Annotated in this window: 64 protein-coding genes, 3 tRNA genes and 2 pseudogenes (2 of these 69 running past the window's edge); 40 read left to right on the top strand and 29 right to left on the bottom strand. The window is 37.9% G+C overall.

All coding sequences use genetic code 11. The features are described 5' to 3' along the window. The 6 genes from B9T30_RS08780 to B9T30_RS08755 all read left to right on the top strand — a co-directional run. Window positions 1-1,733, top strand: partial view of a M48 family metalloprotease gene (locus B9T30_RS08780; protein WP_413772565.1) — the 3' portion only. The gene continues 118 nt to the left of window position 1, outside the view; the window shows 1,733 of its 1,851 coding nt (coding positions 119-1,851); its start codon lies beyond the left edge, outside the window; it ends in the stop codon at window positions 1,731-1,733. 115 nt (window positions 1,734-1,848) lie between these two features. Then, window positions 1,849-2,490: a hypothetical protein gene (locus B9T30_RS08775; protein WP_086184636.1), complete on the top strand. Its 642-nt coding sequence runs from the start codon at window positions 1,849-1,851 to the stop codon at window positions 2,488-2,490. A gap of 18 nt (window positions 2,491-2,508) precedes the next feature. After that, on the top strand, window positions 2,509-3,477 hold the full coding sequence (locus tag B9T30_RS08770; RefSeq protein ID WP_086184635.1) for a 2-hydroxyacid dehydrogenase: 969 nt from the start codon (window positions 2,509-2,511) through the stop codon (window positions 3,475-3,477). 86 nt (window positions 3,478-3,563) lie between these two features. Next, window positions 3,564-5,003: a M48 family metalloprotease gene (locus tag B9T30_RS08765; RefSeq protein WP_086184634.1), complete on the top strand. Its 1,440-nt coding sequence runs from the start codon at window positions 3,564-3,566 to the stop codon at window positions 5,001-5,003. Between the two features lie 48 nt (window positions 5,004-5,051). Continuing rightward, window positions 5,052-5,420: a GFA family protein gene (locus tag B9T30_RS08760; RefSeq protein WP_086184633.1), complete on the top strand. Its 369-nt coding sequence runs from the start codon at window positions 5,052-5,054 to the stop codon at window positions 5,418-5,420. An 80-nt stretch (window positions 5,421-5,500) separates the two neighbouring features. Further along, entirely contained in the window at window positions 5,501-5,863 is a 363-nt protein-coding gene (locus B9T30_RS08755; RefSeq protein WP_086184632.1) for a hypothetical protein, read from the top strand. A gap of 74 nt (window positions 5,864-5,937) precedes the next feature. Here B9T30_RS08755 and B9T30_RS08750 read toward each other — a convergent pair whose 3' ends face one another. Beyond that, window positions 5,938-6,384: a GatB/YqeY domain-containing protein gene (locus B9T30_RS08750; protein ID WP_004648662.1), complete on the bottom strand. Its 447-nt coding sequence runs from the start codon at window positions 6,382-6,384 to the stop codon at window positions 5,938-5,940. A 39-nt stretch (window positions 6,385-6,423) separates the two neighbouring features. After that, window positions 6,424-6,639: a 30S ribosomal protein S21 gene (rpsU, locus tag B9T30_RS08745; protein WP_001136722.1), complete on the bottom strand. Its 216-nt coding sequence runs from the start codon at window positions 6,637-6,639 to the stop codon at window positions 6,424-6,426. A gap of 144 nt (window positions 6,640-6,783) precedes the next feature. On the opposite strand from rpsU, the gene tsaD reads away from it, so the two are divergent. Next, window positions 6,784-7,800, top strand: a complete 1,017-nt coding sequence (gene tsaD, locus B9T30_RS08740) for a tRNA (adenosine(37)-N6)-threonylcarbamoyltransferase complex transferase subunit TsaD (protein ID WP_086184631.1) — start codon at window positions 6,784-6,786, stop codon at window positions 7,798-7,800. A gap of 166 nt (window positions 7,801-7,966) precedes the next feature. Here the strand turns inward: tsaD and B9T30_RS08735 are convergent, their stop codons facing one another. Beyond that, window positions 7,967-8,533 (bottom strand): DUF4385 domain-containing protein, encoded by a 567-nt coding sequence (locus B9T30_RS08735; protein WP_086184630.1) that lies wholly within the window; start codon window positions 8,531-8,533, stop codon window positions 7,967-7,969. 269 nt (window positions 8,534-8,802) lie between these two features. Next, on the bottom strand, window positions 8,803-9,675 hold the full coding sequence (locus B9T30_RS08730) for an ATP-binding protein (protein ID WP_086184629.1): 873 nt from the start codon (window positions 9,673-9,675) through the stop codon (window positions 8,803-8,805). 189 nt (window positions 9,676-9,864) lie between these two features. Between B9T30_RS08730 and B9T30_RS08725 the strand changes: the two genes are divergently transcribed. The 5 genes from B9T30_RS08725 (at window position 9,865) to B9T30_RS08705 (ending at window position 12,603) form a co-directional block, all read left to right on the top strand. Further along, window positions 9,865-11,376 carry a DUF3336 domain-containing protein gene (locus B9T30_RS08725; RefSeq protein WP_086184628.1) on the top strand — a complete coding sequence of 504 codons (1,512 nt, stop codon included), beginning with the start codon at window positions 9,865-9,867 and terminating at the stop codon, window positions 11,374-11,376. Then, window positions 11,366-12,181, top strand: a complete 816-nt coding sequence (locus B9T30_RS08720) for a serine/threonine protein kinase (RefSeq protein WP_171264144.1) — start codon at window positions 11,366-11,368, stop codon at window positions 12,179-12,181. The genes B9T30_RS08725 and B9T30_RS08720 overlap by 11 nt, the downstream gene beginning before the upstream one ends. A 107-nt stretch (window positions 12,182-12,288) precedes the next feature. Further along, window positions 12,289-12,373 (top strand) — tRNA-Leu (locus B9T30_RS08715). A 33-nt stretch (window positions 12,374-12,406) separates the two neighbouring features. Continuing rightward, window positions 12,407-12,480, top strand: a tRNA-Trp gene (locus B9T30_RS08710). Between the two features lie 38 nt (window positions 12,481-12,518). Continuing rightward, window positions 12,519-12,603, top strand: a tRNA-Leu gene (locus tag B9T30_RS08705). Window positions 12,604-13,136: 533 nt separating this feature from the next. Here B9T30_RS08705 and B9T30_RS08700 read toward each other — a convergent pair. Then, on the bottom strand, window positions 13,137-13,340 hold the full coding sequence (locus tag B9T30_RS08700; RefSeq protein ID WP_004648669.1) for a hypothetical protein: 204 nt from the start codon (window positions 13,338-13,340) through the stop codon (window positions 13,137-13,139). Window positions 13,341-13,962: 622 nt separating this feature from the next. Next, window positions 13,963-14,694, bottom strand: a complete 732-nt coding sequence (gene gloB / locus B9T30_RS08695; RefSeq protein ID WP_086184626.1) for a hydroxyacylglutathione hydrolase — start codon at window positions 14,692-14,694, stop codon at window positions 13,963-13,965. Window positions 14,695-15,080: 386 nt separating this feature from the next. Here gloB and B9T30_RS08690 point away from each other — a divergent pair, with 386 nt between their 5' ends. The 3 genes from B9T30_RS08690 (at window position 15,081) to B9T30_RS08680 (ending at window position 20,676) form a co-directional block, all read left to right on the top strand. Next, complete coding sequence (locus B9T30_RS08690) at window positions 15,081-16,469, top strand: L-cystine transporter (RefSeq protein ID WP_086184625.1); 1,389 nt, start codon at window positions 15,081-15,083, stop codon at window positions 16,467-16,469. Between the two features lie 172 nt (window positions 16,470-16,641). After that, window positions 16,642-17,463, top strand: a complete 822-nt coding sequence (locus B9T30_RS08685; protein ID WP_086184718.1) for a PhzF family phenazine biosynthesis protein — start codon at window positions 16,642-16,644, stop codon at window positions 17,461-17,463. A gap of 447 nt (window positions 17,464-17,910) precedes the next feature. Beyond that, entirely contained in the window at window positions 17,911-20,676 is a 2,766-nt protein-coding gene (locus B9T30_RS08680) for a M16 family metallopeptidase (RefSeq protein ID WP_086184624.1), read from the top strand. Window positions 20,677-20,769: 93 nt separating this feature from the next. Here the strand turns inward: B9T30_RS08680 and B9T30_RS08675 are convergent, their stop codons facing one another. Beyond that, window positions 20,770-21,834, bottom strand: a complete 1,065-nt coding sequence (locus B9T30_RS08675; protein ID WP_086184623.1) for an amidohydrolase family protein — start codon at window positions 21,832-21,834, stop codon at window positions 20,770-20,772. Window positions 21,835-21,957: 123 nt separating this feature from the next. Beyond that, on the bottom strand, window positions 21,958-22,353 hold the full coding sequence (locus tag B9T30_RS08670; protein ID WP_086184622.1) for a DUF3144 domain-containing protein: 396 nt from the start codon (window positions 22,351-22,353) through the stop codon (window positions 21,958-21,960). 109 nt (window positions 22,354-22,462) lie between these two features. Between B9T30_RS08670 and B9T30_RS08665 the strand changes: the two genes are divergently transcribed. Beyond that, window positions 22,463-23,095, top strand: a complete 633-nt coding sequence (locus B9T30_RS08665; RefSeq protein WP_086184621.1) for a hypothetical protein — start codon at window positions 22,463-22,465, stop codon at window positions 23,093-23,095. 24 nt (window positions 23,096-23,119) lie between these two features. Here B9T30_RS08665 and B9T30_RS08660 read toward each other — a convergent pair whose 3' ends face one another. Both B9T30_RS08660 and B9T30_RS08655 read right to left on the bottom strand, forming a co-directional pair. Further along, the gene (locus tag B9T30_RS08660) at window positions 23,120-24,583 is read right to left on the bottom strand and encodes a CHAD domain-containing protein (protein WP_086184620.1); all 1,464 of its coding nucleotides are present in this window, start codon (window positions 24,581-24,583) and stop codon (window positions 23,120-23,122) included. 157 nt (window positions 24,584-24,740) lie between these two features. Continuing rightward, on the bottom strand, window positions 24,741-26,201 hold the full coding sequence (locus tag B9T30_RS08655; RefSeq protein ID WP_086184619.1) for an inorganic triphosphatase: 1,461 nt from the start codon (window positions 26,199-26,201) through the stop codon (window positions 24,741-24,743). Between the two features lie 273 nt (window positions 26,202-26,474). Between B9T30_RS08655 and B9T30_RS08650 the strand changes: the two genes are divergently transcribed. The 4 genes from B9T30_RS08650 (at window position 26,475) to B9T30_RS08635 (ending at window position 29,975) form a co-directional block, all read left to right on the top strand. Beyond that, entirely contained in the window at window positions 26,475-26,858 is a 384-nt protein-coding gene (locus tag B9T30_RS08650) for a DUF962 domain-containing protein (RefSeq protein WP_086184618.1), read from the top strand. A 635-nt stretch (window positions 26,859-27,493) separates the two neighbouring features. After that, on the top strand, window positions 27,494-28,114 hold the full coding sequence (gene thiE / locus B9T30_RS08645) for a thiamine phosphate synthase (protein WP_086184617.1): 621 nt from the start codon (window positions 27,494-27,496) through the stop codon (window positions 28,112-28,114). 45 nt (window positions 28,115-28,159) lie between these two features. Next, the gene (hemL, locus tag B9T30_RS08640; protein WP_086184616.1) at window positions 28,160-29,464 is read left to right on the top strand and encodes a glutamate-1-semialdehyde 2,1-aminomutase; all 1,305 of its coding nucleotides are present in this window, start codon (window positions 28,160-28,162) and stop codon (window positions 29,462-29,464) included. A 94-nt stretch (window positions 29,465-29,558) separates the two neighbouring features. Then, complete coding sequence (locus B9T30_RS08635; protein ID WP_086184615.1) at window positions 29,559-29,975, top strand: GlcG/HbpS family heme-binding protein; 417 nt, start codon at window positions 29,559-29,561, stop codon at window positions 29,973-29,975. 215 nt (window positions 29,976-30,190) lie between these two features. Here B9T30_RS08635 and B9T30_RS08630 read toward each other — a convergent pair whose 3' ends face one another. Next, window positions 30,191-30,544 (bottom strand): winged helix-turn-helix transcriptional regulator, encoded by a 354-nt coding sequence (locus tag B9T30_RS08630; protein WP_086184614.1) that lies wholly within the window; start codon window positions 30,542-30,544, stop codon window positions 30,191-30,193. A 132-nt stretch (window positions 30,545-30,676) separates the two neighbouring features. On the opposite strand from B9T30_RS08630, the gene B9T30_RS08625 reads away from it, so the two are divergent. The 5 genes from B9T30_RS08625 to B9T30_RS08605 all read left to right on the top strand — a co-directional run bounded on the left by B9T30_RS08625 (window position 30,677) and on the right by B9T30_RS08605 (window position 37,559). Then, window positions 30,677-31,666: a zinc-dependent alcohol dehydrogenase family protein gene (locus tag B9T30_RS08625; protein ID WP_413772561.1), complete on the top strand. Its 990-nt coding sequence runs from the start codon at window positions 30,677-30,679 to the stop codon at window positions 31,664-31,666. Between the two features lie 583 nt (window positions 31,667-32,249). Continuing rightward, a complete protein-coding gene (locus tag B9T30_RS08620) occupies window positions 32,250-32,894 on the top strand; it encodes an RluA family pseudouridine synthase (RefSeq protein WP_171264143.1) in 645 nt (214 codons plus the stop codon). A gap of 143 nt (window positions 32,895-33,037) precedes the next feature. Next, window positions 33,038-35,875, top strand: coding sequence for an RNA polymerase-associated protein RapA (gene rapA, locus B9T30_RS08615; protein WP_086184612.1), 2,838 nt, complete (start codon window positions 33,038-33,040; stop codon window positions 35,873-35,875). Window positions 35,876-36,325: 450 nt separating this feature from the next. After that, window positions 36,326-36,592, top strand: coding sequence for a PAAR domain-containing protein (locus tag B9T30_RS08610; protein WP_086184611.1), 267 nt, complete (start codon window positions 36,326-36,328; stop codon window positions 36,590-36,592). Between the two features lie 160 nt (window positions 36,593-36,752). Then, complete coding sequence (locus B9T30_RS08605; RefSeq protein WP_086184716.1) at window positions 36,753-37,559, top strand: alpha/beta fold hydrolase; 807 nt, start codon at window positions 36,753-36,755, stop codon at window positions 37,557-37,559. Window positions 37,560-37,625: 66 nt separating this feature from the next. Here B9T30_RS08605 and fabR read toward each other — a convergent pair whose 3' ends face one another. After that, on the bottom strand, window positions 37,626-38,321 hold the full coding sequence (gene fabR / locus B9T30_RS08600) for an HTH-type transcriptional repressor FabR (RefSeq protein WP_143223202.1): 696 nt from the start codon (window positions 38,319-38,321) through the stop codon (window positions 37,626-37,628). A gap of 140 nt (window positions 38,322-38,461) precedes the next feature. On the opposite strand from fabR, the gene B9T30_RS08595 reads away from it, so the two are divergent. Then, a complete protein-coding gene (locus B9T30_RS08595) occupies window positions 38,462-39,529 on the top strand; it encodes a ferredoxin reductase (RefSeq protein WP_086184610.1) in 1,068 nt (355 codons plus the stop codon). A 14-nt stretch (window positions 39,530-39,543) separates the two neighbouring features. Next, window positions 39,544-40,638, top strand: a complete 1,095-nt coding sequence (locus tag B9T30_RS08590; RefSeq protein ID WP_086184609.1) for a fatty acid desaturase family protein — start codon at window positions 39,544-39,546, stop codon at window positions 40,636-40,638. Window positions 40,639-40,682: 44 nt separating this feature from the next. Here B9T30_RS08590 and B9T30_RS08585 read toward each other — a convergent pair whose 3' ends face one another. The 3 genes from B9T30_RS08585 to B9T30_RS08575 all read right to left on the bottom strand — a co-directional run bounded on the left by B9T30_RS08585 (window position 40,683) and on the right by B9T30_RS08575 (window position 42,885). Further along, a complete protein-coding gene (locus tag B9T30_RS08585) occupies window positions 40,683-40,886 on the bottom strand; it encodes a hypothetical protein (protein WP_086184608.1) in 204 nt (67 codons plus the stop codon). A 173-nt stretch (window positions 40,887-41,059) separates the two neighbouring features. Continuing rightward, complete coding sequence (locus B9T30_RS08580) at window positions 41,060-41,710, bottom strand: HAD-IB family hydrolase (protein WP_086184607.1); 651 nt, start codon at window positions 41,708-41,710, stop codon at window positions 41,060-41,062. Continuing rightward, the gene (locus tag B9T30_RS08575; RefSeq protein WP_086184606.1) at window positions 41,677-42,885 is read right to left on the bottom strand and encodes a DUF1615 family protein; all 1,209 of its coding nucleotides are present in this window, start codon (window positions 42,883-42,885) and stop codon (window positions 41,677-41,679) included. The genes B9T30_RS08580 and B9T30_RS08575 overlap by 34 nt, the downstream gene beginning before the upstream one ends. Before the next feature lie 82 nt (window positions 42,886-42,967). Between B9T30_RS08575 and B9T30_RS16850 the strand changes: the two are divergent. Further along, window positions 42,968-43,033, top strand: a pseudogene (locus B9T30_RS16850) (hypothetical protein); the annotation flags it as partial. 86 nt (window positions 43,034-43,119) lie between these two features. On the opposite strand, the gene B9T30_RS08570 reads toward B9T30_RS16850, so the two are convergent. The 14 genes and pseudogenes from B9T30_RS08570 to B9T30_RS08510 form a co-directional block, all read right to left on the bottom strand. After that, on the bottom strand, window positions 43,120-43,404 hold the full coding sequence (locus B9T30_RS08570; protein WP_086184605.1) for a pyocin activator PrtN family protein: 285 nt from the start codon (window positions 43,402-43,404) through the stop codon (window positions 43,120-43,122). Further along, entirely contained in the window at window positions 43,405-43,656 is a 252-nt protein-coding gene (locus tag B9T30_RS08565; RefSeq protein ID WP_086184604.1) for a hypothetical protein, read from the bottom strand. Then, window positions 43,646-43,948, bottom strand: a complete 303-nt coding sequence (locus B9T30_RS08560; protein ID WP_086184603.1) for a hypothetical protein — start codon at window positions 43,946-43,948, stop codon at window positions 43,646-43,648. The genes B9T30_RS08565 and B9T30_RS08560 overlap by 11 nt, the downstream gene beginning before the upstream one ends. Continuing rightward, window positions 43,945-44,283 (bottom strand): annotated as a pseudogene (locus B9T30_RS16820) (hypothetical protein); the annotation flags it as partial. The pseudogene B9T30_RS16820 and the gene B9T30_RS08560, both read right to left, overlap by 4 nt. Before the next feature lie 471 nt (window positions 44,284-44,754). Continuing rightward, the gene (locus tag B9T30_RS08550; protein ID WP_086184602.1) at window positions 44,755-45,018 is read right to left on the bottom strand and encodes a hypothetical protein; all 264 of its coding nucleotides are present in this window, start codon (window positions 45,016-45,018) and stop codon (window positions 44,755-44,757) included. Then, on the bottom strand, window positions 45,018-45,164 hold the full coding sequence (locus tag B9T30_RS16485) for a hypothetical protein (RefSeq protein WP_171264142.1): 147 nt from the start codon (window positions 45,162-45,164) through the stop codon (window positions 45,018-45,020). Before B9T30_RS16485 ends, B9T30_RS08550 begins: the two co-directional genes overlap by 1 nt. Further along, window positions 45,161-45,766 carry a hypothetical protein gene (locus tag B9T30_RS08545; RefSeq protein WP_086184601.1) on the bottom strand — a complete coding sequence of 202 codons (606 nt, stop codon included), beginning with the start codon at window positions 45,764-45,766 and terminating at the stop codon, window positions 45,161-45,163. Before B9T30_RS08545 ends, B9T30_RS16485 begins: the two co-directional genes overlap by 4 nt. Next, window positions 45,756-46,247, bottom strand: a complete 492-nt coding sequence (locus B9T30_RS08540; RefSeq protein WP_086184600.1) for a hypothetical protein — start codon at window positions 46,245-46,247, stop codon at window positions 45,756-45,758. Before B9T30_RS08540 ends, B9T30_RS08545 begins: the two co-directional genes overlap by 11 nt. After that, complete coding sequence (locus tag B9T30_RS08535; protein ID WP_086184599.1) at window positions 46,247-46,867, bottom strand: hypothetical protein; 621 nt, start codon at window positions 46,865-46,867, stop codon at window positions 46,247-46,249. The genes B9T30_RS08540 and B9T30_RS08535 overlap by 1 nt, the downstream gene beginning before the upstream one ends. Before the next feature lie 59 nt (window positions 46,868-46,926). After that, window positions 46,927-47,154, bottom strand: coding sequence for a helix-turn-helix domain-containing protein (locus B9T30_RS08530; RefSeq protein ID WP_086184598.1), 228 nt, complete (start codon window positions 47,152-47,154; stop codon window positions 46,927-46,929). 70 nt (window positions 47,155-47,224) lie between these two features. Then, entirely contained in the window at window positions 47,225-47,764 is a 540-nt protein-coding gene (locus B9T30_RS08525) for a hypothetical protein (RefSeq protein ID WP_086184597.1), read from the bottom strand. Next, entirely contained in the window at window positions 47,764-48,057 is a 294-nt protein-coding gene (locus B9T30_RS08520) for a hypothetical protein (RefSeq protein WP_086184596.1), read from the bottom strand. Before B9T30_RS08520 ends, B9T30_RS08525 begins: the two co-directional genes overlap by 1 nt. Window positions 48,058-48,265: 208 nt before the next feature. Then, complete coding sequence (locus B9T30_RS08515; RefSeq protein ID WP_086184595.1) at window positions 48,266-48,724, bottom strand: hypothetical protein; 459 nt, start codon at window positions 48,722-48,724, stop codon at window positions 48,266-48,268. A 2-nt stretch (window positions 48,725-48,726) separates the two neighbouring features. Beyond that, window positions 48,727-49,440: a LexA family protein gene (locus tag B9T30_RS08510; protein WP_086184714.1), complete on the bottom strand. Its 714-nt coding sequence runs from the start codon at window positions 49,438-49,440 to the stop codon at window positions 48,727-48,729. 114 nt (window positions 49,441-49,554) lie between these two features. On the opposite strand from B9T30_RS08510, the gene B9T30_RS08505 reads away from it, so the two are divergent. The 12 genes from B9T30_RS08505 to B9T30_RS08450 all read left to right on the top strand — a co-directional run. Then, window positions 49,555-49,794, top strand: a complete 240-nt coding sequence (locus B9T30_RS08505; protein WP_086184594.1) for a hypothetical protein — start codon at window positions 49,555-49,557, stop codon at window positions 49,792-49,794. 11 nt (window positions 49,795-49,805) lie between these two features. Beyond that, window positions 49,806-49,991, top strand: coding sequence for a hypothetical protein (locus B9T30_RS08500; RefSeq protein ID WP_086184593.1), 186 nt, complete (start codon window positions 49,806-49,808; stop codon window positions 49,989-49,991). A 9-nt stretch (window positions 49,992-50,000) separates the two neighbouring features. Further along, the gene (locus tag B9T30_RS08495; RefSeq protein ID WP_086184592.1) at window positions 50,001-50,318 is read left to right on the top strand and encodes a hypothetical protein; all 318 of its coding nucleotides are present in this window, start codon (window positions 50,001-50,003) and stop codon (window positions 50,316-50,318) included. A gap of 54 nt (window positions 50,319-50,372) precedes the next feature. Further along, a complete protein-coding gene (locus B9T30_RS08490; protein WP_086184591.1) occupies window positions 50,373-51,467 on the top strand; it encodes a hypothetical protein in 1,095 nt (364 codons plus the stop codon). After that, window positions 51,464-51,652, top strand: coding sequence for a hypothetical protein (locus B9T30_RS08485; RefSeq protein ID WP_086184590.1), 189 nt, complete (start codon window positions 51,464-51,466; stop codon window positions 51,650-51,652). The genes B9T30_RS08490 and B9T30_RS08485 overlap by 4 nt, the downstream gene beginning before the upstream one ends. Window positions 51,653-51,730: 78 nt before the next feature. Continuing rightward, window positions 51,731-53,194 carry a DNA cytosine methyltransferase gene (locus B9T30_RS08480; RefSeq protein ID WP_086184589.1) on the top strand — a complete coding sequence of 488 codons (1,464 nt, stop codon included), beginning with the start codon at window positions 51,731-51,733 and terminating at the stop codon, window positions 53,192-53,194. Next, window positions 53,166-54,173: a hypothetical protein gene (locus tag B9T30_RS08475; protein ID WP_086184588.1), complete on the top strand. Its 1,008-nt coding sequence runs from the start codon at window positions 53,166-53,168 to the stop codon at window positions 54,171-54,173. The genes B9T30_RS08480 and B9T30_RS08475 overlap by 29 nt, the downstream gene beginning before the upstream one ends. A 91-nt stretch (window positions 54,174-54,264) precedes the next feature. Continuing rightward, on the top strand, window positions 54,265-54,549 hold the full coding sequence (locus tag B9T30_RS08470; protein WP_227518955.1) for a hypothetical protein: 285 nt from the start codon (window positions 54,265-54,267) through the stop codon (window positions 54,547-54,549). After that, window positions 54,546-54,788 (top strand): hypothetical protein, encoded by a 243-nt coding sequence (locus tag B9T30_RS08465; protein WP_086184587.1) that lies wholly within the window; start codon window positions 54,546-54,548, stop codon window positions 54,786-54,788. The genes B9T30_RS08470 and B9T30_RS08465 overlap by 4 nt, the downstream gene beginning before the upstream one ends. Next, entirely contained in the window at window positions 54,785-55,102 is a 318-nt protein-coding gene (locus tag B9T30_RS08460) for a hypothetical protein (RefSeq protein WP_086184586.1), read from the top strand. Before B9T30_RS08465 ends, B9T30_RS08460 begins: the two co-directional genes overlap by 4 nt. Next, window positions 55,092-55,775 carry a RusA family crossover junction endodeoxyribonuclease gene (locus B9T30_RS08455; protein WP_143223201.1) on the top strand — a complete coding sequence of 228 codons (684 nt, stop codon included), beginning with the start codon at window positions 55,092-55,094 and terminating at the stop codon, window positions 55,773-55,775. Before B9T30_RS08460 ends, B9T30_RS08455 begins: the two co-directional genes overlap by 11 nt. Continuing rightward, window positions 55,775-55,846, top strand: the 5' portion of a protein-coding gene (locus B9T30_RS08450; protein WP_086184585.1) for a helix-turn-helix domain-containing protein. The gene runs 624 nt beyond the window's last position; the window shows 72 of its 696 coding nt (coding positions 1-72); its start codon is at window positions 55,775-55,777; the stop codon falls past the right edge of the window. Before B9T30_RS08455 ends, B9T30_RS08450 begins: the two co-directional genes overlap by 1 nt.

Here is a 55,846-nt window from a genome sequence, read left to right as displayed (position 1 = left end):
CTTTAAGCCCTTATCTCATTGTGTTGTTGCTTAGTGTAATGACCATTTCTGTGCTTTACGAATTCTATGTATTCCGTTCAGGTGGGCATTCGCTTGCAAAACAGTTGGGCGCTCGTCGACTCAGTTTAATTGAAAGTATTCCTGAAGAAAGTGTTGCTTTAAGAGTAACGGAGCAATTGGCGAATACCTTTTTAATCGAGACACCCGCTGTATATGTACTTCCTGATGAAGTCGGTGTAAATGCGCTGACTGCTGGATTTTATCCGCGGGATATTGTGATTATTTTGACTTGGGGTGCTTTACAAAATTTAGATGAATTAGAGCTTTATGGGTTGTTAAGTCATGAATTTAATAAAATTTTATCAGGTGAAACAGCAGAAAATACGCGATTAAAAATTCTCTATAGTAGTTTGACGACTTTTAGCCAGTGGGGCAGTAAAATTGCCAAACTGGGTTTTACCAAGCACGGTCAAGCACATACGCATAAATTTGCGACTTCCTTTGTTGCAATGGGAGGTGTTATTTGGTTGATTGGGAGCCTTGGGATTTTGATTACCCGTTTTATCAAATATATATCTTTGGGGGGGCGAACTTTTAAAAATGATCAAAAAACCAAGCGCCTTATTCAAAATGACGCCAATGTTCAGACACTATTAAGAATTTATGTGCATCATTCAGGCTCGCAAATTCATAGTGAGTATGCTGAATCTATTTCGCATATGTGTTTTGCAAACTCTTTAAGTCCACAAAATTGGATGAATATCCATCCAGCGATTGAACAGCGTATTTATGAGCTAAATCCGGGTTTGGTACAAGATTTACAGCTCGAAAATTTAAAGAAGCTACGTAATCAACCATTATTTAGTTTATTTCGATCTCTAGAAGAAATGAATAGTGAAATATATCTGCCATGGAGTTCACCACAACCCTTACCACTCTTGCGGTTATCACCCATAAGTTTTGCCATTAAGGATGCCATTAAGCCTTTAAATCCAGAAATACGACAGAATATGCAGCGCCCAGAATTGATATTAAGGGCTTTGCAGACTGCGACGGGTTCGCGCGAAGTTATGGTGGCGATTTTAATGATTCGCCAATATCGTGAATTTATTCCAGCAGAAGCAGAGGTGAGTCGCGCAATTGTCGATTCTTTGCTGAATTTGGATGGGCGTGTGCATATTTCTATTTTTTATGATGCATGTAAAAACATTGGGGGGATGCCAGCCACAATTGCACGGCAATTTTTAACCAAATTGGCTCGGATTATTCAAGAAGATGGTGAAATTGGACTGTTAGATGAACTGCTGCTTGAATATGTAAAATTTGAATTAAATCTTATGCCATTGCATATGCCAACCTCTTTGGGGGAAGTAAAACCCGATATTGTGCGTTTGATTGATGCCTTATTGCATGTGCAGCAGATTAACAGCCTAAATCAACTGGATGTACGTGAAAAAATTCTAAAGCGTGTACTGGGTGCGAAAGAACTGGAAATGTATACAGAAATTTCAGATGAACCCATTGATTTGGCTGAAATTTTGAATGATATTGCTGGTTTGCTATTACGTGACCGTTTAAGTATTTTGGGAATTGCAGAATTGTGTTTGTGGAGTGATCGCATTATTACCCAAGATGAATTAGACGTATTGCAATTGCTGTATTGGCGTTTTGGTTTTGAAACCAGTGAAATTGTTGAGCAAATGCAGAAAAAGAATAGTTTGATGATTGTGTAAATAGGGTGAGAAAAAATTATAGATGAGCGATGATTAAACTAATCTGCAATAAAAGCACAGCAAAATATAGATATTATCGTTAGAATACCAAGCATTAAATTGGTGATGAAAAAAGATGATAGGGCATCAGCGTGACATACTGGCGACATTAGGAATTGATATTTGGATTCCTAAGGATGCTGCATGTCAGAATATGCCATCGTCATCGATTTGGCGAGATCAGGCAGCACCTGAGTATCTGACTGAAATTGTCATTGCGAAATCTCAGCCTAAAATACCAATAGTATCTCAGGTTGAGCAGCCTAAAGTTCGGACAGAGCCTTTAACGATACCCGCATTGGTGATCAAAGAAGTGCCAACTGAAGTTGCACCTTTGGTTGTAGAAGAGCGTTCGCTTCTACAGGTCGCGCCTTTTCAATTGCAAGCTTTTGGCTTGCCCGATTGTGTGATTGTTGTTGATGCCACGGCAATGACAGCCGAACAACAGCAGCTTTGGAATAATATTCAGCAGGCACTTCAGGCTGAATATTATGAGCTGCAATGGCCATTTCCTTTGCTTAATTTCCAAGATAGTCGTGGTGTAGACAGTTATGTACATGGTTTCTTGGATGCCATTAGTGCAGATAAAAACATTATTTTAATTGGGCAGCTGCCTTATTTAACTGACCCTAAAAGTATAAATTTGGCTAGCTTGCAAGAAATGCTCGATCAGCCATTGTTGAAAAAACGCCTATGGCAATTTATGCAAAAAAAGTAATTAGAGCACGGATGGGATATGAATAAGAAAGTTGTTGTTTTTAGTCAGTTAGATCAAGTCGTGCTTCAGCGCTTGCAAGCTCAATATCATGTGGTGGTAATTAACCCGAAACAGGGTGATGTGAATGAGCAAATCCGCGAACAGGTTAAAGATGCGGATGCTATGATTGGTGCGGGGCGTTTACTGAATGAAAGTAATTTGGCGACGGCACAGCAGCTTAAAATTATTTCCAGTGTGAGTGTGGGGTATGATAATTATGATCTCGCTTATTTAAATCAGAAAAAAATTTGGTTAGCCAATACACCGCATGTCTTGACTGAAACCACGGCCGATTTAGCCTTTACTTTGCTGATGAGTGCTGCGCGAAAAGTACCTTATTTGGATCAATGGACCAAGCAAGGTCACTGGCAACGTACTGTGGGTGAAGCACAATTTGGGCATGATATTTTTGGTAAAACATTAGGCATTATTGGTCTAGGCAATATTGGTGCTGCTGTTGCCCGTCGTGGTTTTTATGGTTTTAATATGAATATTCTTTACCATAATCGTCGTGAAAAATTAGAATTAGCGCAGCCTTTAAATGCAAAATATTGCGGTTTAAATGAGTTGTTGCAACAGTCTGATTTTGTTGTTGTTGCTGTTGATTTAAATGCTGAATCTAAAGCATTAATTGGTCAATCTGAATTTGATAACATGCAACCCCATGCTGTTTTTGTCAATATTGCTCGTGGTTCTGTTGTAGACCAACAGGCACTTATTGATACCCTAAAGGCAGGTAAAATTTTTGCTGCGGGACTTGATGTTTATTTGAAAGAGCCTTTACAAGAATCAGAACTTTTTCATTTAAATAATGTGGTGACTTTGCCGCATGTCGGTTCTGCCACGGCAGAGACGCGTAAAAAAATGGCTGAACTCGCCTATCGTAATGTGGTGGATGCACTTGAAGGGCGAACTCCACCTTATCTCGTGAATCCTGTATTTTCTTAAAATTTGATAACACTTCATTGCAAATGCCTCCAATTTTCAATGCTATAGTTTGATAAATTGAAAAAAAGCAGTTTGAGTATATAGCATTGAAACGGTTTTTATTGGCTTGTAGTACGGCTTTGATTTCAGTCATGGGGGCAACTCACAGTGCTAATGTGAATGCTTTGCCACAGTTTAGTGTTCCTGAAATTGGCAGTGGAATTGGTTTAATTGACCAACAAAAAGAAAAAATGATTGGGGAAAAAGTCTTTCGTGAAGTGCAAAGACACATGCCAGTCATGCAAAACCCATGGTTAGAAGATCAGTTGTTCAATGTATTTTCACATATTTTAAGCCAAACTCAGCTTGGGCAGCCTATAGGTTTGGTAATTATTAACGATGCTCAAATTAATGCGTTTGCTGTTCCCGGTGGATTGTTTGCCCTGAATGCAGGCTTAATTACCTCTGCTCGAAATATGGATGAAGTGGCTGGTGTAATGGCACATGAGGTGGCGCATGTATCACAACGTCATTACAGTCGTTCACAAGAAGCATTTAAGGGACAAGGTTTACTGACCTTAGCGGGACTTTTAGTCGGGGCTTTGGTTGCTTCGCAAGCGGATGGTGATGTTGGTACGGCCGTGATGCTGGGGACACAAGCTGCATTAATGGATAAGCAACTGAATTATAGCCGTAACCAAGAGCGTGAAGCAGATCGTATTGGTATGCAATATATGTATTCAGCAGGTTATAACCCACAGAGTATGGCTGACTTTTTTGAGGTAATGCATCGCGCGACCAGTCAAGTGTCTTTTTTACCTGATTTTTGGTTGACACATCCACTGAGTACGGAGCGTATGAGTGAGGCACGCTTAAGGGCAAATCAACTGCCTCAAGTGAAGTCGAATTTGCATGATGAGGATTTTGAAATACTGAAATGGTACAGTATGGTGATCTCTAATCAGGCAACGGAACAACAATTACAAATTTTGGCAAATCGTAAAAATTTTGCAGGACAGTTGGCTTTATCAGCATTTTATTTAAAACAAGGCGATTATGTTCTCGCTCAGCAAGTTTTAGATCAGGCAAAGCTGCATCAGCGTTTAAATAATTTGATGATTCTCATGCAAACGGATATTTATTTAGGGCAAAATAAAGTCGATGAAGCATATAAGGCGATTCAATCCACTGCACGCATTATGCCTGAAAATAGAGCTTTAGCTTTTAAGTGGGCAGAAGTGTTGATTCGTCAAAAGGAAGCGGGGCAAGCCTTGAGTTTGATTCAGCCCTTTGCAAATAAGAATCCGAGGGATATTTCCGCATGGCGTTTAATGCAGCAAGCTGCCAATATTGATCAACAATCACCTTTTAGAACGGTGAATGTATTACGTTATCGGGCAGAGGTTGAGTATTGGTCGGGTTGGGAAGAAAATGCGATTAAGTCATTGTTGCATGCAGAGCGGTTGGTTAAAAATAATGAGGTATTGTCTGCAAAACTTAAAATGCGACTGGGTGAAATGCAAAAAGAGCGACAGCTAAAAATTTAATTTAGGGTGATCTTTACAATAAAGATAATAAAAATAAGGAGGTTAGATATGGTTGAAGGACAATGTTTATGTGGCTTAGTAACGTACCGTTATCATGCGGATATTGAAAAAACAATCATCTGTTATTGTGAGCACTGTCAGCGTGCTCAGGGTTCTGTATTTGGCTGGAATAGTGCGCTGGATAAATCTAAATTCGAGATTAGTAGCGGTATTAAATTTCTAAAAGAATATTTTAATAGTCCTCATAAAGCACGTGTTTTTTGCCAAGAGTGTGGTAGTCCTATTTATTCTTATCGGGTGGATTTACCTGAGGTTATACGTTTACGCTTGGGAACGGTAACGAGTGGTCAATTGCCAGCACCGACGGAACAGGCTTACTTGGAATACAAACCATCTTTTTTGCATATAGATGAATGAAATCTACCGTTAAAGTTGCTAAGTATATGATAATATTGGTTTGATTTATGTTTTTAACAATGAACAGTATTGATTGATTTATGAAAAAAATATTATTTTGCATGTTTATGCTGGGGTGTTCTGCATCTGGTGGTGTCTTTGCGAGCGTAGAGCAGTATGTGGCAGCAGTGGAAGAAATTTCTAAGCAATATAAGCAGGAAACAAGGAATTTTTTTAGTGGTTTAGATGCGCGACAGACCAATTTCACAGCACAGCAACAGGTGCAATTTTGTGGAATTGTTGGGGATTATGTTGAGCAGTTATATCAAGCAGCAGATCAAAATAGAGGGGCTCTAGATCGTCAATTTCGACAAATGACTAAGCAGGATGTGATTGATCAAGTAATGTCGTCAAAAGAGATGTTAATTTTGAAAAAATATAATGTTCAATGTGATTTGAAGTAAAAAATAACAACTTTTGAACTGTCTTTGAAATAAAGGCAGTTCAACGTTAAAGAATAGATTTGATAAGAGCGGGATTACGCAAGTTTTGCTTTAATTTTTGCAGAAACTTGTGCAGGATCGGCACGTCCGGCTATGATCGGACGTAGAGAATTCATCACCTTACCCATATCTTTCATGCTAGTAGCTTCTTGCGCAGTAATCGTCTGTGCAATGATTGAATCAAGTTCTTCCTCAGTCATAGCTGCTGGTAGAAATTGAGAGATAATCTCAACCTCGGCTTGTTCCTTACTAGCTAAGTCTTGTCGATTAGCACCTTCAAAGGCTTTAATCGATTCTTTACGTTGTTTGATTTGCTTTTCAATGACCGCAAGAACTCGACTATCATCAAGCTCTACGCGCTCATCGATTTCAATTTGTTTGATTGCTGCCTGTAGACCACGAATGACCGTTAACTTAGACATTTCTTTAGCGCGCATAGCTGCTTTCAAAACTTCAGTTATTTGGTTTTTTAAAGTCGTCATCTATTTTTCCCAGTTCAGTCAATCAGTCACAAATTAATTTTAGTAAAGGCGAGTAGTACGTACAGATTCACGCGCCAATTTCTTTTGGTAGCGTTTAACTGCAGCAGCTTTTTTGCGTTTACGTTCTTGAGTTGGTTTTTCATAGAATTCGCGTTTACGAACATCAGCTAAAACACCCGCTTTTTCGCATGAACGTTTGAAACGACGGATAGCTACGTCTACTGGTTCGCCTTCTTTCAATTTAACTTGTGGCATGAAGAATCCTCATTAAGTTATGGATAAGATCTAGACTGGATTGCCTAGATCACAAGTGAAGGACAGTATTTTACTCATTTACATCTCATATCACAAGTCTATAATAGCATTAGCAATATTTAGATACGGGTAAAAGGCAGTTTAATGATCGTTCTTGGCTTAGAAACTTCATGTGATGAAACAGGTTTAGCACTTTATGACAGTGAAGTTGGTTTAAGAGCACAGGTGCTATATAGCCAGATTAAATTGCATGCTGAATATGGTGGTGTTGTGCCAGAGTTGGCTTCGCGTGACCATGTCCGTAAGCTGATTCCTTTGTTGAATCAATTGCTTGAAGAAAGTAAAATTCAAAAATCAGAAATTGATGCGATTGCTTATACCCGTGGTCCTGGCTTAATGGGTGCGTTAATGACGGGTGCATTATTTGGTCGTACCTTGGCATTTGCATTAAATAAACCAGCAATTGGTGTGCATCATATGGAAGGTCATATGCTGGCACCTTTATTGTCTGAAACCCCGCCAGAATTTCCATTTGTCGCTTTATTGGTCTCTGGTGGGCATACCCAGCTTATGGCAGCACATGGCATTGGTCAATATGAACTCCTTGGCGAGTCAATTGATGATGCTGCGGGTGAAGCTTTTGATAAAGTCGCAAAAATGATGGGGCTTGCTTATCCGGGTGGGCCGAATGTTTCTAAATTAGCCTTGCAAGGCAGTACAACCGCTTTTGATTTTCCACGTCCGATGTTACACCAAGGATTGGACTTTTCATTTAGTGGTTTAAAAACTGCGGTTTCAATTCAATTGAAAAAAGTTGCTGGTCAAGGCCGCGAAGCAGATATTGCTGCGTCTTTTCAAGAAGCCTTGGTTGATACCTTGGTTAAAAAATCGGTTAAAGCGTTGAAGCAAACAGGGTTAAAGCGGTTGGTGATTGCGGGTGGTGTCAGTGCCAATTCGCGTTTGCGTGAACGTTTAGAAGCAGATTTAGCGAAAATTAAAGCGACTGTTTACTATGCAGAACCTGCATTATGTACTGATAATGGTGCAATGATTGCCTTTGCCGGTTATCAGCGTTTAAAAGCAGGGCAACACGATGGTTTGTCGGTAACCACGACACCACGTTGGCCAATGACGGAATTGAGTAATCCTGAGCAGGGCTAAATATTGGATTTTGAAAAGAGGCGAAAGCCTCTTTTTTCTTTTCATTTGGCTCAATATTAATGGTTTTAAGTTGTGTATTGTTGAAAAGAAACTTGGAACAATACAAAGAGTAATTTTTCAATGAGAAATTACTCTTTTTAAATGAATAGCTTAATGAATGCTTTAATTAATCTTGACGGATCAATGCATTGAATTGATCTTTAAGCTCAATATATTTTGGATTTAATTTTGCTTGATCACTTTTATCTTTAAAAATTTTCGCCACAGCCGCTTTGACTTCATCTGTATGGCTGCGTGGATGTTTTTCAGTTGTTACAGCATCATTAAGTAATACTTTAACTTTGGTTGTTGCACCTTTATTTTTTCGGCCAGTTTTAGATGTGCCTTTTTTATGGTTTGCATAACGACGCGCACGTGTATAACCCATGAGCAAAAATTTTCTTGCCATGTCTGCGCCAACAAAATCATTTTTCTCTAAATAATCTAAGAATAATGCAAAGATTTTTGTACTACTTTCAGTGGCTTGTGCTTCATCTTCAAATTGCCAAAATGGTGAAATTTCCGATTTATACGGTTCAACCAATAAAACACCTTCTTCACCGCGCCCAATACGATATAAGGTCGGACGTTTTCTAAAATTAATCTTTTCAAAGTCGAGTGAAAAGTCAAAACTGCGTGAAAATGCTTTGGCATCAGACTTAGGCGTTAATGAAACTTGTTCATTATCGGTCATGGGGTATTCCTTAAAATGTGTGATTTCTCTGAATAATGAACACTATTCATAAAGAGGTTGGATAGCGTTTAAGGCGTTGTGATAGGTCAAAACTGCAATGTATAAACCATAGCTGTTTATATCGCTCAAATAAAAGGATTCAGTGCTTTGAGAAAGAAGATATTAAACAATCAATAATCTAGAATTTTTGCAAATAGGAATGACTGAAACAACAACCTAAAATGATTGTGCATTTGATTTTAGATCATTATTTCAGAAATCATGCGAAATTAAAAGGCTACCAATCGTTGTGAACCAATCCAATGTTTGGAAAATTGATAAGCTGCACGTCCAGAACGCTGACCACGTAATTGACACCATCTTAAAGACTCAGCTCGGACTTCATCAGTAAAGTGAATATCTGCTTTGGCCAAATAATGTTCTACGATTTCTAGATAGAGCTTCTGATCCATTGGATAAAAAGACAGCCATAAGCCAAAACGATCAGACAATGAAATTTTTTCTTCAATCGCTTCTTGAGGGTGTAATTCGTTGTATTGCGGGACATCCACGCGTGTCACAGGCGTATTTTCATGCATAAATTCAGGCAATAGATGACGACGGTTACTGGTTGCATAAATAATAAAATTGCTTGAACCTGACTGTAGGGAACCATCTAGCACACTTTTTAAACTGCGGTAGTTTTCATCTTCTGCGTTAAAAGCCAAATCATCACAATACACAACAAATTTTTCAGGACGGTCTGCAATCAATTTCTGAATTTCGGGTAAGTCTGATAAATCATCACGTTCTATTTCAATTAAACGTAAGCCTTTAGATTCATATTGAGTCAGTAAAGCACGGACAATAGAAGATTTTCCCGTACCACGTGAGCCTGTGAGTAGTACATCATTAGCAGGTAGACCTTGCAGAAATTGCAAGGTATTTTGAATTACTTTTTCTTTTTGCTTTTCAATCCCTTTTAAATCATCTAAATAAATTTTCTTCGGTTGTTGAATGGCTTTCAATTGTTTGTCTTGCCATTTATAAGCGGATGCTGAAAAGTCAGTTTCTTGTTTCAGTTCTGGTAAGTTCTGCTGTAGTTGTTGGAGTACAGTGGAAAGAGCTTCTAAGATATGGTCAGGTAAATCAATTGTTGCCATGATTGTTCAGCTTGTACGTTTAAAAGATAAAAAAGATAGTTTTGCTTAAGAACTGTATATCAATTAGTCGTGATTTGCCAATGGAATAGGCATTTTTTGTCATGATAATCCGCTGAGTTTTCTGTCAATGTCATGCTTGATGCCCTATCATGGATAGTGGATGAAAATGAAAATGTTTGAGGGATAGGTATGTTATTTAAAGATTTCACACAAGATATTAATCCACATCAAGCGTATCGAATAAAAAAATTAAAAAGCCAACTTGGAACAGCCGAATCATATGAAGAATGGAAAAGTATCGCGCTGAAAATAGATGAAGAATCTGGCGCGCAAGAATGGAAATTTGATAACTGTTCACCTTATTTTGATGCTGAAATTATTGCTCATCGATTAGTTTTATTAAAACGCTATCGTTTCCAAAAACGTACCCGTGATCTCATGTATATATTACGTGAAGGTTTAACCTACGATATTGCGAATATTGCTCATCCCATGTTGTTTACTGCGACATATATGGGAACTAAAAAAATTATTGAAGATTATGTGGAAGAAGTCAGTGAAAGTCTGGCTTATATTGCTTCAACTGCTTGCCAGTGTTTGTCATTGTCAGAAAAAATTGATTTTTTTCAGCACTGTAAAAAAGCATATGGGCAACCTGCCTTAATGTTCTCCGGAGGAGCAACCTTAGGTTTGTTTCATACGGGAGTGTGTAAGGCTTTACTTGAGCAAGATTTGATGCCCAAAGTATTATCAGGCTCAAGTGCAGGGGCTATTATGACGGCAATGCTAGGGACTTCAAAACCCTCAGAAATTTCAGCGCGTTTAAATGGTGAAAACTTTTTTAGTGAAGCTTTCCATTTTCGTAAATTCAGTGAACTTCTCAAAGGTAATGGTGGTCTTGCTGATGTGAAATACCTAAAGAAATTTCTTGTGGAAAATTTAGGTGATATTACCTTTGAGGAAGCATTTAAAATTTCTGGCTTGCACATCAACGTGGCTGTAGCCCCTTATGATGCTTCACAAGAAGCGCGGATTATGAATGCCTACACGTCACCAGATTTGTTGGTCTGGAGTGCCGTTTTAGCGTCCTGTGCAGTCCCGATATTATTTCCGCCAGTTAGACTCACCAGTAAACGCTACGATGGTGAATTAACGCCATATATGGCATCCACGCGTTGGGTCGATGGCAGTGTACGCAGTGATTTTCCTCAAGAGAAAATGGCACGCTTGTATAATTTAAATTACACCATTGCCAGTCAGGTCAATCCACATATTGTGCCGTTTATGCAAAGTGATGCAGAGCGCTATCGCAAAGATATGTTAAGTTGGCCAGAACGGATTATTCGTCGTCAGGGTAAGGTCATTACCAAAGGAATTATGGACTTTGCCCGTGGGCGGGTTGGAAAAATTCCACCGATACGACGCTTGCTCGATCATGGTTATGGTGTGGTAGACCAAGGCTATTATGGTGATTTGAATATTGTGGGTAATTATAGTTCGCGGCACTATACTTATATGTTGCAAAATCCACGGCCATATTTATTTAAATTATTACAGCGTGAGGGTGAGCAGGCGACATGGCCTAAAATGTCATCCATTGAAACGCATGCCCGCGTAGGTAAAACCATTCAACATTGTTTGGAGCTTTTAAATTATCAACAGGATCCAGAGCAAAAAGCCGCAGAATTTATTGCAGTTTAATGTTGAAGATATTTCTCGTTTAAATTTAACGTTAAAGACCAAGCCGACAAGTTTAGCTTTTGGGCGTGCTTTATATGCATTTGAATATAAGCAGCAACATTATTGGTTGAAAACCCAAGCACCGAATGTGAATCCAGATTATGAAGCTGGATTTTTAAATGAATTGGCTTTTTATCAACAATGTATAGAACAACAAAGCTGTGCAGATTTTTTGTTACCCTTTCAAATTATGCCTGACGTCAACATTTTGGCTGAGCAACAAGTGTCAGGGAGAGCTGCCTTGATTGTAAGGCATGCAGATTTATTGCTTCATGATTGTTCTGCTCTGTCGATTCAAGAGATCCAAGAAATACTATTACAGTTATTCAATGCCGTTGATCAATTACATCAATTGGGCTGGATTCACGCTGATTTAAAAAGAGAGCATTTGGTTCAGTATCAACAAAAAGTGTGCTTGATTGATTTTGAACATGTACAAGAAATTAATTCACAGATCGCATTGCAAAGCTTAACAGCAACGCCACGTTATATGGCACCTGAGTTGTTTCATGGTGCGGCAAAAACCATTCAAACCGATATTTATGCACTAGGCATCATTATTTATGAATGGCTTACAGGGCAGCGTCTGACTGCAAAAAATTATCAAGAGTGGGCTTATTTGCACTGTCAAAGGTTAATGATTGAACTTCCAGAACATTTTTTGCTGTTTAAAAAGCTTTTAAGCGGAATGCTGGCGAAGCAAAAAGAATATAGATTTGCTAATATTTACACTCTAAAACAGTGCTTAATGACTGAAATTGTTTAAGAAAAATACAGAAAAACTGTTTTTGTTTTTTATTTAAACAAACAAATAGATTTTTCATAAAAAGGTCTTGTCATCATGAATCGATCTCTATAATATACACAGCCATTGGGGACGTGGCGAAATTGGTAGACGCACTGGATTTAGGTTCCAGCGCCGCAAGGTGTGAGAGTTCGAGTCTCTCCGTCCCCACCAATTATTATCAAACTTGTTTGATAATAAGGCTATAGAGGATTGGTGTAATGGTAGCATGACGGTCTCCAAAACCGTTCGTCAAGGTTCGAGTCCTTGATCCTCTGCCAAGTTTTTTAAAAATCCAACAAAATGTTGGTACCCTGATGGGGACGTGGCGAAATTGGTAGACGCACTGGATTTAGGTTCCAGCGCCGCAAGGTGTGAGAGTTCGAGTCTCTCCGTCCCCACCATCATATGAAAGCAAGGTTATTGACCTTGCTTTTTTATTGCCTGTACATAATGAAAAGTTAAATAAAAAGCCCTAAAGAGGTAATGCTGATCAGTTGAGGGGTTTACAACTAACTTCTTAGCTATTCACGACAGAGTCTTATGCTTTTAAAGCAAATACTTGGAGCTCGTTGGTTCTTTTGTTAAGCCAAAATGAGAATCCTCAAAATATATTTTGAGTTCGTAAGAAAGGCATCTTGCGGCGCAGTGCGCCTCACCGCAAAACTCGTCAAATACCTTTTATTGATCAATTCATCGCAGAAACCTTACTTTTTCAATCTTGCGGTGTATACACCTCATGCTTTGCACTGCAAAATAAAGCCGTGCTTTATTTATTGCTCAAGTTGCGGATGACGTTTCCGCGTATCAAATAATATCTAGAATTTTAAAATAAAATGCCAATCAATTTCTTAATTGACTGGCATTATCTAAACAGGGCTTTCAATATATTGCAATACGTTATTCTTTTTATCTCGATCTAAAAGTGAACTTGTCTTTAAGCTTTTAAATGATCTTCAAATTCTTCACCCAGTTGCATTGCAAGTGAATTCCCCGCTAAATCACACGTTACAAGACCATATTCTTTTTTAAAGCTAAAAGTAAATCCGCGATTGTCGGTTAATGATTTTACTGAATAGCCTAATTTTTCTAACCAAATACGAAATGCAATTAAATTTTTTGCTTTCACAACTTTCTTCACGAGAGAACTCCTTGTCTATATTAAATACCTTGTGGGCACTTCATAATTAATAGGGGTGAAGTGGTTTTTTTTAAAGGGGAGATTTGTGCTGTTTTTTATAAAAAAAATATTTGGTTGGTTTTTTATACAAAAATAGCGTAAATAATCGTTAAAATTTGCACTGAAAGTTAAATGTAAGATAGCATTTTGGCTGATTGTTTGAGTTGTATTGAACTGATTTATATTGTTTTTATTGGTAATTGTATGTGTTGTAAAATAATGGAAATATTTATACACAATTTTTAAAGTATTGCTCAATAATTTTTGTCGGACTTTGGCTGACTATTGTTCTAAATTTGCAGTAGAAGTGCTAAAGCTCACCTGATTGAGTCATTTTGTGCGTAGCTTGGATGTACCTAAACCATCTTAAATGAGCTTTGAACAGGATAGGCTGCTTAATGCTGATACTTTGGTAAGGTGATGAGATGAGATGATTACAGCGGTAGCGTGTATTGAGTCAAATTCAAAAGATGCAGCAACAAGATTTAGTTCTTATTGCTGCCATGTGCTAGGGCATACAGGTTGCTGATTCAAGTTGCGCTAGAAGCTCATGCTTAGATGTATCAAATTTTATCAGCCAAAGTTAAAAGTTATCTTTTAACTCTCTTAGCCGTTGGAATTCTTCCACACTTTCGACTCTTAAAAATGGGTTGGTTTCTAATTCTAATTCAATGGTACTGGGGAGCGTGCATTGACTGAGCATGCGCTTAGCTTCAACTTCATCAAAGCGCTGTTGAATCGCTAAATTGTTTGGTTCTACATGCAATGCAAATTTTGCATTTGCAAGGGTGTATTCATGAGTGCAGTAAACTTTTGTACGCGCAGGTAGAGCAGCCAAACGATTGAGCGAATGATACATTTGCTCGTATGTTCCTTCAAAGACCCGACCACATCCCATTGCAAAGAGTGTATCACCGCAAAAAACAAGTTCTAAAGCTTCGATAAAATAGACAATATGACCCAATGTGTGACCCGGCACTGCAATAATCTCAACGTCCAAATCATGAAATTTAATTTGTGCTTGGTCTTGTAGCGGGTGAGTAATAAAGGGGACTTTAGTTAATTCTTCACGTGGGCCATAAACTGGAATATTACGATTAAGTAATAGCTCTGGTACGCCACCAGTATGATCTTTATGCCAATGCGTGAGCCAAATTTGCGTTAAGTTTAAGTTGTTTTCCGCACAGTAAGCTTCTACTAAATGTGCTTCGGTTGGGTCAATCGCAACAACATCCTTACTTGGTTGATGCTCTAATAACCAAATATAGTTTTGTAATTGGTTTTTGACATCAATCATATGAATTTGAAAAGTCATGAGATACAAGACCCGTAAGATAGATATGAATAAGCTATCGTTAAAGTCGATTTTTTTCTAGTCATAGAGTGCAAAAACATAATATTCAGGCCGATTGCCTAGTCTGAGTTGCGTGTCTAAAACTTGATAAAAGCTGTGAAGTTTCGGCTCTGCTATTTAAAGTGTCTACTCATGATTTGATGAAAACTTAATAAAGCCGTATGAATTTTATTGTTATAGATTATTGATCATAACGGCTTTGATTTTTTGTATAAGCAATGGTGGTCATGATAAAAGCTGAATTTTTAATTCATTGAGAAGAATAAATGTACGAAGGACATTAAGGGATTAAAAGCAGCATTAAGTTTTGCTTTATAATAGAGACAGATTATCCTAAGGGAAGAAATATGAATATACCCTTGATATTGAATGTTATCGCATTTTTTGTCTTATTGCTTTTATTAACCGAAACACGAAAAACAGACTGGAGCTTAGCGAAAAAAGTTTTAGTCGGTTTATGTTTAGGTGTCGCTTTTGGTTTGGTTTTGCACCTGATTTATGGTGAAAACTCATCTATATTGAAAGACACTACTCAATGGTTTAATTTGATTGGTAATGGTTATGTAAAACTTTTACAAATGATTGTTATGCCTTTGGTTTTTGTCTCGATCTTGGGCGCAGTCATTCGATTACATGATGCAGGATCATTGGGGAAAATTAGTTTCCTCAGCATTGGGACGCTATTGTTTACTACGGCAATTGCTGCTTCTGTGGGGATTTTAGTGACCCACTTATTTGGATTAAGTGCGATTGGCTTAGTTCAAGGGACTGCTGAAACAGAGCGACTCAATACGATTCAAACGGACTATGCAGATAAAGTATCCGATCTAAATATACCTGATTTATTTTTATCGTTTATTCCGAGTAATCCCTTTGCAGAACTGACAGGTGCTCATCCTACCTCAATTATTAGTGTGGTTATTTTTGCAGTGCTTTTAGGAATGGCGGGTTTAAACCTAATTAAAACCGATCCTGAAAAAGGTCAAAAAGTACTCGCTGCGATACAGATTTTACAAGCTTGGGTCATGAAGTTGGTACGTTTAATTATGACCTTGACACCTTATGGTGTTTTTGCACTGATGGCAAAAGTCGTTGTTAGCTCTAAAATGGCAGATATTCTTAATTTAGGTGGCTTCTTAGTGGCGTCCTATGTGGGCTTAGCCATTATGTTTGCTGTACATGCTGTCATTTTATTGCTGACAGGTGTGAATCCGATTCAGTTCTTTAAAAAGGTTTGGCCAGTACTGAGCTTTGCATTTACCAGTCGTTCAAGTGCTGCGAGTATTCCTTTAAATATTGAAGCGCAAACTAGACGTTTAGGTGTGCCAGAATCGATTGCGAGTTTTTCAGCATCTTTTGGGACTACAATTGGGCAAAATGGTTGTGCGGGTTTATATCCTGCCATGTTGGCGGTGATGGTTGCTCCAACGGTGGGAATTAATCCTTTTGATCCGATTTGGATGCTCACTTTAGTTTGTGTGGTGACTTTAAGTTCAGTTGGCGTTGCGGGTGTCGGTGGTGGTGCAACATTTGCGGCACTTATTGTGTTGCCTATGCTCGGTTTACCTGTGACATTGGTGGCATTGCTGATTTCAATTGAACCGTTAATTGATATGGGGCGTACTGCATTGAATGTGGATGGATCCATGACGGCGGGTATGGTCACGAGTCAGTTGTTAGGTCAAACAAATAAATCAATATTTGAACAAGATTCAGCTGATTTAAAAGAAATTTAAATCATCAGTTTTGCTTGGCGTGTCCATATGATGCGTTTATATAAAGCCAATAGATTACTATTGGCTTTTTTTTATTCAAAAATAATCTGTATCAATTATTTTTTAAAATCTGTCGCTATTTTGCTGTGATGAGTTGCGTAAAATGATGAAAAATACAGTGAGGTTAATGAATATGAAAATGTATCAGGTCGATGCTTTTACCAATGTGTTATTTAAAGGCAATCCAGCCGCAGTGATTGTGACCGAACAATGGTTGGATGAAGCATTGATGCAAAATTTAGCTTTAGAAAATAATTTGTCTGAAACGGCATTTGTAAAAGTCATTGATGCAGAAAATTATGAAATTCGTTGGTTTACCCCAACAACAGAAGTTGATTTTTGTGGACATGCGACTTTAGCCAGTAGCTTTGTGCTGTTTAAAGATTTTACCTCTGCTAAAGTAATTCAATTTCATGTGAAAAATTTGGGTATCTTTGTGGTCAGTCAAGAGACAGATGGCAAAATCAAAATGAATTTTCCAATTCGCCGTGCAAAGAAGATTACGGACTACCCTGAAATACTCGATCAAGCTTTAAGCAAGCCATTTAAAAATGTGTATTTGAATAGCCAAGCTTATATTGTGGAATATGAAAACCCACAACATGTCATAGATGAAACACCAAATTTAGAACTGTTAAAACAATTGGGGAAAATTCGCACGGCAATTACAGCACAAGGAACATTGGTTGATTTGGCCTTAACTGCGCAAGCCGAACAATATGATTGTATTTCTCGTTATTTTGCCCCAGCCAATGGTATTAATGAAGATCCAGTCACGGGTTCAATTCATACCGCGATTGCACCCCTTTGGGCTGAAAAATTGGCTAAAAATGAAATTTTAGCTTATCAAGCTTCACAGCGCGGAGGTGAGTTGTATTGTGTGGTGCTTGAAAATGAACGGATTGAAATTTCAGGTTATGCAAAACTGTATATGCAGGCAGAATTGTATTTGTAAAATATTGATCAAGATGAGCTGAAAAGCCGTTGAAATAAACTAATGCTGATCAGTTAAGGATTTTAGAAATAAACTCCTTAACTTTTGTTATTCATGGCGGAGTCTTATATCCTTGAATAAAATATTTGGAGCTCGTTTGTTCTTTTGTTACGCCGAAAGAACCAAAAGCATTTGTCATCCGCAAAACTCGTCAAATACCTTTTATTGATCAATTAAATCGCAGAAACCTTACTTTTTAAAGCGGTTTTGCCTCGAACAGTTGCGGATGACGTTTCCGCGTATCGAATAACTTTATGAATTTAAAAAAATACCCATCAGTTTCTTAACTGACTGGGATTAGTTGAAATAAACGGCTATTTTTTCAAAAAACCACTATTAAAACTAAAAATCATTTCCTAAGATGTCAGGGTTATAAAAATTCATATGATTGAATAAATTAGGATAATTATGTTAATGCGGTTTAAACAACTTACCATCTCCTTATTATTAGTAGGCTTGAGTGCCACTGCTTGGTCACAACCTATTTTAGTTAAATCTCAACAAAAGATTGAGGAATATAAATTAGAGAATGGTTTTCGTGTGATTCTTGCGCAAAATGATAAAGAAAATAAAGTGTTCATGAATACGGTTTATTTAACCGGTTCATTGAATGATCCGCAGGGTAAAGGCGGTTTAGCACATTTATTAGAGCATTTGGCTTTTAAAGGGACACAGAATATTCAAGGCGAAGAATTTCAACGTCGTCTTGATCAATATACCTTAATGACTAATGCTAGTACGGATTATTATTCGACCAAATATACCAATGTCATTCGACCAGAACAAAATGTGATTAATGAAGTGATTCATCTTGAAGCTGAGCGGATGGATAAATTGGTTTTACAAGAAAAATTTGTCCCTTCAGAAATTTCGATTGTGAAACGTGAACGTGAAGTTCGTATGGATCAGCCTTTTTCTGTGATGATGGATCAAATGTGGAAGTCGGCTTATGGCAATCAATATTTAGGACGTTTACCGATTGGTGATTTAAACGAATTACAATCAATTAAAATGGATGAGTTAAATAAGTTTTATCGCACATGGTATGCACCTAATAATGCCGTGATGGTGATTTCAGGTAAATTTGATAAAGCTGAAGTGTTGAAACAGATTGACCAAAATTTCAGTCCAATTGCAGCACGCCAAGTTCCAGCACAGACCAAAGTTCCTGTGCTTGATTCGTCTAAAATGAAACAGCGCAATTTTCTGGTGCAAAAGGGCAGTGATCTGGCGAAATTCAATATTTATTTGAATGGTAAAAATGAAAAAATCAAATCTGAACTTGCCTTAGCACCCTATTTATATACGATGCAGCCGAGTGGGCATCTTTATCAAAGTATCGTGGAAACAGGTTTAAGTACAGCAGTTCAATCAACGACATGGTTGGATCAAGACTTTAATTTGGTTTTTATCGGCGCAATTTATGCACCTAATCATGATGCTAAGAAAGTTGAATCGGCATTAATTTCAGGGGTAGAAAAAAATCAACCCTTCAATGAAACTGAACTTAATCGGGTAAAAAACCTGATTCAAAATCAGTCTGACAGCGTATTAAGCAATGCCGCAGCATTGGGCGGGCGTTTGAGTGATTATTATGTGTCTTATCAGGGCGATTGGTCACAGTATTTTACCGATTTGGAGAATGTCAAAAAACTTAAACTGGCTGATGTGAACCAAACCTTAACCCAGTTTTTAGTCCCACAACATCGTATTTCAGGCGATATTCAACCGACACCTGAAGAGCAGAAAAAAGCATTAAAGCAAAAGCAAGCAGCTGAACCCGCTAAAACCTTAGCGCAAACGGATATTCAAGAAGAGCCACTGAAAGATAGTCGTGTCTACCAACAGGAGGTTGCTAACTATGTTAAAGCCTCTAAGCAGTACTTGGTCAATACTGAAAAGAAAATTCAACGTGGCACATTGAAGAATGGTATTTCGTACGCTTTATATCCAACATCGACACGTGATGATAAAACTTATGCCACGATTTCGATCGATTTTGGTACTGAAAAATCACTCTTTAATCAAGGTGAAGTTTTAGATTTGATGGCGTATTTATTATTACGTGGTTCAGATCAATATAGCTTGCAAGATATTGCCGATAAATCCATTGAAGCGGGTGGTGGTGCGGCTGCAAATGCATCAGGCAATAGTATTACCATTCAAATTGTTGCGAAAAAAGAAAAGTTCGAAGACTACTTTAAATTTATATTAGATGTTTTGAAAAAACCGAAGTTTGAACAATCACAATTTGATTTGATTAAATCGCAAAGTTTATCTGCTCTAGATCGACCTTATACCGAGCCAGAAACAGTGGCTGCGCTGACCATGACACGTTTGTTAGAGACCTATCAACCTGGGGATTTGCGTTACCATTTTGAACCTGATCTTGCAAAGCAACAGATTAAGGCTGCAACAGTTGAGCAAGTGAAGACGTTGTATCAGAATTTCTTTGTGAGCAATCATGCACAAATTGCGATTACTGGCGATTACCAAGCCAAAACGATGCTCAAAATCTTGCAAAAGGAATTTGGCAGTTGGAAAGCGCAATTGCCATATCAACGACTCAGTTCCGATTATCAAGTTTATCCTGCACAGAAGGTGCATGCTTTATCGGAACAACGTGAATTTGGCAATTACCAATCTATTTTGACTTTCCCTGTCGGTGCTGATCATCCAGATACGCCAGCTTTAATGGTGTTTAGTTATATTTTGGGCGACTCACAACTTTCTTCACATCTTGCACAAGAACTGCGTGAAAAAAATGCTTTGGTGTATGGTTTTGGCAGTAGTTTAGACCTAGATGATTGGATTGATTCAGGTGCTTTAACCATTGAAGCCAATTATACAGCAGGTAAGTCGGCACAAGTTTCACAAAGTGTGCATAAAGTTCTCAACAATTTGCTCAGCAAAGGTGTGACCGAGCAAGAGTTGGAGGCTGCCAAAGCCAATATCTTGAAAAAACGAGTCACCGCTTTGGAAGATGAACGTAATATTCATCGTATGTTAATGCCACAACTCGAACATCATCGAGATTTATTGTTCCGTGAAAAGCGTGATCAGGCGTTGGCAAAATTAACGAAAGCCGATGTCGATGCTGTCATTAAGAAATACATCAAGCTAGATCAGTTCGTGGAAGTGATGGCTGACCAATATGGTAAAGCACAAAAATGATGGAATGAAAGTCATTTCATCTCGTCTTGTGTGATAAAGCGTTAAAAATAACATGCTCTTTAGAACCTCCCTGTATTTAAGGGAGGTTCTTTTTTATAACGAATAAAACTGCTTAGCAGTGTGATGAAAAACTTGTTGTAATGCATTTGGATCATAAGCCACCACAGCATCACTAAAAGCATCAATAATATTCACCAATGATGTACTGACACGATCCATCGGGAAATTAGAGGCAAACATAACTCGATAAGGACCAAAGCTTTTCAGCACGTGAGTAATGAGTGGCATGGCTAAATCATAAACTTCTTGTTTACTGGCTACGCGACCTTGCTTGTGAAATTGATGACCCAATACAGGCATAAATAAACCTGACATTTTGGTATAGACATTTGGACATAAGGCAAGCTCAGCCATATCTTCCTGCCAGCGAAATAAAATATTTTCACGGGCAATTTTGGTGAGTCCCGTCAGTGTACCAACCTGACCAAAAAGCCCTGCGGGTGTGCCAAAATGATCCAGCACAATGGATGTTTCAGGAAATTGTTTGGCTAAAGCAATCACATCATTTAATTGGGTGGAATAGACCCAAGCATCAAATGTGAGGTTGTAGTGTGCTAGGGCTTCGAAACCTTTTAGAAATTTTTTATTAGCATATAAGTGCGGTTCATCTGCCCAAGCATAAATGTCTTGATCTTCATGCACTGCGGCCATTTTACGAATGCCTTTAAAGCGTGGCGAAGCCTTGCTGTGTAACTGCAATATCTTTTTAAAATTACTGTCTCGCGGATCTGCTGTTGCAATAATACCGCCTAGTTTTACCGTTTCTTGGTTAAAAGACAAAGATTCAATAAAATGGGTTTCATCCGCAGCGCCTTTGCCTTTGTTTTTATGCCAACGGGCTTCAACATGCACGACTTGTTCGACGGGGTAATGTCCAATATCTTGTAGATAGTTTTCAGGTAAATAAGGTGCAGTAATGTGATTGGTTAACCCAAGTGTTTCGATCAGGTCATCGGATTTAACCAGACGCACAAGCTTATCTAGTAAGTAAGGATGCTTACCCAATAATTTAACTGCTAAAGCGGCTGAATAGGACATGTGATAAGCATCCCATTGGTGAATATGCGCATCAATCATTGCAAAATTCAGTTGTTGCATATGTATCCCTAATTCAGCATGTCCTGACTATTTACCATACTGCAAAGTATGATTGCTTTGAATAACCTTTTATCCAAAAAATGAAGACCTAAAAAAAGCCCTGACGGGCTTTTAATCGAATGATCAATGTTTGTGATCATGGTCATGCTTATTGGCATGAAATTCTTCGTTATGACGGAAGCGAAGATAGTTTTCAAACTGTTCGCAATATTCATCATAGTTATCTTCAAGCATCATTTGAAATTGTTGCATGATGTAAGACATGACTTGATCTTTCGCATCCCGCATTTCATTGCCATCTTTAAAGTTATTTGCTGCGACCCACGTATTAAAACGCGCCGTACCAAATAACATTGCAGCACTGACTTGCCCACGTATTTCAGGCGGCTTTACTTGTGAACCTTTTTCAATACGGCAAAAGTCATTGGCATGTTTAATAAATTCATCAGCACGTTCAAAAAAAACAGCATTTAACGCTTCTTCTTCGGTTACATCTGTTGCTTCAATCTTTTGAACCATGAACTTTTCCTGCAAAAACGATCTAATGCCATATTATAGGCAAAGGCTTGCAGAAACTAAACCTTTGGCTTAATCTAAAAATAGCCTAAGTATAAAAATGGATAATGTAATGCAAGATGCCATTGCGGTACAAAGTTTAAAAAGTGACATTGCTTTATTGCGTCAAAATATTTGGCCACCTGTAAATTTAGCCAATGTTGAAGGTTTGCCTATTTATTATGGTTCCAAGGTCGAAGTTGAAGAATATTATCGGCAATGGACAGGGCTTATTGAAAGGGCACAGGATCTATTTCAACCTTTTATGCAGGATGAGGTAGTAGATGCGATTCATTTACCCAGTCATTTGAACTTGCCTTTATTTTATTTTCATGTGGATCGGATTCGGATTAATAAAACTCGTGCCAAAGAGTCGAAGACTTTTCGCGGTATTGCCAGTTTAATAGACAAATGTGGACAATATGAAGCTGCACAAATTCAAGCGATGCAAGCTTGGCTTGAAAGTGATGATACTGCTGCGTTAGTGGCACACCGTGAATTTATTGACTTACGTACCTATGTGTTTCAGCATGGGCAAAGTGAATATACGCGGACGCGATTTTATGTGAATGGTATTGTACTTAGTACAGAGCCACACTTTGAATTGGTCGATGCACGTGATAAGCCGCGTAAACAGCGTAACGATAGCTATAGTGACCCGTTAGCTGATAATAATACGTGGAAAATTTTCGGCAAATATCGCTAATGGATGGTGATATTTGCTTCTCTTTTATAACCAAAAAGTCTTAGTTTTGGAAAAGGTTATTAAATGCTGCTCTGACTGTTGCAACATGTATTGTTTTTCATTGGCAATCCAGCCCAAAACAAACCAGACTTTTTGTTTCTGTTTAACAATGCCTTGAAATAGTGCTTCAGCCACAAGTAAGTCGTTATATTGTCCCAAACTTTCTTGTAGTGGTTTTAAGTCTTTAAGATACTTTTTAACGGCTTTATTGGGATAGAGCGAGGCAATAAATTCAACACAATAACGTAAACGTTTGACTCGTTTGCGGGTGCGATGTTGTGACGTAATATCCAGTTTTAGAAATTGGTCGGCATCCTTACAAATTTGCTGATGCAATTTCTGGAGTTTTTTTGCAATGTCTTTTTTTAAGACCATCTTTTTTTGCTTTTTAGTGGGTTGATGCACGAATTGCAGTAACGCTAACATCAACTGAACAGTATCTAAAGTACGTAAAGACGCATCAATGGGGACATTATTCTCCTCGGTAACGGGGGGAAGCTGAGTGAAAGGAGCACCTGCTTGCTGTAACCGTGGGATGAGTCCTTCATTTAAGGCATCATAGTCTCGTGTTGAACCGAGTTGACGAAACAGTGTGGTAAGTTGTTGTTGCCAGTTTGGATCAACATCATTTGACCAATTGCCAAAAATACGTAAAGCACTTCTTAGGCGGCGGATCGCGACACGCGTCTGGTGTACATGTTCATGCGTATAGTGTTCAGAAGCAATGGCTGTGGTATTGGGCAATAAATGTTGTAAGCTATTATTTACGATTTGTTTTAATGCGGCATCGGTAGAGTCTTGTCGATTAAGTTGCAGTGGAGCTGCAAATTGCACAGTTGTAGTCTTTAATTCTTGGGTTAGACAATCACCACGCTGTGCTTTACTTCTCACATCTAACCATAAATCATATTGTTTAATCCACGGTTGGATAAATTGAATAAAATTGGGGATTGCACCTTTTTTAAGTTCAAATTCAAGCTCATAAATGGCTAGTTTCTGTTTGTCATGACGAATTTCACCCCGATCCAAACTGACTTCAATTTCTGCATGATTATAATGCACAACATAAACAAGGCGATTTACATCTGTTTCAAATTGCATGCTTAAATTTTTAGCCTGTTTGCCTAAAGCATGCTCTAGCACTTTTTTTGCTTGTGGATGTGATTGATAAATTTCGAGATTTAAAGCGGGATGCTCAACTGCTCCTAAATCAATTTCTAATTCAAAGCGTTCTAAATGATGCTCACTGGATACTTTTAAGGTTTGTATCCAGTGCGTATCTTCAAGGCGTTGTCGCAATGAAATATGCTGTTGAGCTAAATGTCGTTCGGGGGTGTCGTAGTATTGTGCATATAGTGAGCGAGGCTGCGCATTTTTAGCCAAAAACAATTGGTAGAGTTTTTTTTGATGTTGCGAGGGGATCTGAAATTTTAATTCAACTTCTAGCATATCAAAACTCCTGACATTTTATTATCGATGTCGTTCTATCCTAATTGTAAGCCAGACTGAATAAAATAGTAGTCATGTTATGCTGAAAAAGTAGATAAAGCGTATCGTCCAAAATATCGGCAGTGATTCGAATAGGGGATAATACGCTTTTGATGGTTTACTTAATAAATTTTCGGCTGACTAGGAATTGTTCAGTCGCTTCAAGTAAATGCTGCGCATAAACTTCTTGTTTCGCGGTGAGCCAACCCAAAACAAACCAGTCACTGGCTTCAAGTTCAGTTTGTTGAATATAAGCTGCGGAAGAAGCCAGAATTTGATATTCACTGGCGGCAAGCTGAGCGTCATTTAAAGCTTTGCTGTATTTTTGCAAATTTTTAACATCATAAATTGAAGTTAAAATAGGGAAGCTAAATTTTAACTCATGAATTTTAGTGGATAATTTATCGAGGCTTTCAAAGTCAGCAATATTTGCACTGGTTAAACTGTCATGTAATTGCTTGTATTGATTTTGCAATGTGTTTTGAGCAAACCATTTTAAATCATGTGTTTGAGGTTTTTCTTCTTGCTCTAAACTGAACATCAAGAGTTCCAAATAATGATGTACGTTTTGCGTTGAGCGAACCAAATTGGACAACTTTTCTTTGGCATACAAAATATCTTTGGTCAGATTGGATGCGGTGTTGGGGTTTTGTAAAAAGGCTCCCAAAGTGGTTTGCATGTGTTCCAAATGCTGTAAATGATCGAACTGCTGTTTAAATGCACCCAGTTGCATGGCCCATTTATCTGAAACAGCGTCATTCCAATCTTTAAATAAAGATAGCGTTAAATTCAAATGATCTAAGGCAATTTGGGCTTGTTGAACATGTTCTTTTTCCGCCACAATCGCTGAAATAGCGGCAATATTTGGCAGTAAATGTTGTAATTGTTGAGCAATTAGAAGTCGTAAGTTTTTGTTGGCAGAATCTTTTTTACTTAAAGTAAATTCTTTTGCTGATTTTGCCGAACTGACTTTTTGATGGGTGGCTAAAAGATGACCTATTTCAGCTTTACTACGAACATCTAACCAAAGTTGGTATTTTTTTACCCATTCAAAACTAAAGGCTAAAAGGGATTGGATTGAGCCTGCTTTAAGCTCGAATTCAACTTCATGAACCTCGCACTGTGCAGTTGCAGTACGGACTTCACCGACATCTAAACTGACTTCAATGTCGGTTTCTTCAAATCGAAGAACGCGAAAAGTGCGCTGAATATCTGTTTCAAATTGTAATTTAAGCTGTGCTTGTGCTTTGCCCAAAGCATTGCTAAGGATTTGCTGTGCTTCAGCATCGTTTTGATAAAGAGTTAAATCAAGCTCTGGTGCTTGTTCTTGTTCACCAAGGTCATAATTGTGCTCAAAGCGGTGTAAATGGCTTTTTCCAGCAGCTTTTAAGGTTTGAATCCAACGTGTACCTTCTAATCGTTGTCTTAAGGCAACACCATGTTGTGAAAGTAAGCGTTCTTCAGTGTCATAATATTTTGCTTTAAGTTGAATAATTTCTGATTTTTTAGGATCTAACGCTTTGAGTAAAGCATTACGTCGTGCTTCTGGAATTTGAAATTTTAATTCAACTTCGACCATGATCTTTCATCCTAATTTTTTGACGCTATGTTAGACATAAAAAACGTCATCTTTACGGTACAAATGCGTTATGAAAAAGTGATTCTTAATAGCGCTTGAATTGTATTCTTTATTTTAAACCTGCAATTGTAGCGAAAATGATTTTTCATGTAAGACTTGACGAAGCGATTCTTCAGACATTGCATTTGAAATGAACAAAAAGTTATCGCTAGGAACACTTTTGTTTGTATGGAAAATACGCTAACGTAAAGAAAAATAAATAGGATGATAAAAATGAATGCACCCGTAGAGCTTAAATTGGAACTTAACCCACAACCAGAATTTCAGCTTCCTATTCAAAATTATCATGAATTTTATCGATTTTATTTAACCGAGCATCGAAATATCATCAGTCGCCGTTTACACGTATTGGGAAGTAGTGTCGGGGTGTATTTTTTGAGTAAAGCGATTCTTCAAAGAAAGCCAAAATATTTTATCTATGGACTGCTATCTGGCTATGCTTGTGCATGGGTCGGACATTTCGTTTTTGAAAAAAATAAACCAGCTAGTTTTAAACAACCGATCTATAGTTTTATTTCGGATTGGCGTATGTTTTCCGATGTATTACGAGGAAATTTAAGTTTAAAAGACCGCTCATTGGATAAAATTTCAAGCTAATGAGAGCGCTGAAGCATGATTTAGCCATCATAATAATGATGTTATGAAAAACAAGTCGCACTTTGATCAAAAATTTAAACTGCTTAGGGCTTGCAAAAATAGAATGAATATTCTATTAATAGTTATATGTTGAATTGTTGATCTTTTAGATTAAACAAAAATACAAATTTAAAGCTTTCCAAGCCTAGAGCGACCTTTCTCTGGGCTTTTTTTATGGATGAATTTATAGCGAAAATTTACAGTATTTTATCGTTGGAGAAATACATTTTTATTGGGTTAATAGATTGAATTGAAATAGGTTTTAGCTAAAATAGTTGACTCTCTAATTCTTTGTCCGCTTCCCCAAGCGCGTTTTATGACAAAGCATTAGAAAGTCAATTCGTTTTTTTGTTCCAAGTTACTATTTTTTTGTTTATGGTTATTCTGTTGTTGTATTAAACCGTTTAAATGTGTCTTCGATCTATCCCTGAAAATAGGTATTTCTCACTGCAGGATGGAAAATGTGAGATTGATTACAATTCTCTCAGTTTTTAATCCGTATATCGTTAGCAATCAATTGGTATTTGCCTGAAATGCACTGAATCTAGTTAATCTTGTGCATATAATAGGGGCAGTTTTAATTTTGGCAGTTTTTTATGCGCGGTTTATATCTTATTACCAATGATGATCCTTTAGAGGTTTTACTTGCAAAGTTGGAAGGTGCTTTTGCAAATGGTGGCGTAGCCGTATTGCAATATCGCCGTAAGAAAGTCACAAAAGAAGATCAAATTTACGAAGTGGAATATATGAAAGCCTTGTGTGCTGAATATGCTGTTCCTTTTGTGATTAATGATGATCTAGAAATGGCCGTTAAATATGGTGTGGGTGTACATTTAGGGCAAGATGATGGCTCAATTGCCGATGCTGCCGCACAATTGCCTCAAGGTGTACTGATTGGTTGTAGTTGTAATAATTCACTCGAACTGGCTGAACAAGCCATTGCAGAAGGTGCAAATTATGTGGCATTTGGTGCAATTTATGCCACTGATACTAAACCTGAAGCAGGCAATATTGGTCTGGAAACATTAAAGCAAGCAAAAGCCAAGTTGAATGTACCGATTTGTGCGATTGGTGGTTTAACGGTTGAAAATTCCGATGTTGTGATTACAGCAGGCGCAGATTTATGTGCGGTGATCAGTGATATTTTAGGTCGTCCAATGAATCATATTCCTGAACGTTTAGATGAGTGGTCTGAACTTTTTAGTGCGACGTTTTAAGCAGTTTTTTTATTTTTGTAGTTAAATTTTTAGTTGAGTAAATTGATGAGCTTATCTCCAAAGCAAGAACAATTGTTTAAACAAGCCAGTAAACATATTCCAGGTGGGGTGAACTCACCAGTACGTGCTTTTAATGGGGTGGGTGGTACGCCTGTATTTATCGAAAAAGCCAAAGGTGCGTATTTGTACGATGTCGATGGTAAGCGTTATGTCGATTACGTGGGTTCATGGGGGCCGATGATTCTAGGGCATGCGCATCCAGCCATCATTAAAGCAGTTCAAGATGCTGCTGTGGACGGTTTAAGTTTTGGTGCACCTACGGTTCATGAAACAACTTTGGCGGATATTATTTGTGAAATTATGCCGTCGATTGAATTGGTTCGTATGACCAATTCGGGAACTGAAGCGACCATGACTGCCATTCGTTTAGCGCGTGGTTATACGGGGCGTGACAAAATTGTAAAATTTGAAGGTTGTTACCACGGTCATTCAGACTCGCTTTTGGTTAAAGCGGGCTCGGGTATGTTGACCAATGGTGAAGGTGAAGCGACTTCTGCGGGTGTGCCAGCTGATTTTGCGAAGCATACTTTAACCCTTCCGTACAATGATATTGCAATGCTTAAAGAATGCTTTACTAAATTTGGTCATGAAATTGCTGGGGTCATTGTTGAACCTGTAGCGGGTAACATGAACTTGGTTATACCAATTGATGGTTTCTTACAAGCAATTCGTGATGTATGTGATGAACATGGTTCAGTGTTTATTATTGATGAAGTAATGACAGGTTTCCGTGTCGGTCTGGGCGGGGCACAAGCCCATTATGGCGTAACACCTGACTTGACGACTTTAGGTAAAATTATTGGTGCAGGCTTACCCGTCGGTGCATTCGGTGGTAAACGTGAAGTGATGGAGTGTATTGCGCCACTGGGTAAAGTTTATCAGGCGGGGACATTGTCAGGTAATCCCTTAGCAATGCGTGCTGGTATTGAAATGTTTAAACATTTACGTGCCGAAGGTTTTTATGAGAAATTAACCGCACAATTAGCCAAATTGTTGGCTGGTTTACAAGTGGCTGCGGATGAAGCAGGTATTGCATTTAAAACTCAACAAGTGGGCGGGATGTTTGGTTTGTACTTTACTGACCAAGAAGACATTACCAGTTTTGATTCAATGTTGAAATGTGATGTAGATGCCTTCCGTAAATTCTTCCACGGTATGTTAAAACGTGGGGTAAACCTTGCACCATCAGCATTTGAAGCTGGCTTTATCTCGATTGCACATTCGGATGAAGATATTGAATTTACTCTTCAAGTCGCACGTGAAACTTTTGCTGAAATGAGCGCTTCTTAAACAAAGAGCGTTTAACTCAATTGCTTGATTATAAAGCTCGTGGTTGAAGGACTACGGGCTTTTTATTGTTATATGACCTCATCTGGATATAAACGTGAAAACAAAACATTATTTAATGCTTGAAGATGCTGAATGGTTATTAAATCAAGCCCATCAATATGCAATACAACATGCTTTTAACGTCAGTATTGCTGTTGTGGATGAAACAGGTACGTTATTGGCTATGAAGCGTATGGATGGTGCATCACCTATGACTGCAAATTTATGTTTAGAAAAAGCCAAATGTTCAGCCATCAGCCGTCGTCCATCAAAATTATTTGAAGATATTATTAAAAATGGTCAAATGGGTTTTTTGACCATGGATAGTTTCTCTGGCATGTTAGAGGGTGGCGAGCCGATTATATATCAAGGGCAATTGGTCGGAGCGATGGGTGTTTCTGGGGTCAAATCTTTTCAGGATGCAGAAATTGCACAACATGCAATTCAAGCTTTTTTAATGTCAAGTTTATAAAAAGTATGAAATTTTTTTGTTAAATAAGTTTGGAATATGATGTTTCATGTAAAAAAGCCCACTCAGAAAATCTTTAGTTGAGTATTCTAAAAGCGGACATTTTTACTTTGGAGAAACCGGACATTTCTATTTGGGGCTTACAATTTAACTTCGTATAAGGTGTATTATGTTAATTTTAGCAAAACTTAAAATTACACCATATTTAAACTTGATATCTATTTTGTCTTTTGCATATTACTTTCAATAGTATCTAGAACGTCTTCATTTTGATCCGCCCATTCATAAAGCATGAATAAAGGTTCAACTACTTTTTTACCAATATCAGTTAAAGAATAGCTCACATGAGGTGGAATGACTTCGTAAACTTTACGATTAATCAAACCATAACCCTCGAGTTCCTTTAAGCTTTGTATCAACATTTTTTTTGATATACCTGGCATACAACGCTGAAGCTCACCAGTTCTTAATGGACTTTGAGAGAGTAGATATAAAATCATTGAATTCCATTTATGATCTAAAATTTTATGTATTCTGCGTCTAGGACAATTTTCTAAAATAATCAGTGACATATATGATAAAAACCTGCTTATGGTAACTTTTTGGTTACTATTATACAAAAAGGTAACTAGTTGCTAATTTTAACATTCTAATAAAAAATAGCCTATCTTTTTTAAAGTTGTATTTTAATGAACCCTGAAAAAATGAAAGCTTTAGTATTAAAAAACTACGAAACAGGCATATTAGAGTTAGAAACTGTTGATATTCCTAAAGTCATTAATGGTCATGTTTTAGTAAAAATCGCTGTAAGTGGTACTAATCCTATTGACTATAAAATCCGTACAGGTCAAGCACCTTATGCTATGCCAGCCCTTCCTGCAATTATTGGAACAGATATGGCAGGAACAATCGTTGCTGTTGCAAATGACGTTGATAACTTTGCGATTGGTGATGAAGTTTATGGCTTGGTTGGTGGTGTACGTGGTTTAGCAGGGACATTAGCTGAATATGTGTTAGCTGATGTTCGTTTAATTGCACTCAAACCTAAGAATTTAACAATGAGAGAAGCAGCAGCAATCCCATTAACATTCTTAACAGCTTGGGAGGGGCTAATTGATAGAGCAAATTTAAAACCAGAGCACACTGTGCTAGTACAAGGGGGTGCAGGTGGTGTTGGGCACATGGCAGTACAAATTGCTGTAGCTCATGGTGCTAAAGTTGTTGCTACCGCTTCTCAAGCTAAAAAAGACATTATTGAAAGCTATGGAGCAACTTTCTCTGACTATAAGACACAGACCATTAATGAATGTGTTTCTGAATTTACAGATGGAAAAGGGTTTGATCTGATCTATAACACGAATGGTGGAACACAATTAGAACAAGTTCTTGAAGCTACAGTTCCCTATGGTCATATAGTAAGTAGTAATGCCTTCACTGAAATTAATTTAGCTCCAAGCTCGCTACGCAATGTCACGATTTCAGGTGTATTCGTTTTATGGCCAATGCTTGAAAATGATCGTAGACAACATCATGGTGATATTTTAAAAGTTGCGACTCAACTTGCAGAAAGTAATAAACTTAAACCACTACTTGATCCTAAAGAATTTAGTATCAATCAAGTTGTTGAAGCTCATAATTATTTAGCTGCTGGCAAAGCTTTAGGTAAGGTTGTCATTGACATCACCAATATATAAAAATGCCAAATAATTAACTATCTTCCCCAAAAATAAAAAACTCGGCACTTTGTTGAGTTTTTTATTTTTATCACCTTAATTCCTCATAAATTCTCTATCTATTTAACATAATGACGCTTATAGGACATTTCTACTTGGGAATAACACCAAACCTTAATAGCCCCGAAAAAAGGGGGCTTTTCGTTTAGTATTCACATTAAACCCTTTATACATTAACCTTTCAAACTTTTTAAATAGCCTCGTTATTTGTACTCATCAAATTTTCCTGTTTTACCCCATGCCCCAAAAAAATCAAATTTTCACCATTCATTTATGGTCGTTCAGTGCGCCAAGCAGACAAGTATGATCGAATGAAGGAATATTGCTTGCTGTTGCTGAGCAGTGATTGATTTTGCAGTTAGACAAAGATGCTTTAGAGATCGTCTTTTATGTACTGCATTCAGCGGGACGTTGAAGCTAAATTGAAATAATTTTGAGTCAAAATCGGAAAAACCGTCGTCAATTCTAGCATTGAGCATTGTAATTCTGTGTCAAGCTTTCTATTATTGCTGGCTTGTTTTCGCGATCAGCTTGGAATTGAACATTGAGTAATTTTCTAACCGAACACCTGATACATCGTGATGAAGATTTTATGGTGATCCATAAACCTGCGGGTGTACTCACCGTTCCCGGAAAAACTGAAGATTTACAAGACTGTGTCATCAACCGATTACTCAACATAGAACCTAGAACCTTATTGATTCACCGTTTAGACCGTGATACCTCGGGTATTTTGGTTTTTGGTTTGACCAAATGGGGACAAAAAACCATTTCCCGTCAGTTCCAAGAACGTCAAACAGCAAAAACCTATCAAGCCGTTGTGGCTGGACATTTGGTGGGTGAGGGTACAGTTGATGTACCTGTGGTTTATGACCCTGAACATCCGCCATTACATATTGCCGATATTCATCATAACAAGCCTGCATTAACGCATTGGCAAGCCATTGAACATTTTGAAATTCAAGGGCAGGCGGTCACGCGTGTCAAACTTACCCCTATTACAGGCCGCTCACATCAGCTCCGCGTACATATGCAGTATCTGGGGCATCCGATTGTGGGTGACACTTTATATGCAACACTGGAACAGCAACAGTTGATTCCCCGTCTATGCTTACATGCTGAACACTTGGGTTTTTACCATCCTCAAACAGAGGAATTGGTGGAGTTTTATTATCCTGTTCCTTTTTAAGATAAAAACTTTTTAATCGTCATCGAATTTGCTCACTTTTTAGTGGGCTTTATGTCAAAATATATTGCTTAAAGACCTATTTTTTTGCTCAAATACTAATCAGGTTTTGAGTTTAAAATTAGTGTCCTCATTTTTAGATAAAGGTGGAAAAATTGCATCAGTTTGCTATTGGTCAGCGTTGGTTATCAGATACAGAAACAGAGCTTGGTTTAGGGGTTCTTATTGATGTAGATGAACGATCGGTTAGCATTTTATTCCCGAAAAGTGATGAAACACGTGTGTACGCACGTAATAATGCACCTTTATCGCGTATTGTTTTTAACATTAAAGATGAATTACAAGATCAAGAAGGCACCAAGTGGAATGTTGAGTCTTTTGAAGATCGTCATGGTGTGGTGCGTTATAACGTGGTGCGTACTTTAGAAGACGGGACTGAAGAGCGTAAATCATTAAATGAAACTCGTGTGGGCGCTCATATTCAGTTGTCTAAACCACTTGATCGGTTGCTTGCCAGTCAAATTGATTATAAAGAATGGTATGACCTGCGTATTGAAGCTTTGCTTATGCAAGCCAATATGAAAGCGAGTCCATTACGAGGCATGGTCGGTGCGCGTGTCGGTCTGATTCCACATCAGCTTTATATTGCCCATGAAGTAGGGCAGCGTTTTGCACCACGTGTTTTACTTGCCGATGAAGTGGGTTTGGGTAAAACCATTGAAGCGGGCTTGATTATTCATCAGCAACTTAAAATAGGTCGCTCAGAACGTATCTTGATTTTAGTACCCGATTCACTGCAATATCAGTGGATGATTGAGATGCGCCGCCGTTTTAATCTACAGTTCTCTTTATTTGATTTAACCCGTACAGCATCCATTAAAGAACATGATCCTGATTTAAATCCATTCTTGACTGAGCAATGCATCATTGCCAGCGTGGACTTAATGGTCGATCACGATGATTTACGTGAGCAGGCGCTAGAAGCTGGTTTTGACCTGCTTGTGGTCGATGAAGCACACCATTTGATGTGGAGTGAAGAAGAAGGTGGTAATGACCGTTATGACCTTGTTGAAGAACTTGCTGAAAAAACACCGGGTGTTTTACTCCTGACCGCAACCCCTGAACAATTGGGTGTAGAAAGTCATTTCGCACGTTTACGTTTACTTGATCCACAGCGTTTTAGTTCACTTGATCGTTTCTTAGATGAAGAAGTGCAATATCACCACACTGCAAAAATTGCGGAAGTGTTGATGTCAGATCTACCTTTAGAACAAGGTCATTTATCTGCTATTGAAAGTTTGCTTGGGCATAGTATTCAGGATGAGCCAGAACAACGTTTCCGTGCCATTCATGAATTATTAGACCGTCATGGTACAGGTCGTATTTTATTCCGTAATACCCGTGAAGCGATTCAAGGTTTCCCAGGTCGTGACTGTCAACCTGCTGCATTACCTGCGCCAGCACACTGGTCTAAAGATGGCAAATTACGTGAACAAATGTGGCCTGAAGAAGCACAGCTTGATGGTGCTTGGATGGAACATGATCCGCGTGTCATGTGGTTGATGGAAATGCTTCGCACAGGACTGAAACACAAAAAAGTATTGCTGATAGCACGTACTGGCCCTGTGGTTGAAGCGCTGGAAAATGTACTGCGTTTACATGCGGGTATTCGTACTGCCATGTTCCATGAAGGCATGAGCTTACTTGAGCGTGACCAAGCGGCTGCTTATTTCGCTGAAGATTCTTACGGTGCACAAATTTTACTCTGTTCAGAAATTGGTTCTGAAGGACGTAACTTCCAGTTTGCTTCTGACCTCATTTTATTTGATTTACCTGCGAATCCAGACGTTTTAGAACAACGTATTGGTCGTTTAGACCGTATTGGTCAAGAAAACCGTATTCAAATTCATGTGCCCTATTTAGTGGGGACAGCACAAGAGCGTATGTTCCGTTGGTACAATGAAGGTTTAAATATTTTTAGTAATATTTCACCTACGGCTCAAACACTGCAAGAAAACTTCATTATTAAATTAAAAGATTGTTTGTTGAATGATTTGGGTCAACAGTTTGAAGATTTACTTGAAGAAGTCTGTGTACAGCGCGAAGCTTTGGAAGCTGAATTGCAGGAAGGTCGTGACCGTTTGCTAGAATACAACTCTTGTCGTCCTATAGTGGCGCAAGAAATTGTGAAAGCACTTGAAGATTATGATGACAACACCACGTTGCCAATGTTTATGAAGCGCTTCATGGCATCGACCAATATCGACTTCGATGAGCAAAGTAACGGTACTGTAATTATTAAACCAACGGATCAAATGCAGGTTCAAGGTTTAACGCTCGATGAAGAAGGCATGACAGCCACTTTCTATCGTGACCAAGCACAAACCCGTGAAGATGCGCAGTATTTAACCCTTGAACATCCATTCACAGAAAGTGTCATGGAAATGATTAATACACAAGGCTTTGGTAGTACCAATGTTGCTGTGTTGAAATCTGCGGCATTACCACAAGGTTCGGTGTTGTTGGAAGTATGGTTTAAAGTTGATGTGGTTGCACCGAAAGCCTTGAACTTACCGTCAAGCCTGCCGCAGCAACTTATTCGTGTTCTATTGAGTGAAAAAGGTCAGGATTTATCGAATAAGATTGCACCCGATATTTTGAAACCTTATTTACATCATTTGGACAGTAATAGCTGCCGTCAGGTGGTGAAAGCGCGCCGTGATGTGATTGAACAACGTTATGTACAAGCTTTGGATCTTGCAAAGGCAGCATTACCAAGCTTTAAACAACAAGCCAAAGAAGTGTATGGCAATAAATGGCAATATGAAATTGACCGTTTAACTTATCTTAAGCAATTTAATCCAAGTATTCGTGAAGATGAAATTGCACGTTTACAAAAATTGCAAAAAGAAGGCATTAGCTTGCTTGATGGCTTGTCTGTCACACCTGAAGCCATTCAAGTGCTTGTGGTGGTTAAACCTTAAGTTTTGAATGAAATAAGAAAGCACCTTCGGGTTAATGCTAGTCAATTTCGTAACTGACTGGCATTTTATTTTTTAAATTCATAATGTTATTCGATACACGGAAACGTCATCCGCAACTGTTCGAGGCAAAACTATTTTAAAAAAGTAAGGTTTCTGCGATTTATTAATCAATAAAAGGTATTTGGCGAGTTTTGCGGATGACAATGCCTTTGATTACTTTGGGCTTATCCAAAGTAATAGGTGAGCTCCAAGTGTTTGATTTAAAAATATAAGACTCCATCATGAACAACTAAAAACTAAGGATTTCATTTCTAAATCCTTAACTGACTGGTATTACCCTTTCGGGTGCTTTTTTATTTTCTTATATTTTCAAGCATAGGGGATTCTGGCGTTTAGAATTCAGCTTATGTTAAAATAGGACATAAATTTAAAAAATATATAAGAAAAATTATGGCTAAATCTTTAGTGACGATGGGGTCTTCAACGACACATGGCGGCATCGTATCTGAATGTGAAAACACATTTGTTATCAATGGTATTGCAGTACATTTGCATGGAATGAAACATTATTGTCCCAAATGCCAAGTTGTGGTGTCATCCATTGCGGCAGATCAGTCAACACTGGTAAAAGGGCGAGGAGTGGTACTCGCTGGAGATAAAACCACCTGTGGTGCCACTTTTTTAGCCAATCAAGCTTTGCTTGTTTCACAAAAATAAGCGTTCTATTGAGTATTGCTGTATTAAGAGCAAAATTGACTTTGAAGTCAGCCTATTGATGATTTATTGATTTAATCTCCGTATATTTTTACGTAAGCTAGTAATTCGGTTAATCACTTTATCAAAAGAAGAGCACAGTCGAATGGCTGATGAATTATTTATGAAAACAGAAATTCATTTTACTCATGCCAATGGAATTCCTGCGCAAAGTTATCAAAAATTCTTTACTTATTTTCAAGATGAGTTTGATTTAAAGTCCATCCCAATGATTGGAATGAATCCACAGTACCCGATTACTCATGATTGGCGTTACTTGGTTGATCAAATTATTGATGATGTTGAACAACAATTTCAGGGCAGAAAGGTGGTTGGTCTGGGGCATTCCTTTGGTTCGTTATTAACACTTATGAGTGCTTATAAACGTCCTGATTTATTTTCACAATTGGTGATTATGGATCCGCCTTTTGTGATTGGTTCTAAATCAGCAATGTTTGAGATTGCAAAGAAATTAAAACTCAAAGCCATTGATCAATTTACACCAGCAGGAATTACCTTGAAACGCACTGATCACTGGAAAGATCATGCGCATGCATATACTTCAATGCGGCATAATCAATTATTCCGACATTTTGATGAAACCTGTTTTCAAGATTTTTTAAGCTATGGTTTACAAGAAGATACTGAGCGTGGTGGTTTAACTTTAACTGTCCCTAAAGTCATTGAAGCTGAAATTTTTCGAACTGTACCTGCCTGGTGGTGGCGTACACCAAGAAAAGCACCCGTTGTACCTGTCCATTTAATTAGTGCAAACAAGAGTCCATTTTATAAACAAGGTTTTCCACAAGGCATACAAAAGACTTATCAGATTAATTATAGTTTGATGCAAGGCGGGCATATGTTCCCTTTAGAACAGCCTGAAAAAACAGCCGAATTGGTTAAACACATTATTGCTCAGCAAAAAAAGTAATGAAAAAATGATGCTAAAGCAGTAAAGGAGATACTCAAATAAGTGATCACTCCTAAGCCTAAGTTATTAGCTTATTTTGGCTTCATCCAAATGACGTGCACCTTCTAAAATCATGCGAATCATGATCATGGTTTGCTCTGCCACTTCTTTACGTTCATTGATGGGGATATCAATAAGTTTAGCACCCATATTAAAGACCAATTGCGTAATTGCTTTTGCTACCAAATCTGGGTGGCACAGTTTGCTGTTATTTAAGCGTTCTAACAGAATTAGATCGTCTTTGAGTTCTTGCTGAAAATAATTTAATTGGCGTTCAACGGCTAATTTGTATGAGGTAGAGCCAGTATAGGCTTCACGAAGTAATAAACTTAGATTACCTTCATCTGCATCCAATTGTTCAATGAAAACCTCAACAGAACTGCGAATGATACTGTTTTGTTTCGAGGCTTTTAAACGTGCTTCAAGTAAAATTTGGCGTAATACATTGCCTGAGCGATCAATCAATTCAATTGCAAGCTCATCTATGTCTTTGAAATGTCGATAAAAACTGTTCGGTGCAATGCCAGCTTCTCGGGCAACTTCACGTAAGCTTAGGGATGAAATACTTTTTTGAGGCCCAATTAAATTGAGCGCAGCTTGAAACAGTTCTTCTTTGGTAATCGTTGCTTTTCGACCGACTGTGCGGACAACAACTGGCTCATGCGCAAAATTTTGTGCATCAATTGTGGCAGTAACATTTTTTTTAATTGAAGACTGGTTCATATTTTTCAAGAGATTAAAGACACTCAAACATTATAGCGGTTGCTTGGTCACATGGGAAATGAATAGAAACAATACAAGTGTATATACAAATATATATACATGTGTATAATAATACAAATTCAATCGCGTGGTATCTGACTATGCATGTTTTAGAAAAAACCAAATCTCCCTTCGGTTCACTTGCTGAAATTGTTATTGATCAGCATGCAGCTAATTTTTGGTTGCAAAAATTTAACTCCCTTTGGTCTCTCAATCAAGCATTGGGCAAAATTGTTCAAAAAGAAAATTCTGCTCAAAACATGGTGAGTTTAACCATTCAGTTCAATCGTCATTTTGATGTAGGGCAAGCTGGACAGCATCATCCGATCTTTGTGAGTGTCAATGGTACTCGCTATGAACGTAGCTACAGCTTGACTCAACTGGATACACAACATGTGTTATTAACCGTTAAAAAAGTCGATCAGGGTAAAGTCAGTTCGTGGTTAGCTGAGCAGTCTAAAGTCGGCGATATTCTTGAATTCGGTCAGCCTTATGGCGATATGCTGTTACCTGAACAAGCTCAAGCGATGGTATTGCTGGCTGCGGGGAGTGGTATTACGCCAATGTTCAGTTTACTCAAAGCATTATCCAAGACCAATCGGATGGCTCAAGCACCGATAAAATTATTGTATTGGGTCAGAGAATATACCGATGTTGCTTTTAAAGCACATTTTGAGAAGCTCGCTGAACAATATCCTAATTTTACATTTCAAGTTTTTTATACTCAAGAAGATGATGCTGGCGAGCGCTTAAATGTAGCGCATACGGCATTAATTTCAAATATCGAAAATAACGTGGTCTATGCTTGTGGTCCATCTGGATTTGTAGCGCAAGCTGAACAGTTATTTGCACATGCTCAAAGTTTTAAAAGTGAAGCTTTTAGTATGACACCGCTAGAGAGTTCTGATATTGGCTTTGTCAATGTAACTTTGTTGAAATCTAAAAAAGTCATTGCCATTCCAAAAGGGCAGTCCATTTTAACCAGTTTGGAACAGCAAAATATCAAACCCACTCATGGTTGCCGTATGGGCATTTGTAATAAATGCGTCTGCAATAAAGTTGAAGGTTCAACCAAAAATATGGTGAATGGTAGTCAAAATGCAGAACCCGGTAATGTATTGAAAATATGTGTCAACTCAGCTCAGTCTGACCTTGTTATTGATTTATAAGTGAGTCCAATATTATGAATATGCCCGTTAAAATGCAATATTTTAAAAACCCTAAAAATGGCGAGCTTACTCAATCTCAACTCGATGCTTTAGCACGTGAGCTAGATGCGATTAAACAAGAAGTCTTAGATGATATTGGTGAAAAAGATGCCAAATATATTCGCCGTGTTTATTCAACCGTGCGTTATTCATCAATCGCGGGTCGTGCCTGTTTATTTGCAGGATGGTTTCCACCAGCATGGCTTTTAGGTACAGGTTTACTTGGTTTTTCTAAAATCATGGAAAACATGGAGTTGGGTCATAATGTCATGCACGGTCAATATGACTGGATGAATGATCCAAAATTCCATGGCCCAACTTATGAGTGGGATATTGTGGGCACAGCGGATAATTGGCGTCAAACCCATAACTATAAACATCATACTTATACCAATATTAAAGGTATGGATGATGACATTGGTTATGGATTATTACGTCTTTTCCCTGAACAGCGTTGGAAACCCGGCTTTCTTTTACAACCTATTTACGCCATTCCATTTTGTTTGCTATTCCAATGGGGGGTTGCAATTCAAAACCTTGAAATTGGCAAAGTGTGGTTTGGTCGTAAGACTAAACAGGAACTAAAAGAAGAGTGGAAACCTTTACAGACTAAAATCACCAAACAGCTGTTTAAAGATTATGTCTTTTTTCCCTTAATTGCAGGTCCAGCGGCTTTGCCTGTTTTAGCGGGTAACTTAGTTGCGAATGGTATTCGTAATATTTGGACATTTAGTATTATTTTTTGTGGTCACTTCACTAAAGACGTTGAAGTGTTTCCAAAAACAGTACTGGAAAATGAAAGTCGCGGTCATTGGTATATGCGCCAGATTCGTGGTTCATCGAACTTAACCGGTTCAGAAGCCTTCCATATTTTGACAGGGCATTTAAGTCATCAAATCGAACATCATTTATACCCTGATATTCCAGCACGTCGCTATCGTAAAATGGCACCGAAGGTACAGGCTGTATGTGAAAAGTATGGCTTGAATTACAACAATGCCAGTCTATTGAAACAATATGGTAGTGTACTTAAACGTATAGCAAAATATGCATTTCCATTTAAGAAATAAATGAAATATTGCACCAAGAAACCACTTTAAATGAAGTGGTTTTTTTAATGGTGGATATGCGCTTTAAGTGTTTTAACTAAATGTGCATAATTGCCTTTTTTTGCTTTATCCAATACATGTGTAATTTCTTGCTGACTCCAATTTTGGTTTTTAGCCTGACGGAAAAATAAGGACAGCAACACAAAAGGATTTTCGCCAAAACGAATATATACACCTTTTACTTGTTTGGGGGGATTAAATAAATTCATTATACATTTACCTTTATTTATTGTTTGTTATGCACTGTATTTATTATTTATGTAGATACTATCACAGTATTTTTTATCAATAAAACATTAGTTTAATTTGAATTTTTGTTCAATTTTAATGGTTTGATTTATTGTTTAGATCGAAAATAATCAAGGTACTGAATATTTTGAAGTTAAATGGCAATTTGAATACTGTTCGGTAGTGGTGGGAGTATTTTATTGACACCGATCATATAGGCATGATTTGCAAGAGCCAGCATTTCTTTATCTTCATGACTGTTGCCATAAGCATAAATCGCAGCGTAATTCGCTAAAGGGTAATTTTCTAAAATACGTAGCCTTTTTTGTTCTGAACTACAATCTGGCGTTATGTATTGTCCCGTATATAAATTATTTATTTTTTCAGTCTGCGTGCAAATTAAATCAATATTTAATAAGTGACAGAGCGGTTCTAGATAGATATCTACCGATGCTGAAACCAATACAATATCGTGCCCTAAAGCTTGATGTTGCTTAAGTTGTTTAAGTAATGCAGGATTTAGTTGGGACATTAAGCTGTTTGCATATTCTAGAGCAACTTGTTGCAATTCTAGTGCATCGGCATGCGTAAACATTGCACGAAATAATTTAGAACGCATGGCATGTGCAGGGTAGGCATTTAAATAATAGGCTTGGATCCACGGTAGGATTTTAATCCCTTGTTTGACGATATGCCGTTTAGATAGCGCATAAAATATAAACCCCGTGAAACTATCCTTTGTACACAGGGTTCCATCAAAATCGAAGAGCGCTAAATTTTTATTCTTTTTGCTCGTTGCATACATGATTGGTATCTTCCATTTACGCGTGTTGCAAACCAGTTGGTATTATAGTCACGGCTAAGTTTAGGGCCAGAAATAACGACCTCAGGCATGATGGCATAGATAGGTTTTTTACCCGTTTTCTCTTTGTAGAGCTTAGTTACTGCGCGGTATGTTGCTGTATCTTCAAAACTTTTATCTTTTTCTTTCTTTAAGTCTGTACGAATTTGACGTGGTGTGACCAAGATGTTATTGGTTGCAAACACACTAATCAATTCACGTTCAGATTGACTGCTGACAGAGCGAATTGAACCATCTTTGTTGTAAAGTAACAGGTCTCCATCTAAGTCTAATTCAGCGACTGTAAGATCATTGAGCATACTTTGGAATGCTGCATTACGGCTTGAATACATACCTGAGTTATAGTCTGCAAAACGATAAATCGCTTTATCATAATCCGCAGGATACATCATTAAACGATGTATACCGTAATACAAACCGCCATATTGACTATATAAGTCAGTGCGTAATTCTGCAATATTGCCGCCTTGGCGTTTGTGTTCTTTAGCATATCCAATATGAACCTGCATTGAACCCAATGTGGTAATTGGATTTAGCTTTTCACCAATGTCTTGGCCCACTAATTTTGCTGCACCCGTTAATGCACTGACATGGTAGTGCTTGGACATATAAGCAAAAATTTCGCGATATAGTTCATCCAGTTCACGTTCAGTTTTCACCCGACGCATTTGACTTAAATAGTTATCTTCAGGACTTGGCTGATTTTTTAAAACTTCTTGAAAATAACCCGCAACTGTTCCGCCCAAACCATCGCCTAATTTATCTTTAAATTTTTCTTCTAAACGATCTTGGACTTCTTTCACTGCTTTTTCACCTAAACCCGGAACTTGTGGGTCAGCGACAAAGTTAGATTCTTGATCTACAACAGCGACAATACTGCAAATATTTTCTTTGGTTTGAGGAATATCAAGCTGATTGGTAATACTAAAAATATCTTTAGCCCATGAACTACGATTGTTCACCCGTGGTGGGACTAGGCGTTTAATTTGATCTTCTTCTAAAGTCGGTTCATTATTTTTTGACCACCAAGAACCATCACCACATGCCACTAAACTTAGCGACAATGCAAGGATACTCAAGGATTTAAGATGAGATGAAATAAAAAGAGTTTTTTTCATAAGGATGAAAACATGTTCCAAAAGGATGAGCCAATACAGTAGATGCAGTATACTATGTCGGTCGAAAAAGTGATGAATTTATATGTATATTGGTCCATATCAACTGTCAAATAATTTAATTGTCGCTCCTATGGCAGGTGGGACGGACATTTATTATTAAACCATATACTTCAATAACTTAATTGATTATTTGTGGCGTATGGCGTAATAAAGGCGTAAAAAAATGAAGTGAAGTTAATTCACTTCACTCCAGTTTCGTTGCGATTCTTTCTGTAGTGAATCAAGCCAAACAGCAACATTTGCTATATTCACAAAGTACTCAGATTTGTTGCCATCAATTTTAAAAGCAGGAAAGGGAAGTTTGCATTTTGATGCTCGTTGCTTCGCAGATGCCATATCCATATGTGGCATATAATCTTCCACAATATTCTTTAAAGCCACAACTGGGCTTTTGTATCGAAGAATTAACATCATTGATGTATCGAGTTGATCTTCATTTTTTTTAAGTGCAGCCGCCATTCAAGACACCTCCTTCAAACTTTGAGCAACTTCAGAAGGTAGGTTTGCATCATTCCAAACAGCATATGCAACACAGTCTTCAGCATAGTCATCTGTAACCGCAACTTGACCATTATGACCGCATGACTTGCACTGAATTTTATCGCCATCAAACAAAAAGTCTTCAGTACCTTCGATGGTTTCAACTATTGCCCAACCATGACTACATTTATTGCATTCTTCTAGCCAAAAAACTTCAACTTTATGACTCATGATTTTGCTCCATTTCAATTACATCGTCAGTGAAATCATAAGAGCCGGGGGTGGCAAATTTTTCAGTTGCCCCATATTCTTCTTGCAGATACGTATTGAAAAATTCCGATTTACTCATCACACGAAAACCATCAGGTAAAGCATCTTCTGCTTTTTTAAATATGGACTCTAGTGTTGATCGAGTAGGGTATTGACCAAGCGGAAGCGACATTGTGACAATTGCTTGTTGTTTGGTTTCTTCCTCAACAGCATATACTTTCATTTCAAGTGTGATTGGAGCATTCATCTTCATTTTGCTGGCTCCTGTGTTTCTTCACGCTGTTCAGCAATACAGTCTTCCAAATGTTTTATACATTCAGATTTTGAATTGAATGGGCCTTGCCAACAATCATTGAAATGAATATCCCATTCAACTAAACCATGACGTTCTTCACGATCTATTTGAACAGTTCCGAAAAATGGAACATCATGAGCAAACCAATGTTCATTATCGTCTGTGCCAAATTCAATTTTAGAGTTTTGGGCGACAGCTTCAGCGTTATAAACACCTTCTGCATGCTTGATTAGCCCTGAAACTGACGTACCCTTCATGAACCATGTTTGACCAATCATGCAGTTATTTTCTAAAATCTGTTCAGGCACTGCTTGGGCTTGGGCATCACGTTTCGCATAAAATTCACCAAGTTGCATTGCTTTGGTAATTAGTTGCTCTAGTGTGTCTGCATCTTCATTTGTTAAAAGACTTTCCTCCAAAAATGTATTTTTTATTGACTCAATATCTTGGTCTAATAAATCTATGGATTCTTGGATAGAATTGCTTTCCACAACCTTTGGGGCTTCGGCTTGATAGAAATCTTCTGGCAGTAATATGTAATCACTTTGATCCGTGCACCAAACTCTAAGAAAATGATTGTTTTGACACGTCCAGAAAAATTCAGATTGTCTCTTTATTGAGCTTCCATCATGAGCAGTGCTTTGACTAAAAACATTCTCAAAATACTTAGGCTTGATAACATCACAGCCACCTTCGCAAGCCCATTCCTGATTTGCTTCTAATTCTGGTAATTTACGTATAGCTTTAATTTCCATCACACAACCTCAGCACACTTTGATTTTATGGCGTTTAATATCTGTAGCCATAGATTTAGTTGTCTTGTTAATCAGTACTTCAGCTTTACTTACATCTAAAACTGAACTGAGATAACATCCAATCGCGTTACCAGCTATGCAATAACCAAAATTTAAAGCACTAGCAGGGTCTGTCTTTTTTAATTCTTCAAACATTGGAGCAATGATTTTTTGAAATACTTGCGCTGCAACTTCTTCAGGCGTTCCTTCTAATTTCATTTCTGGAATTTCCATCAAGATCTCCAAATTGCTTCTTTCAATTTTGCATTGATGACTAATTCTTCAATTTCCCCAACACTTACATTGCTAAATTGATGTGTTTTTTTTGCACAGAATACTTTTAGTGTCCGAGTGATAGCGGAGTAGTGATAGCCTTTCATGAAGCCTCCGAATTAGCAGGATTATCTGATTCAGAGCGAAGTTTCTTCACACTGCGACGTAATTTTTTCAAATGCTTTGGAATCGTCAGTCCAGCATCTTGAATCATTACAAGCGGATTAAATAAGTCCTTATCAAAGGTACGGCGCTTAACCTTTTCAGCGTCCGCAAATGGGATAACGACATAATCAGTCTGGTGCTGTAGGAAAATATCAATTTCACGGCGCGTAAATACCGATGCTTTACTAAAATCGGTAAAGGTGCTGAATGTTAATTTGTTCAGCCAATACACATCATTGCCATCATATCGTCCTTCTCTGCCACCTCGTTCAAAAGCAACATACTGGCAAATACCATCTATAACTTGGGTTTCATTAGGTATGTACTGATGATCAACTTTCCAAACTGCAAGTGCATCCACATGATCTGCGGAAATAGGTAGATCAATCTCACGCGCTTGATTAATTTCTTCTTGCGCTTCTTCCAATGTATAAACATGTGCTTTATCAATATTTGTGGAATATCCGCGGCCATCTATGCAATGCCAGCCAACACTTGAACCAACATTGTCACGGAAGCATGCAAGATAAAATCTATTGCTCATAACTTTGCTCCAGTACTTTGATCATGTCTTGAATGCGATTTCCAAGTGAAACCAAATGGGAGCTAACCGCCGCGGGTCTATTCTCAGTTGTAAGTAAATCAATTTGATTAATCACCAGTATTAAATCTAAAAGCTCGGGTGTGCTAACTAGAACAAAACCTTCTGGAGCTTTGTAATTTGCTACTTCAATACTCTTAAAATATTTACGAACTGCTTCAATAACTGGTCTAACAAGCTTTTCTTCTTTGCTGGTTTGATTTCTTGAAAAACTATTTACTAAGGAATCAACACTTGCATGTGTAGATATAAATTTTTCAACTTCCTTTTCCCAATGGGTAAAAAGACGCGCAGTCCAAGCACAACCCCGATGAGTAATGGTTACTTCAAAATCCCCTTTATCATGATTGATTATAAATACACCGATAGGGCCAACATCATCCTGCTTTGGAATGTGATAGGTAATAACTTCTTCAATTTCCATCAGAGCATCACCTCGTCAGAAAGCTGAGCAGATAACCGGGTAATTGATTGGCCTTCAGCAAAAAACTGGACATTCTTCAAGCCGTATAAATCTTGAAGTAAGTTAGATAATTGTTTTGCATTTAAAGAAACGCTTTTCTTTTCTACAGTGACTGTTTCAACCATGGACTTATATTGTTCAAATGGATCAGTCACAGTTTCGAGATTATTATCAGGATCTACAATTTTGATAACTTCACTTTTTTGCGTAGAGGTTTTCACTTCAGCTTTAGGTTCAACCACACCCGATATATCAAGTGGGGGATTATGAGCTGGAGTATCAATCAGCTTTTCTTTTTCATTATGGGGAACATCTGGCTGGGTTTCGCTATTTACTGATTCAGGTTGATTATTAGTTGAATCTTTAATTGTGAAAATGCCTAAGCCGTTATCAATGGCTTCATCTAAAGTAGCAATGACATTCCGAACAGTCTTAACACTTAGGCGCGTGTTATTCGCAATTTGTGATACAGATAAACCAAAAGGATCACTTTTAATTGCAGTTAAAACTTTTTGAGCATTTTTGTGCATAACACGTTCATCTTCAGCAGCACGTACATCATTTAAAGCATCTTTACTCATGAGATTTTCCAAATAGATTTATATTCCTCAAGCTTATGCCTGAGGTGAATTTCGAATGATTAAGAAGACAAATATGAGAGCTTCTTACGTAGTGTTCCGCGATTTAACCCAAGAACTACAGCAGCTCTCGTTTGATTGCCGCGTGTCATAACTAATGTTTCTTCAAGCATGACTTTTTCAAATTCAACAAGTAGGGCGCGGTAGGCTTTCCCTTTGTTATCACGAAGAATTTCAACTACTTTTTCCACATCAATATTCAGTACATTTTTTTGTGCAGCTGTTACCATTTTTTTACCTATAAATTGTTTTCAGAAAAGGTTTGTGCCATTAGAGTTCTTAATTCCAAATTCATCAGGATCATTGACGATGGGTTTTAGCCCATTTCTTATAGTCATCAGATTGATAGTGGCCAATATTGTTTAAAGTGTCGTAATACTCAGTATTCCGTTTTGCTTTACGGGCTGTAAGCAATGCTTTGATGAGCGACTCTGATGCTGTGTCTTTATCTACAGGAGTTAAATTGCCTTGAGATTCTTTATAGATGTTGAATCCATCAAGGTTGATACCACTACGCCCAGTTGGTTTGAGCACATAGTAGCTAGGGTATTTTCCAATTCGATAGCGCTCATTTTTGTCGCCATCTAATCCAACGCATTCAGAAAAATACTTTTCTGCTTGAGCTTTTTGAGCACGTTTCAAACCTTCATCCAAGGTTTGAGCAAAACGAAACTTAATGAATCCGCTAAATAAGTCAGCAAAGCCCAAACGTGTTTGAGGGGTTAGGAGTTCCCAGTCATTGGTATCAACTTCTGCAAATTCCATTTTGAAACCTTTGGCTAAAGCTTCAAAAACTTGAGTAGGTGTGAGGGTTTGTTTAATTAGCTGAAGGGTTGTCATTAACGTGCTCCCTCAATCGATGAAGCGGTGAACTGCAATTGATACTTCAATGCTGCTGCATGCTGACGATCTACGTCATTTGAGCAACTTTTCACTGTGAAAGGTACTGAGCCTATCGTTCCAAGAAGAACCACAACTAAAAATGCGTCTTGGCTCCAAGCTTTAACCTTGGTCCATTTATTTGCCTTAGTAATTTGCTTAGTTGAAGGTGGGTGTTGAAACAGAACAGAAGTCGTTTGACTTTTGTGAGTGTCGAACTCAGGGGTTTGACTGTGAGATGGGTTTTGATTCATAATTGCCTCGTAAGCTTGCAAGTGTTTACAAATAGCCCGCCTGATTCGATGTCTGCGGGCTTTTTATTGGGTACGAGGTAGAATTTAGCAAAATACTAAATTTAGTACAATACTAATTTAACAATGATAGTGAAAAAATAGTATAGTTTTATACTAAATTATTGTTTTCTATAGACATAAAAAAACCTGCAATTTGCAGGTTATATTTTTAAATACATTCTTTGAATGGCACTCTAATTTTATATAAAACTTGGTACTTACTATTAACAACAGACATATTGGCTGCCATATCGCCATTTCTTTTAAAAGTTAAGCTTTTAGAGTAGTCTAGCGAGCACATGTAATTTCTATAAAACTCACCAATCTTTTGCTTTTCTATAAGAAATTCTGCTTCTCTTTCAGTTTCAACATTGTCAATTTGATAAATGGAATATATTCCAAACCTATTAAGATTAAAACTAAGAGCTGTTGTTACTGAATCTACTTTCATTGGAAGCATAGGTGATATTTGCTGTGAACTTAACCTCAATATTTCATCAAATGTTTTATAGTCAATTATTTTATAAGAGCTATCGACTACCCCTATATTTAACAATTCTATATCGAATTTACTTTCTGCAAATGTTGTAAAAGGAAGAAAAACTAAGATTAAAAGTTTTATTTTCATTGTTAGATTCTCCGGTATAACCCGACAACTCTACCAACTAATTTACAATCTTCAGTTAGTTTGATTATTTGATCTGGCCAACTAGGGTTTAGTGGTTGAAGGTATTTATTGTTACCCTCAATTATTAATTTTTTGAAAGTAGCTTCTGATTCACCGAAACATGAAACTATAACTAAATCATTAGTTTGAAGATCAAAAGTTTGAATATCTGGATTGATATAAATTCTGTCCCCCGGCATAAAATTAGGAGACATAGAGTTTCCTACCACTCTTAAACCATAGCCATTTTTACCGCAATCTTCATTGGGTGGGAGCCATTCCTCTATCTCAGTATCCCTAATTACAATTTCTGTAGACGTTAATGAGCCAGCTTGAACCCAAGAAATTACAGGTACTCTGCGACCTTGAAGGTGAATTTTCTTAGACAAATCAACATTATTGTCAAATTGACTTTTTGTTGTATTTGATTCAATCACTATATTGTGATGAGGGGTGTCCATGTACCCGTGGTCTAAACCAAAAGCTTTTTCAATTTTTCTAGCTAAAGCTGTACCCACAGTAGCTGGCTTACCATTTCTGCCAATTGTACCGTTGATAATTTGACTAATGTATGCAGGTGCTGTTGGCACTGCATTGGCAAAATCCTTCTGGGACCCTGAAGATTTAACTTCAATAAGTTTAAGAAGATTTGCTTTTCTAATATCTGATATATCCATAACTAAATATTCTAGTAAAAAACTAAAAAAGGGAATGTGTAAAAAACTAATCATTTATTGCAAATAGTTTAGGAAAATACTAAATTACAGATATATTTGTTTAGGAACTGACTCATGCCATCAAAACGAGCTAACGCTTCAAAAAAAGAGCACGTAAAAACGCTTCTTAATTACATCAAAAATCTATCTGCCTCAGATCTACACACGTTTGCGATCAACTGTGGGACTTCTACCGGAAACTTAATGCAGATTGCCTACGGTGGTAGCGTCTCAGCAAAACTCTCAAAAACGATTCATGAAAAAAGTGCAAAGGTTGTTCTTTTAAAAGAATTGCGTCCCGATATTTTTTCTTAATTGGTGAGTGTATGTCTGAAAAACTAACTGAAAGCATTACCTTTAAATTCACTGACAGCGAAAAATTAAAGTTAGAAGCAATTTTTCGCACTCGTAAACTTAAATTAGGTGATAGAGATATCCCGATTGAGCGTGAATACCAAATTAAAGATGTAGCAGCTGGAAGAAAGCCTTTACACAAAGTTGCAAGGTCTTGAGGTAATTCAATGTCTGAAAAACTAACTGAAAGCATTACCTTTAAATGCACTGACAGCGAAAAATTGAAATTAGAAGCAATTTCTCGCACTCGTAAACTTAAATTATCTGAATTTATTCGATCTATCTGCATGGCTGAAATCTCAGAAGTGGAGGAGCTATTACATTCTCTTCAAAAAGAGTTTGCTCTTACCACAGATACCGCAGATACATTCCGCTTAGAACTTGCGCCACCTCCAATGCGTGATGTAACCCCAAAATACACAGGCATAAAAAAGGCCCAGTTGCACGAACAACTGAGCCTTTCTGCCGTTCACTCCGAAAAGTAAACGAGGTATGGAACCGATGTTGAATTTAACACGAAAAGTGGGGTCTGTGAAGTTATGAATGCGGCACAAGTAATTCCATTCAAAAAGCCTTCACAGTCTAATCAATGGGCTGGGAGAAACATGTATAGCGATAAGTTTATACAAGGCCATGTCATGTCTAGTCGCATGTATCGAAAAGAAGTTAGGCCATTTCTTACTGAAGCTGCTCACAATGTTTATGAGCAGTTAGAAAATTGGATAAATGGCCAATTAAAAGAAACAGATCATGTAAGCCATAGACAGATTCAGGGTGGAGAACTAGAAGGCTCTAATAAGTTAAGTTCTGCCACTGTCTCATCAGGTCTTAAGGAGCTTATATGGTTTGGTGTTATTACTGTTGTCGAGAAAAACAACAGACTTGGAAATAAGTATCAGATCAATGAAGTGTCATTAGTTGAGTATTTTAAACAATTCAGCGCTTCAGTAATAAAAGCACTGCGCATCAGTAACAAAAGCGCTTCAGTTAGTGAAGCGCTTCAGTTACTAAAGCGCCAGCACTTTAGTAACGAAAGTGCTGGCGCTTTAGCTAGTGGTGCATCAATAGATACTTCTTTAGATTCTTTAGAAAATAAAAAAAAGAACCTCCCTGTGGATAACTCAGAAACAGAAATGTTTGGTGATTCTGTCAAATACCACAGTGACAACTCAAACCTGTACACGCTGAGAGAACTTGCAAGCGTGTATTCAATCCAATCTGATTTACAAACTCAGGCGAAGAACCTGAATTCAGAACTCACCGATGAATTTATTTCTGATGAACTTAAAAACTTTGCTCAGTGGGCAACGAGCAGAGAAAAAACCACAGCACAGGGTTGGATGAATTACTGGATCTATCGCATTCAGAAATTAAAATCAGCAAAACTTAAATCACAGACCCAAAAACCTGAGAAACCAAAGGCGAAAGGACTGAGTGATAAGCAAATCGATTTCTTTGCTTCAAAACTTTGCAACGATACTGAATTTGGTTCGATGTATTCAAACGTCGGTGAGAGCCAAAAAGAATTTGAAATACGTGTATCTAAAAACCTTCGTGAGCCTAAATACGTTGCTGCATGGGCATCGTATCTGCATGACGTCGGGTTTATTGGGCAGGTAGAAGATTTCTCATGACTCAGAACTTGAAATTAACGCCGTGTAAAAAACCTGAAGATGCAACGCACATCGAACAAGACGGGACTTTTTGGAAAAACGAAAATGGCGACTGGTATCACTGGAATAGACATTTAAAAAAATGGTGTGGCTACGCAGGTAATGCCAATAAAGACTTTATGAATAAATTAATGACGGTGGCTTAAAAACATGAGATTGAGCGAGGAACAGCTAAAGCAACACTCACACAAGCACCAAATGCGAAATATAACAGGGGCTGCAACATGAATATGTCTTTTTTGCCACATGAATTGATCATAGACAACTTTGCTGGCGGTGGTGGCACAAGCACTGGTCTTGAGCAGGCATTTGGGCGACCAGTGGATATTGCGATAAATCATGATCCAAAAGCATTGGCAATGCATCGAATTAACCATCCAGAAACTAAGCACTATTGCGAAAGTGTGTGGGATGTTGACCCTTCAGAAATTACACGCAATCAGCCTGTTGGTTTAGTGTGGTTGTCACCTGACTGTAAACACTTTTCTAAAGCTAAAGGCGGTAAGCCGGTTGAAAAGAAAATTCGCGGTCTTGCATGGATTGCACTTCGCTGGGCTGCAAAAACTCGTCCGCGTGTGATTATGTTGGAAAACGTAGAAGAGTTTAAAACATGGGGCCGAGTTGGGGAGGATGGTAAACCTTGTCCAAAGCACAAAGGCGAAACATTCCGTAGTTTTGTCAAAGCACTCCGTTATCAAGGCTATGACGTTCAGTGGCGTGTAATGCGTGCATGTGATTATGGAACGCCGACAATCCGTAAAAGATTTTTTCTTATCGCAAGGAAAGATGGAGTTCCTATTGTATGGCCAGCAATTACGCATGGAGATCCAGATTCTATCCAGGTACAAAAAGGATTTTTAAAGCCGTGGCGTACTGCCGCTGAATGTATTGATTGGTCAATTCCTTGCCCAAGTATCTTTGAACGTAAAAAGTTTTTAGCTGATGCAACTTTAAGACGAGTAGCAACAGGACTTGTTCGTCATGTCATCAATAATCCAAACCCATTTGTCGCATCTCACGATTCAATGCTTGCACCAGTTATGACTGAAATTGCAAATGCATCATCACCACGATGCATGCCAGCGGATGAGCCACTAAGAACGATCTGTGCACAAATTAAAGGTGGCCACCATGCTTTAGTCACAGCTTTTTTAGCGAAGCATTATACAGGCGTGATTGGAAGCAGCATTGAAGAGCCGGTACATACAATCACGGCCAAGGATCACAACAGTTTAGTGACAGGGACATTGGTTAAGCTCAGAAATAATTGCATTGGCCAATCAGTCAATGAACCTTTACATACGATTACAGCCAGTGCAGGACATTTTGCAGCAGTAACAGCATTCTTGACTGCATTTTACGGTAATGAACGTGATGGAAATTCAGTAGATGAACCACTGCGAACGATCCCATGCAAGGACCGTTTTGGTCTGGTGATGGTTAAAGGTGTACTTCATCAAATTATTGATATTGGTCTTCGAATGCTTCAGCCAATTGAGTTGTTTAAAGCACAGGGCTTTCCAGACTCTTACATTTTTACGCATGGCACAAATGAGCATGGTCAACAAATCACACTAACAAAGACTGAGCAAACAAGAATGGTTGGTAATTCTGTTTGTCCTCAATTAGCGCGTGCATTGGTTGAAGCTAATTTCAAACATGAAAATAAATATCGAGGTGCAGCATGAAAGACTTAAACAAAACATTGCTGTTTATTTTTATGTTGATTGGTGCGGCATTGATCCAAATAGTGGGTGGCGTGTGAAGTATTCAAGTTACTCAAATGAACTGATTGATCAGTATGAGAAATCACAAAAGCTTTTCAACAAAACCAAAGACAGATTACAGCCAAGTATTAAGGTTGATAATTATGCTGAAACAATGAAAAAAGTATGGATTCCATTTTGTAATTCAGTAAAAAACTCTGTGAAATTCAAATTAACAGAAGGTAATTTTTTGCTAAGTGAGGGGGATAATAGTTTTGAATTTCTAGGGAGATTTGTTGAAGAAATAAGTCTTCCGTATGAAAGCATAGTTTTTGAGGTTGATAGCTTCATCTCAGGTGCTGCTCAAAACTCACCAATGCTAATTCTTTTAAAGCAGATTGATGATTCTATCTATATGCAAGTGGCATTTAAAAATGATGAGTGGGCTGGTGATTGGGTAATCATAGAAACTGAAAATGAGCCTGTCCAACTGGTATTTAATCGTAAAAAAATCCATTTAGCTTTGAGCATGAATACCAACAATCCTGATTTAGATGACTTGCAAATAGAAAAAATCAAAAACCTATACCACAGCTGTGTATTTGGGACATTTGTTAGCTTTATTTGCGCCCTATCTTGCAAGAATACAAAAATTGAAGATAGCCCAATTAAACAAAGCAGCGTTAAAAACTCATTGCGTAAAAGCAAAGGGAAATTGCCATTTTTTACACATAAGATTCTAACAATTGATGGTTCATCAACAAGCACTAGAGGCTCAAATAGCGGCTCTCACTCAGCACCGAGAGTTCATTTGCGACGCGGTCATATTCGAAGACTACCGAATAAAAATGTATGGGTGAATTCTTGTGTAGTTGGTGATAAATCGAAAGGCATGGTCAGCAAAGATTATGCGGTAAAAAACACCGTTGGTACAAAGTTGAATAAGGGGGTTGAAGCATGAAAAATGAATCAATCCTACTCATGCTTGCTTTGATTTTCTTGTGTGCGGTGATGAGTAATTTTGAAAACAATAAATTTGCGCTGGGGTGGTTATGAAAAACCAAGATCAGGTCGATATGCGCAGAAATACAGGTGGAAAGGCACGAGTTTTATCAGTCGGAATTGATGTGTTGCTTGCGATTAGAAATACAGGTGTTGCTACCGCATCCGAAGTTCAGCAACAGGTCATGCAGTCAGCAAATATCCGTAGTGTTCAGCGCTATCTAAACAGCATGGTTAAGGCTGAGCTTCTATATACAGGTCGCTCAAAGCTTGGTGAAGCGAAGCGTTATTACCTAACAGGCAAAGCAAAACAACTCTTTGGAGCTTCGGTATGAATTTGATTGAAAAGTTGGGGTTAGTGGTTGGTGATCAAGTGCAATACACATGTGCTGTTGATATGACAATTTACACAGTAAAAGAGGTCCATCAAGACTTTGTTGTGGCGAGTGGCGGCTCGTTTGATTTTCTAACAATGTTCAATAATGAAATACAGAAAGTTAAAAACATAGAGGCTGACCACTGCACCGACATTGGCAACCACATTTCACCACTGACTAGAGTGATTGAGCTATGAGCGAATTTGAAAAATGGAAAGCGAAGCACTTGGCCAGTGGGGAGTCGAAAACATGGGTTGAGTGGTGTAAAGAGGCATTTAAAGCAGGTCAGCAATGCAATCAAGCAATCATTGATGATCTTCAAAACCAACTCAAACTCTGTCGTGAAGAAAATAAGGGGTTAATCAAAACCCTTAATGATGAAAAAAATCGGATTGATGAAAGCAATAAAAGCGCAAGTTTTTTGGGCGAGATTGATGTGGTTTTAGAGGGATGGAAAAAAGACCAGATAAATGGATTGGTAAAAATTCTGCGAGATGAAAATGAAAAGTAAAAGTAAGCGCAGCGCATGGGAATTGTGGACAAAAAGTAATATTGGCAGGTTCTCAGATCCATTTGAAGTGAAGAAAACAAACCGCGCATCGCGTGAACGCCGTGCATTGGGAAGTGAGATCGTTTATCCATGTTCTTTAAAAACAGAAGTGGTTGATCAAGATTCAGTACACCGAGGCAGTACTGGCGGAATAATTATTACAGGTGACAATTTCATTACTGTGAAATTGCCTTACGGAATTAGCGCGAATGATATTTGGCGCGCAACGATTGACGAAAATGGAAAGCAAAGAAACAGCCTTTCTGTAGGGGCTAAAAAGTTTAAAAAGAAAGTTTTTGATACCTATGCTCCAATTTTCAAAGCCTTGAAATGGGAGGCTTTGAATCAGGAGTGTGAAGTGCGATTGATGGTCCAACCCCCATTGAGGATTAAAAATTACAGTGCAAAAACTTACCCACGCTTTGATATTGATAATTATCCGAAATTACTGATCGATTCCCTGAAAGGTATGGATCTGATGTTTAAAGATGACAATATTTTTGTCAGTGAAAAGATCGAGTTTGCAGAGCCTGTTCAGGACGGTTGTGTATGGCTTTCATGCATATTTATTGAAGAAACAAATTGGCTTGAAAAGAAAGTTGATTTCGAATGGCTGGCGGGGAGAAGTATTTAATGGCTAAAAGATCTGATTTAGAAACTCGTGCCATGATTGGTCGTAAACTGGCGCTGGCTCGTGAACGTAGC

This window comes from Acinetobacter sp. ANC 4973 (genome assembly GCF_002135275.1).
GTDB classification, from domain to species: Bacteria; Pseudomonadota; Gammaproteobacteria; order Pseudomonadales; family Moraxellaceae; genus Acinetobacter; species Acinetobacter kyonggiensis.
The sequence above is the reverse complement of the archived record's forward strand: the minus strand, read 5'-3'. Positions and strand labels throughout refer to the sequence as shown.

Bases quoted from the DNA above. Each gene is read 5' to 3' on its own strand.
- B9T30_RS08775 (WP_086184636.1), top strand. From the start codon at position 1,849: ATGATAGGGCATCAGCGTGACATACTGGCGACATTAGGAATTGATATT.
- B9T30_RS08770 (WP_086184635.1), top strand. From the start codon at position 2,509: ATGAATAAGAAAGTTGTTGTTTTTAGTCAGTTAGATCAAGTCGTGCTT.
- B9T30_RS08760 (WP_086184633.1), top strand. From the start codon at position 5,052: ATGGTTGAAGGACAATGTTTATGTGGCTTAGTAACGTACCGTTATCAT.
- B9T30_RS08755 (WP_086184632.1), top strand. From the start codon at position 5,501: ATGAAAAAAATATTATTTTGCATGTTTATGCTGGGGTGTTCTGCATCT.
- B9T30_RS08750 (WP_004648662.1), bottom strand. From the start codon at position 6,384: ATGACGACTTTAAAAAACCAAATAACTGAAGTTTTGAAAGCAGCTATG.
- rpsU (WP_001136722.1), bottom strand. From the start codon at position 6,639: ATGCCACAAGTTAAATTGAAAGAAGGCGAACCAGTAGACGTAGCTATC.
- tsaD (WP_086184631.1), top strand. From the start codon at position 6,784: ATGATCGTTCTTGGCTTAGAAACTTCATGTGATGAAACAGGTTTAGCA.
- B9T30_RS08735 (WP_086184630.1), bottom strand. From the start codon at position 8,533: ATGACCGATAATGAACAAGTTTCATTAACGCCTAAGTCTGATGCCAAA.
- B9T30_RS08730 (WP_086184629.1), bottom strand. From the start codon at position 9,675: ATGGCAACAATTGATTTACCTGACCATATCTTAGAAGCTCTTTCCACT.
- B9T30_RS08725 (WP_086184628.1), top strand. From the start codon at position 9,865: ATGTTATTTAAAGATTTCACACAAGATATTAATCCACATCAAGCGTAT.
- gloB (WP_086184626.1), bottom strand. From the start codon at position 14,694: ATGACTTTTCAAATTCATATGATTGATGTCAAAAACCAATTACAAAAC.
- B9T30_RS08690 (WP_086184625.1), top strand. From the start codon at position 15,081: ATGAATATACCCTTGATATTGAATGTTATCGCATTTTTTGTCTTATTG.
- B9T30_RS08685 (WP_086184718.1), top strand. From the start codon at position 16,642: ATGAAAATGTATCAGGTCGATGCTTTTACCAATGTGTTATTTAAAGGC.
- B9T30_RS08680 (WP_086184624.1), top strand. From the start codon at position 17,911: ATGTTAATGCGGTTTAAACAACTTACCATCTCCTTATTATTAGTAGGC.
- B9T30_RS08675 (WP_086184623.1), bottom strand. From the start codon at position 21,834: ATGCAACAACTGAATTTTGCAATGATTGATGCGCATATTCACCAATGG.
- B9T30_RS08670 (WP_086184622.1), bottom strand. From the start codon at position 22,353: ATGGTTCAAAAGATTGAAGCAACAGATGTAACCGAAGAAGAAGCGTTA.
- B9T30_RS08665 (WP_086184621.1), top strand. From the start codon at position 22,463: ATGCAAGATGCCATTGCGGTACAAAGTTTAAAAAGTGACATTGCTTTA.
- B9T30_RS08660 (WP_086184620.1), bottom strand. From the start codon at position 24,583: ATGCTAGAAGTTGAATTAAAATTTCAGATCCCCTCGCAACATCAAAAA.
- B9T30_RS08655 (WP_086184619.1), bottom strand. From the start codon at position 26,201: ATGGTCGAAGTTGAATTAAAATTTCAAATTCCAGAAGCACGACGTAAT.
- B9T30_RS08650 (WP_086184618.1), top strand. From the start codon at position 26,475: ATGAATGCACCCGTAGAGCTTAAATTGGAACTTAACCCACAACCAGAA.
- thiE (WP_086184617.1), top strand. From the start codon at position 27,494: ATGCGCGGTTTATATCTTATTACCAATGATGATCCTTTAGAGGTTTTA.
- hemL (WP_086184616.1), top strand. From the start codon at position 28,160: ATGAGCTTATCTCCAAAGCAAGAACAATTGTTTAAACAAGCCAGTAAA.
- B9T30_RS08630 (WP_086184614.1), bottom strand. From the start codon at position 30,544: ATGTCACTGATTATTTTAGAAAATTGTCCTAGACGCAGAATACATAAA.
- B9T30_RS08625 (WP_413772561.1), top strand. From the start codon at position 30,677: ATGAAAGCTTTAGTATTAAAAAACTACGAAACAGGCATATTAGAGTTA.
- B9T30_RS08610 (WP_086184611.1), top strand. From the start codon at position 36,326: ATGGCTAAATCTTTAGTGACGATGGGGTCTTCAACGACACATGGCGGC.
- B9T30_RS08605 (WP_086184716.1), top strand. From the start codon at position 36,753: ATGAAAACAGAAATTCATTTTACTCATGCCAATGGAATTCCTGCGCAA.
- fabR (WP_143223202.1), bottom strand. From the start codon at position 38,321: ATGAACCAGTCTTCAATTAAAAAAAATGTTACTGCCACAATTGATGCA.
- B9T30_RS08595 (WP_086184610.1), top strand. From the start codon at position 38,462: ATGCATGTTTTAGAAAAAACCAAATCTCCCTTCGGTTCACTTGCTGAA.
- B9T30_RS08590 (WP_086184609.1), top strand. From the start codon at position 39,544: ATGAATATGCCCGTTAAAATGCAATATTTTAAAAACCCTAAAAATGGC.
- B9T30_RS08585 (WP_086184608.1), bottom strand. From the start codon at position 40,886: ATGAATTTATTTAATCCCCCCAAACAAGTAAAAGGTGTATATATTCGT.
- B9T30_RS08580 (WP_086184607.1), bottom strand. From the start codon at position 41,710: ATGTATGCAACGAGCAAAAAGAATAAAAATTTAGCGCTCTTCGATTTT.
- B9T30_RS08575 (WP_086184606.1), bottom strand. From the start codon at position 42,885: ATGAAAAAAACTCTTTTTATTTCATCTCATCTTAAATCCTTGAGTATC.
- B9T30_RS08570 (WP_086184605.1), bottom strand. From the start codon at position 43,404: ATGGCGGCTGCACTTAAAAAAAATGAAGATCAACTCGATACATCAATG.
- B9T30_RS08565 (WP_086184604.1), bottom strand. From the start codon at position 43,656: ATGAGTCATAAAGTTGAAGTTTTTTGGCTAGAAGAATGCAATAAATGT.
- B9T30_RS08560 (WP_086184603.1), bottom strand. From the start codon at position 43,948: ATGAAGATGAATGCTCCAATCACACTTGAAATGAAAGTATATGCTGTT.
- B9T30_RS08550 (WP_086184602.1), bottom strand. From the start codon at position 45,018: ATGGAAATTCCAGAAATGAAATTAGAAGGAACGCCTGAAGAAGTTGCA.
- B9T30_RS16485 (WP_171264142.1), bottom strand. From the start codon at position 45,164: ATGAAAGGCTATCACTACTCCGCTATCACTCGGACACTAAAAGTATTC.
- B9T30_RS08545 (WP_086184601.1), bottom strand. From the start codon at position 45,766: ATGAGCAATAGATTTTATCTTGCATGCTTCCGTGACAATGTTGGTTCA.
- B9T30_RS08540 (WP_086184600.1), bottom strand. From the start codon at position 46,247: ATGGAAATTGAAGAAGTTATTACCTATCACATTCCAAAGCAGGATGAT.
- B9T30_RS08535 (WP_086184599.1), bottom strand. From the start codon at position 46,867: ATGAGTAAAGATGCTTTAAATGATGTACGTGCTGCTGAAGATGAACGT.
- B9T30_RS08530 (WP_086184598.1), bottom strand. From the start codon at position 47,154: ATGGTAACAGCTGCACAAAAAAATGTACTGAATATTGATGTGGAAAAA.
- B9T30_RS08525 (WP_086184597.1), bottom strand. From the start codon at position 47,764: ATGACAACCCTTCAGCTAATTAAACAAACCCTCACACCTACTCAAGTT.
- B9T30_RS08520 (WP_086184596.1), bottom strand. From the start codon at position 48,057: ATGAATCAAAACCCATCTCACAGTCAAACCCCTGAGTTCGACACTCAC.
- B9T30_RS08515 (WP_086184595.1), bottom strand. From the start codon at position 48,724: ATGAAAATAAAACTTTTAATCTTAGTTTTTCTTCCTTTTACAACATTT.
- B9T30_RS08510 (WP_086184714.1), bottom strand. From the start codon at position 49,440: ATGGATATATCAGATATTAGAAAAGCAAATCTTCTTAAACTTATTGAA.
- B9T30_RS08505 (WP_086184594.1), top strand. From the start codon at position 49,555: ATGCCATCAAAACGAGCTAACGCTTCAAAAAAAGAGCACGTAAAAACG.
- B9T30_RS08500 (WP_086184593.1), top strand. From the start codon at position 49,806: ATGTCTGAAAAACTAACTGAAAGCATTACCTTTAAATTCACTGACAGC.
- B9T30_RS08495 (WP_086184592.1), top strand. From the start codon at position 50,001: ATGTCTGAAAAACTAACTGAAAGCATTACCTTTAAATGCACTGACAGC.
- B9T30_RS08490 (WP_086184591.1), top strand. From the start codon at position 50,373: ATGAATGCGGCACAAGTAATTCCATTCAAAAAGCCTTCACAGTCTAAT.
- B9T30_RS08485 (WP_086184590.1), top strand. From the start codon at position 51,464: ATGACTCAGAACTTGAAATTAACGCCGTGTAAAAAACCTGAAGATGCA.
- B9T30_RS08480 (WP_086184589.1), top strand. From the start codon at position 51,731: ATGAATATGTCTTTTTTGCCACATGAATTGATCATAGACAACTTTGCT.
- B9T30_RS08475 (WP_086184588.1), top strand. From the start codon at position 53,166: ATGAAAATAAATATCGAGGTGCAGCATGAAAGACTTAAACAAAACATT.
- B9T30_RS08470 (WP_227518955.1), top strand. From the start codon at position 54,265: ATGAAAAACCAAGATCAGGTCGATATGCGCAGAAATACAGGTGGAAAG.
- B9T30_RS08465 (WP_086184587.1), top strand. From the start codon at position 54,546: ATGAATTTGATTGAAAAGTTGGGGTTAGTGGTTGGTGATCAAGTGCAA.
- B9T30_RS08460 (WP_086184586.1), top strand. From the start codon at position 54,785: ATGAGCGAATTTGAAAAATGGAAAGCGAAGCACTTGGCCAGTGGGGAG.
- B9T30_RS08455 (WP_143223201.1), top strand. From the start codon at position 55,092: ATGAAAAGTAAAAGTAAGCGCAGCGCATGGGAATTGTGGACAAAAAGT.